This window comes from Rossellomorea sp. ABR4_004, assembly GCF_056159585.1.
The window spans coordinates 402,281-459,324 of the sequence record NZ_JBSWVM010000002.1 but is presented as its reverse complement, the minus strand read 5'-3'; the positions used below and the strand labels follow the sequence as shown (position 1 = coordinate 459,324).

At 44.2% G+C, this 57,044-nt stretch carries 65 protein-coding genes, 1 pseudogene and 1 riboswitch (2 of these 67 running past the window's edge); of the genes and pseudogenes, 56 read left to right on the top strand and 10 right to left on the bottom strand.

The annotated features are described in order from the left end of the window. The 16 genes from ACXAF2_RS15165 to ACXAF2_RS15090 all read left to right on the top strand — a co-directional run. Positions 1-24, top strand: the 3' portion of a protein-coding gene (locus ACXAF2_RS15165) for an MFS transporter (protein ID WP_475139857.1). It extends 1,167 nt beyond the left edge of the window; the window shows 24 of its 1,191 coding nt (coding positions 1,168-1,191); its start codon lies beyond the left edge, outside the window; the stop codon is at positions 22-24. Between the two features lie 97 nt (positions 25-121). Beyond that, complete coding sequence (locus ACXAF2_RS15160) at positions 122-469, top strand: hypothetical protein (protein WP_475139856.1); 348 nt, start codon at positions 122-124, stop codon at positions 467-469. An 18-nt stretch (positions 470-487) separates the two neighbouring features. After that, positions 488-934, top strand: a complete 447-nt coding sequence (locus ACXAF2_RS15155; RefSeq protein ID WP_475139854.1) for a GyrI-like domain-containing protein — start codon at positions 488-490, stop codon at positions 932-934. A 298-nt stretch (positions 935-1,232) separates the two neighbouring features. Further along, entirely contained in the window at positions 1,233-1,562 is a 330-nt protein-coding gene (locus ACXAF2_RS15150; RefSeq protein ID WP_475139853.1) for an HMA2 domain-containing protein, read from the top strand. Then, positions 1,559-2,089, top strand: a complete 531-nt coding sequence (locus ACXAF2_RS15145; RefSeq protein ID WP_475139852.1) for an HMA2 domain-containing protein — start codon at positions 1,559-1,561, stop codon at positions 2,087-2,089. The genes ACXAF2_RS15150 and ACXAF2_RS15145 overlap by 4 nt, the downstream gene beginning before the upstream one ends. After that, a complete protein-coding gene (locus tag ACXAF2_RS15140) occupies positions 2,089-4,218 on the top strand; it encodes a heavy metal translocating P-type ATPase (RefSeq protein WP_475139850.1) in 2,130 nt (709 codons plus the stop codon). The genes ACXAF2_RS15145 and ACXAF2_RS15140 overlap by 1 nt, the downstream gene beginning before the upstream one ends. Beyond that, complete coding sequence (locus tag ACXAF2_RS15135; protein ID WP_475139849.1) at positions 4,167-4,742, top strand: HMA2 domain-containing protein; 576 nt, start codon at positions 4,167-4,169, stop codon at positions 4,740-4,742. The genes ACXAF2_RS15140 and ACXAF2_RS15135 overlap by 52 nt, the downstream gene beginning before the upstream one ends. Positions 4,743-4,762: 20 nt before the next feature. Then, entirely contained in the window at positions 4,763-5,005 is a 243-nt protein-coding gene (locus tag ACXAF2_RS15130) for a hypothetical protein (protein ID WP_475139847.1), read from the top strand. A gap of 13 nt (positions 5,006-5,018) precedes the next feature. Further along, positions 5,019-5,231 (top strand): hypothetical protein, encoded by a 213-nt coding sequence (locus ACXAF2_RS15125; protein WP_475139845.1) that lies wholly within the window; start codon positions 5,019-5,021, stop codon positions 5,229-5,231. A gap of 221 nt (positions 5,232-5,452) precedes the next feature. Then, positions 5,453-5,677, top strand: coding sequence for a hypothetical protein (locus tag ACXAF2_RS15120; protein ID WP_475139844.1), 225 nt, complete (start codon positions 5,453-5,455; stop codon positions 5,675-5,677). A gap of 118 nt (positions 5,678-5,795) precedes the next feature. Continuing rightward, a complete protein-coding gene (locus ACXAF2_RS15115) occupies positions 5,796-6,593 on the top strand; it encodes an AAC(3) family N-acetyltransferase (protein WP_475139843.1) in 798 nt (265 codons plus the stop codon). A gap of 1 nt (position 6,594) precedes the next feature. Beyond that, the gene (locus ACXAF2_RS15110; protein ID WP_475139841.1) at positions 6,595-7,251 is read left to right on the top strand and encodes a hypothetical protein; all 657 of its coding nucleotides are present in this window, start codon (positions 6,595-6,597) and stop codon (positions 7,249-7,251) included. 15 nt (positions 7,252-7,266) lie between these two features. Next, complete coding sequence (locus ACXAF2_RS15105) at positions 7,267-7,578, top strand: hypothetical protein (protein WP_475139840.1); 312 nt, start codon at positions 7,267-7,269, stop codon at positions 7,576-7,578. Between the two features lie 71 nt (positions 7,579-7,649). Beyond that, on the top strand, positions 7,650-8,153 hold the full coding sequence (locus ACXAF2_RS15100; RefSeq protein WP_475139839.1) for a DNA topology modulation protein: 504 nt from the start codon (positions 7,650-7,652) through the stop codon (positions 8,151-8,153). A gap of 390 nt (positions 8,154-8,543) precedes the next feature. Further along, positions 8,544-9,365 (top strand): alpha/beta fold hydrolase, encoded by an 822-nt coding sequence (locus tag ACXAF2_RS15095; protein ID WP_475139837.1) that lies wholly within the window; start codon positions 8,544-8,546, stop codon positions 9,363-9,365. 117 nt (positions 9,366-9,482) lie between these two features. Continuing rightward, the gene (locus ACXAF2_RS15090; RefSeq protein WP_475139836.1) at positions 9,483-10,502 is read left to right on the top strand and encodes a C45 family autoproteolytic acyltransferase/hydolase; all 1,020 of its coding nucleotides are present in this window, start codon (positions 9,483-9,485) and stop codon (positions 10,500-10,502) included. Positions 10,503-10,589: 87 nt separating this feature from the next. Here ACXAF2_RS15090 and ACXAF2_RS15085 read toward each other — a convergent pair whose 3' ends face one another. Both ACXAF2_RS15085 and ACXAF2_RS15080 read right to left on the bottom strand, forming a co-directional pair. Further along, on the bottom strand, positions 10,590-10,763 hold the full coding sequence (locus tag ACXAF2_RS15085; RefSeq protein WP_475139835.1) for a hypothetical protein: 174 nt from the start codon (positions 10,761-10,763) through the stop codon (positions 10,590-10,592). Positions 10,764-10,928: 165 nt separating this feature from the next. Continuing rightward, complete coding sequence (locus ACXAF2_RS15080) at positions 10,929-11,153, bottom strand: IDEAL domain-containing protein (protein WP_282137216.1); 225 nt, start codon at positions 11,151-11,153, stop codon at positions 10,929-10,931. 190 nt (positions 11,154-11,343) lie between these two features. Continuing rightward, a riboswitch (cobalamin riboswitch) is annotated at positions 11,344-11,541 on the top strand. Positions 11,542-11,717: 176 nt separating this feature from the next. On the opposite strand from ACXAF2_RS15080, the gene ACXAF2_RS15075 reads away from it, so the two are divergent. From ACXAF2_RS15075 to cntE, 18 genes are all read left to right on the top strand, one after another. Further along, positions 11,718-11,942, top strand: a complete 225-nt coding sequence (locus tag ACXAF2_RS15075) for a hypothetical protein (RefSeq protein ID WP_475139833.1) — start codon at positions 11,718-11,720, stop codon at positions 11,940-11,942. Then, on the top strand, positions 11,943-13,058 hold the full coding sequence (gene mmgD / locus ACXAF2_RS15070) for a citrate synthase (RefSeq protein WP_475139832.1): 1,116 nt from the start codon (positions 11,943-11,945) through the stop codon (positions 13,056-13,058). Between the two features lie 103 nt (positions 13,059-13,161). Next, positions 13,162-14,595 (top strand): 2-methylcitrate dehydratase, encoded by a 1,434-nt coding sequence (prpD, locus tag ACXAF2_RS15065; protein WP_475139831.1) that lies wholly within the window; start codon positions 13,162-13,164, stop codon positions 14,593-14,595. Positions 14,596-14,613: 18 nt separating this feature from the next. Beyond that, positions 14,614-15,528 (top strand): methylisocitrate lyase, encoded by a 915-nt coding sequence (gene prpB / locus ACXAF2_RS15060; RefSeq protein WP_475139829.1) that lies wholly within the window; start codon positions 14,614-14,616, stop codon positions 15,526-15,528. A 93-nt stretch (positions 15,529-15,621) separates the two neighbouring features. Then, positions 15,622-17,337, top strand: coding sequence for an acyl-CoA dehydrogenase family protein (locus tag ACXAF2_RS15055; RefSeq protein ID WP_475139828.1), 1,716 nt, complete (start codon positions 15,622-15,624; stop codon positions 17,335-17,337). Between the two features lie 15 nt (positions 17,338-17,352). Continuing rightward, entirely contained in the window at positions 17,353-18,237 is an 885-nt protein-coding gene (locus tag ACXAF2_RS15050) for an NAD(P)-dependent oxidoreductase (protein ID WP_475139827.1), read from the top strand. Between the two features lie 21 nt (positions 18,238-18,258). Then, positions 18,259-19,713: a CoA-acylating methylmalonate-semialdehyde dehydrogenase gene (locus tag ACXAF2_RS15045; RefSeq protein WP_475139825.1), complete on the top strand. Its 1,455-nt coding sequence runs from the start codon at positions 18,259-18,261 to the stop codon at positions 19,711-19,713. A gap of 88 nt (positions 19,714-19,801) precedes the next feature. After that, positions 19,802-20,587, top strand: coding sequence for an enoyl-CoA hydratase-related protein (locus ACXAF2_RS15040; protein ID WP_475139824.1), 786 nt, complete (start codon positions 19,802-19,804; stop codon positions 20,585-20,587). A 15-nt stretch (positions 20,588-20,602) separates the two neighbouring features. After that, on the top strand, positions 20,603-21,673 hold the full coding sequence (locus tag ACXAF2_RS15035) for an enoyl-CoA hydratase/isomerase family protein (protein WP_475139823.1): 1,071 nt from the start codon (positions 20,603-20,605) through the stop codon (positions 21,671-21,673). A gap of 417 nt (positions 21,674-22,090) precedes the next feature. Then, positions 22,091-22,942: a histidine racemase CntK family protein gene (locus ACXAF2_RS15030; protein WP_475139821.1), complete on the top strand. Its 852-nt coding sequence runs from the start codon at positions 22,091-22,093 to the stop codon at positions 22,940-22,942. Next, the gene (locus tag ACXAF2_RS15025) at positions 22,939-23,745 is read left to right on the top strand and encodes an SAM-dependent methyltransferase (RefSeq protein ID WP_475139819.1); all 807 of its coding nucleotides are present in this window, start codon (positions 22,939-22,941) and stop codon (positions 23,743-23,745) included. Before ACXAF2_RS15030 ends, ACXAF2_RS15025 begins: the two co-directional genes overlap by 4 nt. After that, positions 23,742-25,058, top strand: a complete 1,317-nt coding sequence (locus ACXAF2_RS15020; RefSeq protein WP_475139818.1) for an opine metallophore biosynthesis dehydrogenase — start codon at positions 23,742-23,744, stop codon at positions 25,056-25,058. Before ACXAF2_RS15025 ends, ACXAF2_RS15020 begins: the two co-directional genes overlap by 4 nt. A gap of 44 nt (positions 25,059-25,102) precedes the next feature. Next, entirely contained in the window at positions 25,103-26,695 is a 1,593-nt protein-coding gene (cntA, locus tag ACXAF2_RS15015) for a staphylopine-dependent metal ABC transporter substrate-binding lipoprotein (RefSeq protein WP_475139816.1), read from the top strand. 45 nt (positions 26,696-26,740) lie between these two features. Further along, entirely contained in the window at positions 26,741-27,673 is a 933-nt protein-coding gene (gene opp1B, locus ACXAF2_RS15010) for a nickel/cobalt ABC transporter permease (RefSeq protein ID WP_475139814.1), read from the top strand. Further along, positions 27,674-28,573, top strand: coding sequence for a staphylopine uptake ABC transporter permease subunit CntC (gene cntC / locus ACXAF2_RS15005; RefSeq protein WP_475139812.1), 900 nt, complete (start codon positions 27,674-27,676; stop codon positions 28,571-28,573). Continuing rightward, positions 28,570-29,376, top strand: a complete 807-nt coding sequence (gene cntD, locus ACXAF2_RS15000; RefSeq protein WP_475139810.1) for a staphylopine uptake ABC transporter ATP-binding protein CntD — start codon at positions 28,570-28,572, stop codon at positions 29,374-29,376. Before cntC ends, cntD begins: the two co-directional genes overlap by 4 nt. 1 nt (position 29,377) lies before the next feature. Beyond that, entirely contained in the window at positions 29,378-30,124 is a 747-nt protein-coding gene (locus ACXAF2_RS14995; protein ID WP_475139808.1) for an ABC transporter ATP-binding protein, read from the top strand. A 37-nt stretch (positions 30,125-30,161) separates the two neighbouring features. Beyond that, positions 30,162-31,355: a staphylopine family metallophore export MFS transporter CntE gene (gene cntE, locus ACXAF2_RS14990; RefSeq protein WP_475139806.1), complete on the top strand. Its 1,194-nt coding sequence runs from the start codon at positions 30,162-30,164 to the stop codon at positions 31,353-31,355. 94 nt (positions 31,356-31,449) lie between these two features. Here the strand turns inward: cntE and ACXAF2_RS14985 are convergent, their stop codons facing one another. Then, complete coding sequence (locus tag ACXAF2_RS14985; RefSeq protein ID WP_475139805.1) at positions 31,450-32,244, bottom strand: sporulation protein; 795 nt, start codon at positions 32,242-32,244, stop codon at positions 31,450-31,452. A gap of 282 nt (positions 32,245-32,526) precedes the next feature. Between ACXAF2_RS14985 and ACXAF2_RS14980 the strand changes: the two genes are divergently transcribed. Then, positions 32,527-32,769, top strand: a complete 243-nt coding sequence (locus ACXAF2_RS14980; protein ID WP_475139803.1) for a hypothetical protein — start codon at positions 32,527-32,529, stop codon at positions 32,767-32,769. Between the two features lie 161 nt (positions 32,770-32,930). Here ACXAF2_RS14980 and ACXAF2_RS14975 read toward each other — a convergent pair whose 3' ends face one another. Next, complete coding sequence (locus ACXAF2_RS14975; protein ID WP_475139802.1) at positions 32,931-33,230, bottom strand: hypothetical protein; 300 nt, start codon at positions 33,228-33,230, stop codon at positions 32,931-32,933. A gap of 480 nt (positions 33,231-33,710) precedes the next feature. Here ACXAF2_RS14975 and ACXAF2_RS14970 point away from each other — a divergent pair, with 480 nt between their 5' ends. The 17 genes and pseudogenes from ACXAF2_RS14970 to ACXAF2_RS14890 all read left to right on the top strand — a co-directional run bounded on the left by ACXAF2_RS14970 (position 33,711) and on the right by ACXAF2_RS14890 (position 48,128). After that, entirely contained in the window at positions 33,711-35,060 is a 1,350-nt protein-coding gene (locus ACXAF2_RS14970) for an ATP-binding protein (protein WP_475139801.1), read from the top strand. 173 nt (positions 35,061-35,233) lie between these two features. After that, positions 35,234-35,776 carry a ribonuclease FAU-1 family protein gene (locus tag ACXAF2_RS14965; RefSeq protein WP_475139799.1) on the top strand — a complete coding sequence of 181 codons (543 nt, stop codon included), beginning with the start codon at positions 35,234-35,236 and terminating at the stop codon, positions 35,774-35,776. A 149-nt stretch (positions 35,777-35,925) separates the two neighbouring features. Next, on the top strand, positions 35,926-36,399 hold the full coding sequence (locus tag ACXAF2_RS14960) for a DUF2975 domain-containing protein (protein WP_475139798.1): 474 nt from the start codon (positions 35,926-35,928) through the stop codon (positions 36,397-36,399). A 9-nt stretch (positions 36,400-36,408) separates the two neighbouring features. Further along, positions 36,409-36,627 (top strand): helix-turn-helix domain-containing protein, encoded by a 219-nt coding sequence (locus tag ACXAF2_RS14955; RefSeq protein WP_148967859.1) that lies wholly within the window; start codon positions 36,409-36,411, stop codon positions 36,625-36,627. Between the two features lie 21 nt (positions 36,628-36,648). Further along, positions 36,649-37,449 (top strand): DUF817 domain-containing protein, encoded by an 801-nt coding sequence (locus ACXAF2_RS14950; RefSeq protein WP_475139797.1) that lies wholly within the window; start codon positions 36,649-36,651, stop codon positions 37,447-37,449. Between the two features lie 22 nt (positions 37,450-37,471). After that, positions 37,472-37,726, top strand: a complete 255-nt coding sequence (locus ACXAF2_RS14945) for a hypothetical protein (protein ID WP_475139795.1) — start codon at positions 37,472-37,474, stop codon at positions 37,724-37,726. 887 nt (positions 37,727-38,613) lie between these two features. Next, complete coding sequence (gene spxA / locus ACXAF2_RS14940; protein ID WP_475139793.1) at positions 38,614-39,009, top strand: transcriptional regulator SpxA; 396 nt, start codon at positions 38,614-38,616, stop codon at positions 39,007-39,009. 75 nt (positions 39,010-39,084) lie between these two features. After that, positions 39,085-39,501 carry an RrF2 family transcriptional regulator gene (locus ACXAF2_RS14935; protein WP_475139792.1) on the top strand — a complete coding sequence of 139 codons (417 nt, stop codon included), beginning with the start codon at positions 39,085-39,087 and terminating at the stop codon, positions 39,499-39,501. Between the two features lie 58 nt (positions 39,502-39,559). Then, positions 39,560-39,892 carry an IDEAL domain-containing protein gene (locus ACXAF2_RS14930; protein WP_475139790.1) on the top strand — a complete coding sequence of 111 codons (333 nt, stop codon included), beginning with the start codon at positions 39,560-39,562 and terminating at the stop codon, positions 39,890-39,892. Between the two features lie 182 nt (positions 39,893-40,074). Further along, positions 40,075-40,890, top strand: a complete 816-nt coding sequence (locus ACXAF2_RS14925; protein ID WP_475139789.1) for an MBL fold metallo-hydrolase — start codon at positions 40,075-40,077, stop codon at positions 40,888-40,890. 83 nt (positions 40,891-40,973) lie between these two features. Further along, positions 40,974-42,713, top strand: coding sequence for an ABC transporter ATP-binding protein (locus ACXAF2_RS14920; protein WP_475139788.1), 1,740 nt, complete (start codon positions 40,974-40,976; stop codon positions 42,711-42,713). After that, a complete protein-coding gene (locus tag ACXAF2_RS14915) occupies positions 42,710-44,488 on the top strand; it encodes an ABC transporter ATP-binding protein (RefSeq protein ID WP_475139786.1) in 1,779 nt (592 codons plus the stop codon). Before ACXAF2_RS14920 ends, ACXAF2_RS14915 begins: the two co-directional genes overlap by 4 nt. Before the next feature lie 274 nt (positions 44,489-44,762). Then, positions 44,763-45,320 carry a GNAT family N-acetyltransferase gene (locus tag ACXAF2_RS14910; protein ID WP_475139784.1) on the top strand — a complete coding sequence of 186 codons (558 nt, stop codon included), beginning with the start codon at positions 44,763-44,765 and terminating at the stop codon, positions 45,318-45,320. Between the two features lie 162 nt (positions 45,321-45,482). Continuing rightward, a complete protein-coding gene (locus tag ACXAF2_RS14905; protein ID WP_475139782.1) occupies positions 45,483-46,193 on the top strand; it encodes an SDR family NAD(P)-dependent oxidoreductase in 711 nt (236 codons plus the stop codon). Positions 46,194-46,209: 16 nt separating this feature from the next. Next, positions 46,210-46,566, top strand: a complete 357-nt coding sequence (locus tag ACXAF2_RS14900; protein WP_475139780.1) for a MerR family transcriptional regulator — start codon at positions 46,210-46,212, stop codon at positions 46,564-46,566. A gap of 171 nt (positions 46,567-46,737) precedes the next feature. After that, positions 46,738-47,153, top strand: a pseudogene (locus tag ACXAF2_RS14895) (GNAT family N-acetyltransferase). 57 nt (positions 47,154-47,210) lie between these two features. Then, positions 47,211-48,128, top strand: coding sequence for an ATP-binding protein (locus tag ACXAF2_RS14890; protein WP_475139778.1), 918 nt, complete (start codon positions 47,211-47,213; stop codon positions 48,126-48,128). A 27-nt stretch (positions 48,129-48,155) separates the two neighbouring features. Here the strand turns inward: ACXAF2_RS14890 and ACXAF2_RS14885 are convergent, their stop codons facing one another. Beyond that, a complete protein-coding gene (locus ACXAF2_RS14885; protein ID WP_475139777.1) occupies positions 48,156-48,932 on the bottom strand; it encodes a putative hydro-lyase in 777 nt (258 codons plus the stop codon). Between the two features lie 412 nt (positions 48,933-49,344). Here ACXAF2_RS14885 and ACXAF2_RS14880 point away from each other — a divergent pair, with 412 nt between their 5' ends. Continuing rightward, complete coding sequence (locus tag ACXAF2_RS14880) at positions 49,345-50,265, top strand: cupin domain-containing protein (protein ID WP_475139774.1); 921 nt, start codon at positions 49,345-49,347, stop codon at positions 50,263-50,265. Positions 50,266-50,406: 141 nt separating this feature from the next. On the opposite strand, the gene mce is transcribed toward ACXAF2_RS14880, so the two are convergent. The 3 genes from mce to ACXAF2_RS14865 form a co-directional block, all read right to left on the bottom strand. Continuing rightward, positions 50,407-50,832 (bottom strand): methylmalonyl-CoA epimerase, encoded by a 426-nt coding sequence (gene mce, locus ACXAF2_RS14875; RefSeq protein ID WP_475139773.1) that lies wholly within the window; start codon positions 50,830-50,832, stop codon positions 50,407-50,409. A 115-nt stretch (positions 50,833-50,947) separates the two neighbouring features. Further along, positions 50,948-51,730, bottom strand: coding sequence for a YibE/F family protein (locus ACXAF2_RS14870; protein ID WP_475139771.1), 783 nt, complete (start codon positions 51,728-51,730; stop codon positions 50,948-50,950). Next, positions 51,727-52,851: a YibE/F family protein gene (locus ACXAF2_RS14865; RefSeq protein ID WP_475140414.1), complete on the bottom strand. Its 1,125-nt coding sequence runs from the start codon at positions 52,849-52,851 to the stop codon at positions 51,727-51,729. The genes ACXAF2_RS14870 and ACXAF2_RS14865 overlap by 4 nt, the downstream gene beginning before the upstream one ends. A 370-nt stretch (positions 52,852-53,221) precedes the next feature. Here ACXAF2_RS14865 and ACXAF2_RS14860 point away from each other — a divergent pair, with 370 nt between their 5' ends. Then, on the top strand, positions 53,222-53,497 hold the full coding sequence (locus ACXAF2_RS14860; protein WP_475139770.1) for a hypothetical protein: 276 nt from the start codon (positions 53,222-53,224) through the stop codon (positions 53,495-53,497). A gap of 141 nt (positions 53,498-53,638) precedes the next feature. Here ACXAF2_RS14860 and ACXAF2_RS14855 read toward each other — a convergent pair whose 3' ends face one another. After that, positions 53,639-54,661 carry a serine hydrolase domain-containing protein gene (locus tag ACXAF2_RS14855; protein WP_475139768.1) on the bottom strand — a complete coding sequence of 341 codons (1,023 nt, stop codon included), beginning with the start codon at positions 54,659-54,661 and terminating at the stop codon, positions 53,639-53,641. Between the two features lie 190 nt (positions 54,662-54,851). On the opposite strand from ACXAF2_RS14855, the gene ACXAF2_RS14850 reads away from it, so the two are divergent. Both ACXAF2_RS14850 and ACXAF2_RS14845 read left to right on the top strand, forming a co-directional pair. Beyond that, on the top strand, positions 54,852-55,469 hold the full coding sequence (locus ACXAF2_RS14850) for an HAD family hydrolase (protein WP_475139767.1): 618 nt from the start codon (positions 54,852-54,854) through the stop codon (positions 55,467-55,469). Positions 55,470-55,617: 148 nt separating this feature from the next. Then, the gene (locus ACXAF2_RS14845) at positions 55,618-56,847 is read left to right on the top strand and encodes an ATP-binding protein (RefSeq protein WP_475139765.1); all 1,230 of its coding nucleotides are present in this window, start codon (positions 55,618-55,620) and stop codon (positions 56,845-56,847) included. 77 nt (positions 56,848-56,924) lie between these two features. Here ACXAF2_RS14845 and ACXAF2_RS14840 read toward each other — a convergent pair whose 3' ends face one another. Next, positions 56,925-57,044, bottom strand: partial view of a YueH family protein gene (locus ACXAF2_RS14840; protein WP_475139763.1) — the 3' portion only. 129 nt of this gene lie beyond the right edge of the window; 120 of the gene's 249 nt are visible here — the last part of the coding sequence; its start codon lies beyond the right edge, outside the window; it ends in the stop codon at positions 56,925-56,927.

Below are 57,044 nucleotides of genomic sequence, written 5' to 3'. Positions count from 1 at the left end.
AGATTTATTCAACGGATCAGGTAAAGAAGGAGCTTCTCACTTTTAGGTGGGGGGCTTTTTTTACATCGCATCAGGAAAATTATGTTAAAATTGAGAGGTAAAACTATAATAGGGGGTCAAAATGAAATATCTTTTTGATTTTTTTCTTGCAGTATTTTTAAATGGTTTTTCTTATTACATCGCAAGCTTCGTTCTTAGCACTGGATTGCCTATTTGGCAGGCATTGATCATCGGTTTTTCTGTCGTTTCACTCGGGGCTTTGACTGAAGCTTTGGGAAGCCCGATGTGGTTGATTGTATTGGTTCCATTTCCAGTGGGGATGTTCTTGCTTTACTCTTTCCTTCAAGTATCGGTTTCTCAATGGTTTTTGACGTATTTGCTCACTCTTGCCATATACACCGTCATCCATATACCGATGAGTTATTTCTTTACGTTCCATTCGTTAATTCCGGCATGGAAACTATCTTAATCAAAAGGAGAGATTGTTGTGTATGCTGAAAAAATGAAAAAAACGTTCCGAGTAATAGGGCTAAAAGGGGAAGGATCTTTTACTGATTTTAGCACGGAGGTACCGAAACTGGCCCGGCAATTTCTAGAGAGGTTACATGAAATCGAAGCCGTGCCTGGTCCTGAAATCGCCTTTTATGAACCGAAGAGGGATACGGACCATTTGGAAGGGATCTATTATGTAGGGATCATGGTGGACGAATCCCTCACAAACGTTCCTGTCGGGATGGAGTATATCGAATTGGACGAAGTGTATGTTACGACGAAAGGGAACGTTCGACATATTGGCAAGCTTCATAACGATCTTTTAAATTGGATGGATGACCAGGGATATAAAAGGAAACCGAAATCCTATATTGTTGAAACCTATCATCCATTGGAAGATGGCGAAGAAGAAGCAGAGATTTACATACCCACTCAAATGTAATGTAGGATCTTCCCGAAGGTATTTTTTGACGATAGGAGACATTACGATCCATATGGAAAAAGGCAACCTATCATGGCTGCCTTTTTTCTTTTCCCGGAAAATATCAGTCTTTCAACATTCGAAAAAATGAGTAGATAGTTAGGGTAGGAAAACGATTATATAAGTCAATAACTGAAGTATTCATTCCAACAGAACACTCCCAGATCACTCTCTAAAATAGGAAAAAATATACTTGTAATAATATCCCATAACACGGTATATTATTAGATAATGTAAATTTTCTGTAAAGGAGATTGTTATGCTGACAAAAGTAAAACAAGCATTTTTCCTTAGACGAATCGAAAAAATGCTTTCCCGTTATCAAATAAAGGTCATGCATTTCATTCCCGGCCGTGTAAGATTGTCCTCTCCTTACTGGGAAGGGAATTCGAAGATTGTGGCGTCACTGCTTCCGATTTTACAATTGGAAGAGCATATTCAATCTGTCCGTCACACATCTGAAACAGGTACTATTTTAGTAGAATACAAGACGGATGCCAATGTGAATGAGGACCAGATCGAGGAGTGGATCCACACCGTTCAAAGGGTACATAATGACGTCATTGCGAGAGAAGTGGCGCAGGTATGATCCAGACGCTGGTCGGCTTAGGTGCGTCCATTCTGGCACCAAGCATCATGAAGAGATTAAAGGATCAGAAGGTCCAAGTTGTCCACGCCATGCCGGGGCGTGTTCGACTGCAGAGTGATCATTGGAAGGTAGAGAAGATAGCTCTTGCCCTGGAAGAACATTTCAGACAGCTTTCCCTTGTTAAATCGGTGAAAGCTTCTGGTATTACGGGGAGTTTGTTGTTGGAGTTTCAAACCCCTCACTTAACACCGAAGCAATTTGATGAGCTTGTTCAAATGGCTGTTCACATCTCTACTCAAGCGTATGGTGATATCGATTCCAAGATGAAGAAATCGATGAGAAAAGGGGTTCATACAGTGGACCATATGATCAAAAAGCAGACGGGGGGGAAGGCAGACTTCGAATCGTTGATGGCTGCCTGGTTACTTTTTAAAGGGGCAACGGGGTTTGCCGCCAACCCGGCTTTTGCGAGCAGCCTGCTTTACTGGGCGTATACCCTTATGACCAAAGAAGGTGGTGACAGGTAGTGAATAAGATTCGAATTCTACATGCCATTCCTGGTAGAACTCGACTTTTCTTTCAAACAGACAGCCATCCGAGGATCATTGAAGCCAATTTTCGTTCAATGCCCGGTGTGTACTCAGCCGTTTATACTTCTGAAACCCACTCGATCCTCATCCATCATGATGCTTCGGTTACGGCACGCGATATCCTCATCACCGCTAAACCCAGACTTTCTGAGCCTGTCGATCAAGAGATAAATTATAAGAAGGAACTCGCGATCAGTGGCCTTGCCTTTTTAGTGGATGTGCTGTTTCCGGCCAAGAGTCTTGTCGGGTTCAGACAATTGTTTCGGCCTGGTGCCCTGATGAGCATGTATGCTTCCCGAAACATCATTGCACACGGCACGAAAGGAATCATGGAATCCAAAAAGCCGAATGCCGACACGTTGAGTACAGCAGCTATTTTTGCCTCTTTATTAAAAGGGAATCCCCGTTCCGCTTTGGTCATCCTCTTTATGTCTACCTTGAGTGAGATCATCACCGAGATGACGGCTAAACGAACAAGTAATTATGTCAGGGACATGATGAACTTAGACGTTTCGTACGTATGGAAGATTGACTCTAAAGGGAATGAAAAGAAAGTGGCCATTCAGGATATCTCTGTGGGAGACGACATCATGGTGTTTGAAGGGGAAAAGGTTTGTGCCGATGGATTGGTCCTGAGTGGGGCGGCAAGTATCGATGAATCCTCTATCACAGGTGAATATTTTCCGAAAGAGATTACTCACAACCAGAAAGTGTATGCGGGAACCATTGTCAAATCCGGGAACATCAGGGTGAAGGTGGAGCAGATAGGGGATCAAACTGCCGTTTCAAAGATTGTTCAATTGATTGAAGATGCCCAGCAGAAGAAAGCCCCCATACAATCGTATGCCGATGAGCTATCCGAACGGCTCGTACCTGTCTCCTTCTTATTGGCGGGACTCATCTTTGTCACCACACGGAGTTGGGATCGGGTATTGAATATGCTGGTGATCGACTTTGTTTGTGGAATCAAACTGTCCACGGCTGCAGCCATTTCTGCTTCTATCGGAAGAGCGGCTCGAAAAGGGGCACTCATAAAAGGCGGAGAGTATGTTCAAAGCCTCTCGAAAATTGATACGGTCATCTTTGATAAGACGGGAACCCTTACACAAGGAAAGCCCGTCATCAAACAAATCATCCCCTATAACGGTTACACCGAAAGGGAGATTCTCACGTATGTGGCTTCTGCCGAAGAGCATTCCTCTCACCCCATTGCAGAGGCGATGATGACTCTTGCCAGGGAATGGGGTCTTGAACTCCCAGAACATGATCATGAAAGCATGGAACAGATTGTTGGTCATGGAGTCAAAGCACGGGTAGGGGAGGTAAACGTATTAGTCGGGAATAAAAAGCTTCTGTTAAAAGAAAAAGTGGATACAAGAGGCCTCAAATTCATCCAAAAGCTCGCTCAGAAACGTAATGCCGTCATGGTTGCTTTAAATGGTCAGGTGGCGGGAGTCATTGTGATTGAGGATGAGATCCGGCATGGAATGAAGCGTACGATCAATCAATTAAGACGATCAGGCATTGATGAAGTGGTCATGATCACAGGAGATCATCGACAGGTTGCCCATGAAGTGCATCAAGAGCTTCAATTAGATGCTTATTATTCAGAGGTCCTCCCACATGAAAAGGCCAAGTATGTGAAAGATTTCAAGCATGCCGGCGGGAAGGTGATGATGGTCGGGGACGGGATCAATGACGCCCCTGCCTTAGCATATGCAGATGTAGGAGTGACGATGGGTGGGAAGCGGACTGACATTGCCGTAGAAGCTAGTGACGTGGTCATTACCTCTGATAATCCGATCATTATTTCAGATGTGGTTCAATTATCGAAGGATACGATGAAGAAGATTCATCAGAACTTCACGATGACGATTGCCGTCAACAGTGTCGCCATCCTGCTCGGTGCTTTTGGTATGACTGCACCGATCGTTGGTGCTGCCATTCATAATGCGGCCACTATCGGCGTATTACTGAATAGTACGACATTACTCTTGAAGGAGGAGCGAGTTCAATGGAAGGAACCTTTACCATCATCCACGACATACCTGGTCGACTCCGCCTGATCATCCCGGCCCTTCATGATAAAAAGGACTATGAACAAATCAAGGATATGTTTTCCTCTATTAAAGGAATTCAGAATGTGAGGATCGAGCCGATCATCCAGTCAATGGTCATATTCTATGATAAAACCAAAATCAACAAAAATGTGATTCTGCGTTTTATCAGTCTGTTTTTCAAGCAAACGAGATTCGATCCTCTCGATCATATTATGGTCAATATGACACCTGCCCTCAGGAAAGATCTGTTAAGGTCCTTAGTGACAGGATTTCTCATTCTGCTGGCGTATATAAGGAAATCTTCCGGGAAAATACCGGGCGTTTTGGATTATGCGGTGATCATTTCAACAGCCTATACCGTCCTGTCTCATGGACAGAACAAACTAAGGCATCCTGATGTCATAACGGGCATTGTAAGCATGCTGTCATTAGGTGCCGGTAATATTCTTCATGTAGCCACCTTGACGTGGGCAGTCAACATCGTCGAATTATTTAATGATGCAAATAAGAGCAAAGCGCTTTTATTATAAAAAATTTAGGGGGACTTATCATGGTAATGAACAAAGATTTTCTAATGGGATTCGTATCTGGGACTGTCGTTGGAGCAGTGGGGTACCGACTGTATGAACAAAACCAAGGGCAACTATCCCAGTTAATCCAACACAATCCGATTTCCAACAGTCTGCCATCCATGCAACCTTCACTGAGGCAGGACTTATCCATTGAGGATTTGATTTCCCAGAAAGAACGCCTCGAGGATCTGATTGCGGAAAAAAAAGTAACAAGCAACTAAGAGTGAATCTATCATGGGGGAAAACACGATATATTTAGGATACTATAAAGGATCAACGGACCTTGAAGCCATAGGTCTATGGGAAAATGGATGCTGGGATGTGTTCCTCGCTGAAAACGAACATCCCAATCTACAACACTACCTCTTTCGTGCCGCTTCCATCGACGAAGCCTACGACCACTTCTACCAATGGATAGAACAACACTTAGGAATGACCCCGGCATAAGACCGGGGTCATTCTTTTTTAGTGGGACTTTTCAGAGGGACGGACCTTTGAAAAATGTGAGACAGGAGGGCTTGTCCACAACAGGGTAAGCTGCATTTTATTATGGAAAATATTTCTTGAGTAAGAGGTATATATTTGAAATAATTGGTATTAGGGGAATGGGTATATAAGTGAAACTAGTAGGGAGCAGGTAGGAATAAATATGAAAGGGGTTGTACCACATGAAATATCTCTGGGTGGGTGCAAACATTTTTATGCCAGTTTTGGTGTTATTATTGGCTTTTGCTACCTGGATCGGGTACATTGCTGAAGATATTCGGGAGTATTATGACTATAAATGGGCAGCCCTTCTTCTTTTATTAGTGGGATACAGTGTGCAGTTTTATAAAAAAACAATCGGTCTGATCATCGTGTTGATAAGCGTTGCTATTTGGTTTTTACTATAGCTGACTCTCCCTCCTTGAAAAGGAAGGTTAATAGAATAATAGGTTTTGGTGAGCTTGATACTTTCTTTATCCCCAAAATATTTAAGGCAATAAATAAGTATGGAAAGGCTGAGCATTCATGGGACAAGGAAAACTCGTAACGAAAAATCAGATGATCCATGACTTAGGGGAATTAGGTGTACGCCAAGGCATGACCATCATCGTCCACTCTTCCTTAAACTCGCTTGGAAGAGTCATTGGTGGCCCGGTTTCTGTTATCCTGGCACTGGAAGAAACGGTCGGGGAAGAAGGAAACATTGTAATGCCGACACAGACCGAGCAGCTTTGTGACCCGGCGGAATATGGAAGCGGCTATACAGATGAAGAGATGAAGATCATCAGAGAGAACATTCCGACGTATCACCCCGATTTAACCCCTACATGCTATATGGGCTTCATTCCTGAGACGTTCAGGAAGCAAAAGGGAGTGATTCGAAGTGCCCATCCCCACACATCCTTTGCCGCCTGGGGTAAGCATGTTAAATACATAACAGAAGATCATGGCCTTCACTTTTCTTTAAATGAAAACTCTCCTTTAGGAAAAATCTACGAATTAAATGGCTATATTTTATTTCTTGGAGCACCGTCAGATTCGAATACCTCTTTGCATCTGGCTGAATACAGACAAGAAAACACGTTTGTTAAAGAAAAAATCTGGGATGTGAAGGTTGAAGAGAATCATAAAGAAGTATGGACGACGTATCAGGATATTAATAATGAGTCGGATGATTTTGATAAGATATTTGATGATTTTCGTAAAGAAACAGACTATGTAAAAGAAGGCACGGTCGGTGAAGCAAGGAGTTATTTAATCCCCATGAGAGAGATGGTAGAGTATGCTGTTGGGTGGATGAATGAAAACAGGGAGGGGACATAGGATGCAATTATTTCATTATCACTGGTGGACGGATAAAGTGGAGGAAATGGAAAGATTTTATCATCAGTCAGGATTTGAAACCAAGTTAAGAGTCGGTCGCCACAATGGGGAAATGCACACATTCAATCCTCCTTTGAATTGGGAGGATTTTAGAGAGAAAGACATTCGATTTAGAATCATCGAGATGGTCAAAGGTCAAACCAATATTACATTTGGACACGGAAAAAAGGATATGTTCGACCATATTGGCTTCTTGGTCACGGATACTGAGTATTCAGAGGTGCTAGAGAGGGCGGGAGAACTTCAGTGGAAGGTGAATGAAGGAGAGAGAAGAACGTTCATATCCACTCCCTGGAAGTTTCGGATCGAACTTCAAAGGAGGCGGGAAGTGGTCAGTGAAGAAAAATACCCATCTATCCAAGCGATGGAGATTCACATGCCCTTCTGTGAAGACCCTTCCTTAGTAAGCAGTCTATTAGACTTTGAACTGACCGAACAAACTAGTGGGAAAGTGACAATAGAGAACAAGGGGTGCACCCTTACTTTTTGCAACAGTATGGAAAAGGAAGCGAGTCTGCATTCCGTTGTATACCTTGCTGATCATGATTTCAGCAATATCGACCCTGTTCAAACGAATTTAATTTGCAGAACAAAATAGTGGGAGTGGGAATTAGTGAAACGAAACCTTTTCATTATCGGGGTTTTAACGATGCTCCTTGCAGCTTGCAGCAACCAAGAGGAAATAACCGACCCTCACTTTATGTGGAACGGTAACAAGTATATCACTACCTATGAACCAATAGAGGAAGAGCGATTAGCAGAACGGGTGGGTGTGATAAAAGTTGATGTGGAAGCCATGGGTCTTCCCGAAGACACGCCACTTTATAAAATTGACAATCAAAATGAAAGTCCTGCAGACATGCTGGCTTATCAAATCGAGAAAAATCGATTCTATATAGCAAGGAAACTGGTAGTCCATCATTAAGTAGTATACGGGGCACACCTATTTTGTTTTCAACTATATATTTAATCCTTTCTAAGTTAAAGGAGGCCATCATGAAAAAAGTTGTACTTATTGGATCAGGTGGATCGGGGAAATCTACACTGGCCCGGCAACTAGGTGAAAAACTAAAGATAGATGTTTATCATCTTGATGCGATGTTTTGGAAGCCAAATTGGGTAGGTGTTCCAAGGGATGAGCAGGAAAAAGTTCAAAATGATTTAGTTAGAAAAGAAGAATGGATCATTGATGGGAACTATGGCGGGACAATGGAGATTAGACTGAATGCAGCAGATACCATCATCTTTCTCGATATTTCCAGAACAATCTGTGTCTACCGTGCTTCCAAAAGATTGTTGAAGTACAGAAATAAAACAAGACCGGATATGGGGGAAGGTTGCGAAGAAAGATTTGACTTGAAATTTTTTAAATGGATATGGAATTATCCGAAAACCAGGAGACCGGAAATTTTAAATAGACTTAAACAATTGCCTATAGATAAACAAGTCATCATGTTGAAGTCACCAAGAGAAGTTCAACGGTTTTTGGAAAAAGTATAATGTTAAATGAATAGAAAGGAATATTCTGGAACCTATTTTGCATGAATCCGTATATGTAGGAAAGGCTTTTTTATTCGAATGAAGGGGGCGTCATGATGGATTACGGATTACTTGCCATTGGAGTCGCTCTATTACTGATTTCGTACCTCGTCGGTGTGAAAAAACAAACATGGCTACTGGCGGGTTTCAATGAGTAAATGATTGAAGATAAGTCGAAGTTAGGTACAATAACAGGCTTTCTATACTTTCTTCAATTAGGGTTGCTTGGGATCGTTAATAGTCTATTCGATTATGCCCATGAAAGGCCCATTTTTGTGGCAGTCATGTTGGTTTTACTTACCATTGTGTTATTTATTAATAGAAAGCTCCGGAAATGAGGGGTGTGTATGGATGGAAGGAAAATATATCACGATCAATGGGAAATCGATCTATGTTTGTGTCAAAGGGAAAGGGGAGCCAATTATCTTTCTCCACGGCGGTCCAGGCGGGAGTCATGAGTATTTCCTGCCCCAAATGAAGCCTCTGGCTGAAGACTTTCAGATCATTCTCTATGATCAATCGGGGTGCGGAAAATCGGGAGGTGATACCTATTCCATAGAAGAGGAAATCAACACTCTTGAAGGCATAAGAAAGTCGCTGAAGCTGGAGAAAGTGACCCTGTTCGGCGAATCATGGGGGAGTATCCTGGCTTTGTCTTATGCAGCAAGATATCCATCCCATATCCATAAAATCATACTAACAGCCGCCATCGGTTTATCCTCCAAAGACTATGTAACGTTCAAGAAATGTTTCCTCCAAAAGTTGGGTCCCTATAAAAAAATGCTGCTCGGTTATTACTGGCTATCTTCCGTTTTCGGAATGGATGCATCCCGCAAACTTAATAACCTGATCGACCCTTATTATGTATATTCAGTCGATACATTGAAAAAGAAAAAGGAGATACTCTACAACAAGAAGGCCCTTGAGGACATAGGCAGAGATATTGAACAGAACTACAACCTATTCCCGTCCCTGCCTCAAATCGATTCATTACCTATTTTGATTGCCCAGGGGTCACATGACATTCTAGCCCCCGCCTATATTAGGGAAAATGTAACCCAATCCTTAAGAAGCGCAGAGCTCGTGGAAGTAAAAGAGAGCGGGCATTGGACCATCTTGGAACAACCTGGCCAGATTCTGGCATTGGCCCGATCTTTTATGAGCGGCGGATAACCTATACCTTAAGGGGGCAGCTCTACTTATTGGATTCAGTGATCAGTCCAAACCAAGCACAGAATGACAGGTGCAATATGATCAGAAAGTGTATGATGTCATCAAGGGGGAATGGATGTGTCTAACTTCAATGTACGTATCTTTCAAATCAGAGGCAGCTCTTTTCAGATTGGCTTGAAAACCGGTGAAAAGCTCCGGAATACTTCCATTCTAAAAATCTTTGAATCCATCACTAAGCAGGAGATTGATCTTCACAACATGAAGTCGATCTATTCTGCGTATGCTCCACATTTGCTGGAAGAGTTAGAGGGTCTGGCGCAGGGATTGGAAATTCCGCCGAACAGAGCAGCTGCTTTATTTAGTGGGTATGATGTTCCGAAGACAGAGGCGATGGGCTGCTCGGCCCTTCTGACAAACGAATACTACGTGAGGAATTACGATTTTTCCCCAGCTCTATATGATGGGATCTTCAGTTTGGTTCAAGCGGATCAAGCTTTTGCTACAGCGGGGTACAATCTTCAAATTTTGGGGAGGCACGATGGTGTGAACGAGAATGGGCTTGTTGCAGGATTGCACTTCGTCAGCCATGATGGCTATGCAAAAGGAGTGTCTCCCTGGGCTTCCATCAGGATGGTTTTGGATGGTTGCTCCTCTATTGACGACGCAGTTGCACTGCTGAAGGAAATCCCTCACTCCGCCTGTTATAATTTTTCCCTTGGAGATGGAAAAGGAAATATGGCAGAAGTCGAAGCAAGCTCAGAGAAAGTGACTATCAGGTATGGAGACTCCACCTTATCATGCGTGAACCATTTTCAGGATGAACAGCTTACTAGTAAAAATCGGGACTCTATAGAAGGATCGATCCAACGGAATAACCATCTGCTAGGGTTAATGGATATGAGACTTTCCCATCATGACATGTTCCACCATTTTAAAAGCGTAGAGTCACCTATTTTTTTCACAGATTACGAGAATTTATTCGGAACCCTTCATACCTTTTCATATTCCTATCAACATTCAAGGATCCTCACAACCATTGCCAGGAGCAGTCAGGTCCTGGACATAAACTTCCGGGATTGGGTGAATGGAGAAGGCATTCTTGAGGGGAGTTTAAATGGTTTTATTCAGGAGGGTTAGGAATCGGGAATTGTAATTTATAGGGGGCAATTAGAACATAAGTAATGGCCCCTTTTTTACTTAGGGGGCCATCATTGGTTGAACCAGCTATTCATTGATTTGTTGTTGCACCTGTTGGATTTTTTGTTGTGCTTTTTCAAGTTCCCTTTGAGCAAAGTGACACGCTTCTGATTCCATGCTATTTGAATTTACTTGTTTTAAATGAAGATGTGCTTTATGGATAATATCTTGTGCTTCTTGTAATTCGCTTTTAACGTTCATAGCCGTTCATCTCCTCACTAAATGATTCACCATTATCATGTGCAAGTCTTCAATGAATTACTCACCGAAATAAAAAAGAGAGAATGCCGCTGCCAAAGTCAGCAAGAACATTCTCCCCTTTTCATTATCTAGAAACCAATGGCTTATTTATATCCAATCAATTTTTTATACTGTTACATCCTTTTCCTCGTGATCTTTACGGATCTGATTTAACTCCTCCGTCAACCGCAGGAATTCCTCTTTGTTTCGATCACGTAATGATTGGTCGATTTTCTGTTCGAGTTGCTCTTTCCGGAATGTTAGCAGGGCCTTGTCCAAAATCATTTCTGCAAAAAGAGAGTCTATGCCGGGTACCTCGGACTGTGGTGAATTTAGCAAGTACTTCTTCATGAAAAATCAACTCCTTGACCTTTTTTCTATTATACTAACCATTATCTCAATATTCAAACATTTTAATTAAAAAAATTAAATTTAATTGAAGGGAAGGTAGTTGGAATCCAGTTTCATTGGATGGATAATAATACAAATAATAAAATAGTTTGTAATTTTTAGAAATATTTGATATGTTTGATTGGAAAACTGAATACGTGTAGAAGCAGGTGTAGAGGGATATGACGATCCTCTACTTAATAGGGAAGTTCGGTTAGAGTCCGACGCTGTCCCGCAACTGTAATTGGGAGCGATTCGAAAAAGCCACTGTCTTTAGAAATGTGAAGATGGGAAGGTTCGGAGAGTGATGATCATAAGTCAGGAGACCTGCCTGTTTCAGCACACATCAATACCTACGAGGATAGGGGGTGTTAAGTGCGAACGAGTGATCAACATTTTTTGTTTTGGCTTTTTGGGGGAGCAGAAAATGTTTATTTAAGCATCAGTTCGATCTTAACAACTTCTTTTTAGAAGTTGTTTTTTTATTGTCCATGAATAAACAAGACGGATTCGAGGTGAACTTCTTTGTATGGAACAGTTGAGTATTTTACCGATTACTTCAAAACGTGCATTATGAACAACTTCAGTGGAGAAAAGTCACTTATGCTTCCTTCGAATTATCAGCGATTGACAGAAGAAATCATGATGCGGATAGAAAAAAGTGAAGAAAAAGAAGTTTGTCTGAGTAATCTTGAAAGGGCTTACAACAAAATAAATGATGAGTTATTTGGAGATAGGAGGATGAGATGATTGGAAGCTAAAGAAAAATTTTTCCCGGGACTTGATGGTGTTGTTGCGGCAGAAACAAAGATCTCGTTTTTAGATACGGTACAAAGTGAAATTGTCATCCAGGGTTATGACCTTATTAAACTATCACAATCTAAAGAGTATATGGATATTGTCCATTTACTTCTGGAAGAGAGATTGCCGGATTCTGCAGAGAAAGAAGCGGTGGAAAAGGTGTTGAAAGGTGAATATGAAATACCTGGGGAACTGCTTGAAATATTCAAACAGCTTCCGGGAAATACACATCCCATGGATGGTCTTAGAACAGGAATTTCAGCACTTGCAGGACATGACAACAAACTCGATGATCGTTCATTACCCGTGAATAAAGAGAGGGCTTATCAACTTCTTGGAATGGTGCCCAACGTTGTAGCGAATAGCTATCGGATCATTCAGCAAATGGAGCCGATCCGTCCAAACGAAAATCTATCATACAGTGCAAATTTCTTTTACATGATCACTGGGCGAGTCCCTTCTCACCTGGAAGAAAAGATATTTGACCGTTCTTTAGTCCTTTATAGTGAGCATGAAATGCCGAATTCCACTTTCACGGCGAGGGTGATCGCGTCTACTCATTCTGATTTATACGGTGCTTTAACTGGTGCGGTGGCTTCCTTGAAAGGGAATCTTCACGGAGGGGCGAATGAAGCGGTTATGTACATGCTAAATGAAGCAGGCAGTGTGGCAGCATTTGAGGAGTTGCTCGAAATGAAAATGATGAAAAAAGAAAAGATCATGGGATTTGGGCATCGCGTGTATATGAAGAAGATGGACCCGCGGGCATTAATGATGAAGGAAGCGTTAAAAGAACTATGTGATGTAAAAGGCGACCACCTTTTATATGAAATGTGTGAAGCTGGTGAGAGAGTAATGGAGAGAGAGAAAGGGATCTATCCGAATCTTGATTATTATGCAGCTCCGGTCTATTGGATGTTGGGGATACCTATTCCACTATATACTCCAATCTTCTTTAGTGCCAGAACAGTCGGACTTTGTGCGCATGTGATTGAGCAGCACGGCAATAATCGACTCTTCCGTCCGCGAGTACATTATACAGGCGAGCGACGTGTATTTAATTAAACAACTGGGGAGTTGTAACGTCGCTCGCCTAATAGCAAATGGATATTTTGGCGAATACCCATTTATATCATAAATAACTTTTAACAGAAAAGGAAGGTATCTCATGCTGAAAACGAACGAAACGACGAAAACCGATGTGTTATTGGAAGAAATAGCTGATTATGTATTAGATAAAGATATCACAAGTACGGAAGCATATGAAACGGCACGCTATGTATTGTTTGATACGATTGGATGCGGAATTCTCGCTCTGAAATATCCGGAATGCACGAAGCTTCTGGGACCTGTCGTACCCGGGACAATTGTACCGAATGGGACTCGAGTGCCAGGTACATCGTTCGTCCTTGATCCTGTGAAAGGGGCATTCAACATTGGGTGCATGATCCGCTGGCTGGATTACAACGATACGTGGCTCGCTGCTGAGTGGGGACATCCATCTGACAACCTTGGAGGCATTCTGGCTGTAGCGGATTATGTAAGCCGGGTAAGGATTTCGGAAGGGAAAGAACCCTTACAAGTTCGGGATGTGCTAGAAATGATGATCAAGGCCCACGAGATTCAGGGAGTACTGGCCTTGGAAAATAGCTTGAATCGTGTAGGGCTCGACCATGTTCTATTTGTGAAAATTGCAACGACAGCTGTTGTAACGAAGATGTTGGGTGGATCTCGTCAGGAAATCATAAATGCGTTATCGAATGCATGGATTGACAATTCAAGCTTGCGAACATACCGACATGCTCCAAATACAGGCTCGCGTAAATCCTGGGCTGCAGGAGACGCAACAAGCAGGGGCGTTCACTTGGCAATGATGGCTGTAAAAGGTGAGATGGGCTATCCAACCGGACTTTCAGCGCCTGGATGGGGATTCCAGGATATACTCTTCAATAAAAAAGAATTGGTACTGGGCCGTCCGCTTGAATCGTATGTTATGGAAAACATACTGTTCAAAGTATCTTATCCGGCAGAATTCCATGCACAGACAGCAGCTGAGTGTGCGGTAAAGCTCCACCCAACAGTGATTAACCGACTTGATGAAATCGATGAAATCAGGATCATGACCCATGAATCAGCTATACGCATCATTGATAAAACAGGTCCTCTTCATAATCCGGCGGATCGCGATCATTGTTTGCAGTACATCACAGCCATCGGATTGCTCAAAGGCGATATCAGAGCGGAAGATTATGAAAATGAAACAGCCCTGGATCCAAGAATCGATTCCTTGCGTGAAAAGATGACCGTGGTAGAAAACAAACAATACAGTGAAGACTACCTTGATCCGAGCAAGCGCTCAATCGCAAACAGTGTACAAATTCATTTCACAGATGGATCCGTTACCGAAAATGTAGAATTAGAGTTTCCATTAGGGCACCGGTTCAGAAGAGATGAAGCGATTCCAAAGATTAAGGAAAAATTCATGAACAATATTAAAACCCACTATTCTAGCAAACAACAGAGATTGATTGAAGAAGCCTGCTATGATAGGGACACATTAGAAAACATGAAAGTGAATGAATTTGTAGATTTATTCATCTAGAAAAGGAGGATGGCCAAGATGGCATGGATTGTAGACCAACCGCTAGCACAAACAGAACTTGCCGACCAATTTCAAAAAAGTATGTCCAGTGAAACCATTTTGCAAATACCTGGCGCTCATGATGCGATGGCTGCCCTCATTGCAAAGGAGGCGGGTTTCTCAGCTCTTTATTTATCGGGAGCCGCTTATACAGCAAGCAGGGGACTTCCGGATCTTGGGATGCTGACGTCAACTGAAGTGGCAGAACGCGCCAAAGACCTAGTTCGTGCTACTAATCTACCGGTATTAGTCGATATCGATACGGGATTCGGAGGATATCTGAACGTAGCCCGTACGGCTAGAGAAATGGTGGAGGCCCATGTAGCTGCGGTTCAATTGGAAGATCAGCAATTGCCTAAAAAGTGCGGGCATCTAAATGGGAAACAACTCGTATCCCCGGAAGAGATGGTTCAGAAGATCAGGGTGATCAAAGAGGTGGCTCCTACATTGATTGTCGTAGCCCGTACGGATGCCCGCAGCAGTGAAGGACTGGAAGGTGCGATAGAGAGAGCGGCTATGTATGTAGAAGCAGGTGCAGACGCGATCTTCCCGGAAGCGCTTGAATCTGAATCCGAGTTTCGACTGTTCCGGAACCGTATCCGAGTTCCACTTCTCGCTAACATGACCGAATTCGGGAAAACCCCTTACCATACTGCCGAAGAATTTCAGGACATGGGTTTTCAGATGGTCATTTATCCTGTGACTTCATTGCGGGTGGCGGCGAAGGCATATGAACGGATGTTCCAGCTGATCAAAACGGAAGGCACTCAAAGAAAAGGAATCCAGGACATGCAGACAAGAAGCGAGTTATATGACACCATTTCCTATTATGACTTTGAAAATCTGGATAAAGAAATTGCAAAAACTCTCCTAACCGATGAACATAAATCGTAAAGCACAAATGGTAAAGGGAATCGTGATTCGCATCAATTGTAGGATGTAATCGATTCAACGCTTTCATAACAAGTCAAAGCGAGGAGGAAAGGGATGGGCGAAGCAGAGCTTCAAGCTAGTGAACGTTTATTTACTCATCATGGGGAGGAATATGAAGTATTTACTCCAGAAGATTTTAATGAGGAAGGTCATCTCATATCGAAAACAACAGAACGATTTGTTAAAAACGATGTCATTCCCCTGCTTGATTCGATTGATCAGCATGATTATGCCAACGTTAAAAAATTGTTTAAAGAAGCAGGGGGCCTGGGCTTGCTCAGTATTGAGGTTCCAGAAGCTTATGGCGGATTGTCACTGAACAAAAAACTTTCAGGACTAGTAGCAGAGAAGATGGGATTTGGCGGTTCGTTCAGCGTATCCTTTAATATTCATGCAGGCGTAGGTACACTTCCATACGTATATTATGGAACAGAGAAGCAAAAACATAAGTACCTGCCAAAGCTCATATCGGGAGAATGGATTGGAGCCTATGCCTTAACGGAACCTGACGCAGGATCGGATGCACTGAATGCTAAAACGACTGCAGTACTGAACGAAGAAGGGACAGCCTGGCTGTTAAATGGTGAAAAACAGTGGATAACCAACGCACAAGTGGCAGATGTCTTTGTCGTCTTTGCCAAAACCGGTGAAGGCATGACTGCCTTTATTGTAGAGAGGTCGTTCAATGGGGTTTCAATTGGTCCTGAAGAGAAGAAAATGGGGATAAAAGGATCTTCGACCGCCACTTTGATCTTGGAAGATGTCCATGTACCGTCACAGAATGTCCTGGGAAAAGTCGGACAGGGACATCATGTAGCGTTAAATATTTTAAACATGGCGCGGTTGAAGCTCGCCTTCTCGAACATCGGTACAGCGAAGCAGGCACTGAAGCTTGCAGTGGGTTACGGGAAACAGCGTAAGCAATTTGGTAGACCAATCATTCGTTTTTCCATGATACAAGAAAAGCTTGCGGACATGGCGATTTCGATTTATGGGGCGGAGAGTGCCGCATACAGGACGGCTGACAGCTTAGACCATGTGTTGGACGCCGCCGCCCCCTTAGATGATCGAATGAGAGAACTCGCACACTACGCAACTGAATGTGCAATCAATAAAGTAAACTGCTCCGAAGTCCTTGATGGGATTGTAGATGAGGCCGTACAGATTCATGGTGGGTATGGATACATGCAGGAATATGAGGTGGAAAGACTTTATCGGGACGCACGGATAAGCCGGATTTTCGAAGGAACCAATGAAATAAACCGACTGACGATTGCTAAGATTTTGATCAAAAAAGCATACCAATCAGCCGACTCAAGGAAGGAACACCTAATCCATAAGCATATAAGCCGAAATCAGGAATACATCCAGTTGTCTAAAATGCTTCTCGACAAATCTTTGAGAGCACTGACACATTTCAACATTAACATCCAGCAGGAACAAGAATATTCCCGCTTGCTCGCCAACATGATGAAAGAAATCTATGTGATGGAATCTGCGTTCATTCGTACAGAAAAAGCCGTACAAAAGAACGGGATAGAAAAAGAGCTATTGAAAACGAGCATGACAAACATCATCTGTGAAGAAGGTTACCGAAGAATGGAAGAGATGACAGTCTTGATCTTATCGGGATCAGAAGCAGATGAAGCCCACAGAAAAGAGATATTGGATGAAATCAAAAGTCTTCCTGTTCCCCTCTACAGGAATCTGTTTATTCAAAAGCGGGAAATCGCAGAACGCTTGTCTGAACATGAAAAATATATCGTGTGAACGGAGTGAAGTCTTGTGAAAAAGATCGGATTTATCGGTTTGGGCAACATGGGTTTACCTATGTCGCAAAATTTGCTTCTGTCAAACTTTACAGTGTATGGAATGGATCTCAATAAAGAAGCTGAGTTGTCCTTTCTTAAATCGGGAGGTACGGTCGGCGTATCGCTTGATGAGATGGTTGAACGATGTGATGTCATCCTGACTAGCCTTCCGTCCACTAACGCGGTAGAGGAGGTATTCCTTGGGGAAAATGGACTCGTTAATATCTCTGGTCCTCATGTAATGCTCGTCGATACGAGTACGGTAGCTCCAGAACTGAATAGCCGGATAGAAGAGGCGGCTAAGAAAAAGGGTGTGGAATTTCTGGCTGCACCAGTCAGCGGGGGCGTAGTAGGGGCAGTAAATCGAACGCTCACTTTCATGGTCGGCGGTGTAAGGTCTGCCTTCGATAAGGCACTGCCTGTATTTAATGCGATGGGTGAGAATATATTTCATGTGAATGAAAAGATCGACAGCGGTACAAATACGAAGCTCATCAATAATCTACTGATCGGATTTTACACAGCGGGAGTAAGTGAAGCCCTTCATCTTGCTAAGAATAGTGATCTTGATCTTGAAAAATTGTTTGAAATGCTCAACGTCAGTTATGGACAGAGCAGAATTTACGAGCGCAATTATAAAAGCTTCATAGCTGATGATACGTATGATCCCGGTTTTTCTTTAAAGCTGCTGAGGAAGGATCTCGGGTTTGCTCTTGGGCTTGCTGAAAAAAACAACGTGGAACTGCCGGTTAGCAAAATCCTCTTCGACCTATATGAAGAAGCAGAAAAGAACGGCTACGGTGAAAAAGACATGTCCGTCCTATACAAGAAAATTAGTGAAAAGACGACAACCATTTAATAAATAGGGGTGAGAGAATAGATGATTACAACAAATATTAAAAAAATGCAGAACAACATCAACGGAGAATGGGTAGATTCTACCGGAACGGATGTTGATGAAGTAATCAATCCTGCGAATGGAAAAATTATTGCCTATGTACCTCTATCGACGAGAGCGGATGTCGATCAAGCCGTACTGGCCGCTGAAAAGACGTTTGAGACTTGGTCATTGGTCCCTGTGCCGAATCGGACAAGACTTTTATACAATTACTTAAGGCTTCTTCAAGAGCAGAAAGAACAATTGGCTGAAATCATCACGATGGAAAACGGGAAAACGCTAAAGGATGCTCGAGGAGAGGTTCAGCGGGGAATAGAAGTCGTTGAGCTTGCGACTGCGACACCAACTCTAATGATGGGAGAGTCCCTACCTGGAATTGCGGACGGAATTGATGGTTCGATTTGGCGTTATCCATTAGGAGTCGTTGCAGGAATTACACCGTTTAACTTTCCGATGATGGTACCACTTTGGATGTTCCCACTTGCGATTGCTTGTGGAAATACGTTTGTTCTGAAGGCATCAGAAAAAACTCCGATCTTAGCCGGTAAGCTTGTGGAGCTATTCTATGAATCAGGCTTCCCTAAAGGTGTCCTTAACCTCGTACATGGAGCAAAAGCCGTGGTGAACGGATTACTGGAGAATGAAGACATCAAAGCCATTTCTTTCGTTGGATCCGAACCAGTAGCAAAGCATGTATACCAAACGGGTACAGCTAACGGAAAGCGTGTCCAGGCACTTGCCGGTGCCAAAAATCATGCTGTAGTCCTATCGGATTGCGAGCTTGAGAAGTCGGTTCAAGGCATTATTGGTGCCGCGTTCGGCAGCAGTGGTGAACGCTGTATGGCGTGCTCAGTCGTTGCAGTCGTAGATGAGATCGCGGATGAGTTTATGGAAATGCTCGTTTCTGAAACACGCAAGCTGAAAACAGGGGACGGCAGGTCAGAAGATAACTTTGTAGGTCCCTTGATCAGGGAAGTCCACAAAAACCGTGTGCTCCATTATATCGACACAGGGGTAAGAGAAGGGGCTTCGTTACGAGTGGACGGACGGGATCCTGAAGTAGGGGAAGGATACTATGTCGGAGCGACCATTTTCGACCATGTGAAGCCGGATATGAAAATATGGCAGGAGGAACTCTTCGCGCCAGTATTGAGTGTCGTACGAGTAAAAGACCTTGATGAGGGAATCAAACTCACCAATCAATCCAAATTTGCCAATGGAGCTGTTATCTATACGTCGAGCGGCAAAAGTGTCCAGAAGTTTCGCGATAAAATTGATGCCGGCATGATCGGCGTGAATGTCAATGTACCAGCTCCGATGGCATTCTTCTCATTCGCAGGAAACAAAGCATCATTTTATGGAGACCTTGGAACAAATGGAAAAGACGGTGTCCAATTTTACACACGCAAGAAAGTAGTAACAGAACGCTGGTTCTAAACCTGACCGTAGGATCCCTCTATTTGTAGGATATAAGCATTTAGAGGGATCTATTTATCTTGAAATCTTTCAACCGGAGGGGAAAATCTTGAGTTACACATACGCAACGATTCAAAAAGAAAATGATATCACAATGGTCACAGTGAACAATCCACCGGCGAATACATTATCTTCTTCCTGTATCACCGAATTGCGTTCCCTTTTTCAGGAACTGGTCAAGGATGATGAAACAAAAGCCATCATCGTAACAGGAGAGGGCCGTTTCTTCGTGGCGGGAGCAGACATAAAAGAATTCGTATCTAAATTAGGGAATCTAGAAGAGGGGTTGGAACTGGCGAAGAATGGTCAGGCTCTTTGTGATGAAATCGAAGCTCTGAAGAAACCTGTCATTGCCGCGATAAATGGACCATCTCTCGGGGGAGGTCTGGAGTTGGCGATGAGCTGTCATTTCAGAATCATGTCAGATCATGCTACGGTTGGTCTTCCTGAATTAAAGCTTGGGCTGATTCCGACTTTCGGCGGGACACAGCGGCTTCGTAAGATAACAGATACAGCAACCGCATTGGATATCATCCTTACAGGGAGGACCCTCTCTGCAAGAGAAGCAGTAGATCTTGGGATAGCTCAGTTAGCTGTAAAGGAAAGTGAATTGTTACAGACGGCAAGAGCAATTGCAACTTCGTTTGTGGAAGGGAAAAGCATGACCAGTGTGATGCGGGCAGTGGAGTGTATTGTACAGGGCAGTAACGTAAGTATGGAACAGGGCTTAGAAAAGGAACGTAGAAGATTTGCTGAGTTGTTCCTGACTGAGGATGCGAAAGAAGGGATTCACGCATTCATCGAAAAACGCAATCCAGACTTCACACATTCATAAAAGGGAGGAGATAGAATGACCGATGAAGTATTGTTTTCCGTTAACCCAAATGGTGTTGCTACGATTTTACTAAATCGCCCGAAAGCTCTCAATTCTCTAACTCATGAGATGGTCATCGCTATAGGTGGAAAATTAAGAGAATGGAAGACAGACAATCGTGTATCGATCGTCGTCATGAAAGGTGCAGGTTCAAAAGCGCTATGTGCAGGAGGTGATATTAAATCACTCTATGAAGCGCGTTTGTCTGAATCCGCTCGGCGAAAAGCAGAGAATTTTTTTACTGATGAATATGAGGTCGATATGGCCGTCCATCAATATCCGAAGCCGATCATTGCCTGTTTAGACGGAATCGTAATGGGCGGGGGCGTTGGTTTAACATATGGGGCTAGTCATCGCATCGTAACGGAGCGGACAAAATGGTCGATGCCCGAGATGAATATCGGTTTCTTTCCGGATGTTGGCGCAGCTTACTTCTTAAATAAAGCTCCCGGGCACGCAGGTCGTTATCTCGCTTTAACGGCCTCAGTCATACAGGCTCAGGATGTTCTTTATGTAAACGGGGCAGACATCTATATGGAAAGTGTGGCATTAGAACGTTATATAGAAAAAGTGGAAAATACGGATTGGCGTCATGAGAAGATGGAGGAAATCCTTGATCAACTGATTGATGAATACAAAACACATTCTTCTAATGAAAGCCATATTTCCTCTATTCAACATGAAATCGATCGGCATTTCGCGTTTGAGACGGTTGAAGAAATCCTTCAGTCCCTCGACAGTCAGACAAGCGATTTTAACTTGAATGCGAAGGGATTGCTGCTTTCAAAGTCCCCTTTTTCATTGAAAATCACGTTAAAACAAATGATTGACGGCAAACAAAAGACAATGAAAGAATGCTTTGCAACCGACCTTTTACTAGCCAAGAACTTCTTAAAACACGATGACTTTTATGAAGGTGTTCGGTCTGTCCTCATTGATCGGGACCAGTCACCGAACTATGAGTACAAACATGTTTCAGACGTTACGAACGATATGGTAGATCAATTTTTCAAGCCGATTTCCCCAGTTTCAAAAGTTGATCATTGATTTAATTCTAGTCATTGAGCAATTAAAAGTGATGCATATTCACTGAGGCGCCACCCTCTTGGAATTGAAGACGACAAATCTGTCGGTTAGGGTTCTGTGTGGCTGCAATTAAAAGTGAAAATGCAGACGGAATTTGCCTTCCCTCACTATGTAGAGAGGAAGGTTTCTTTTTGATACTGGCTAGAAGTCCTCCTGACGGAAAACAATAAATGAGGGTAGCCCCTTTTTCCTAATTATACTTATTGGAAAAAATCCGATTGACAGAAGTGAAAAAAAGTCATAGCATAATAAAGGTAAATCGTAACTATTACGCTTTGACGACACTCCATATATTTTTTACATAGTAAATCGTAATGGTTACGAATTAATAGTTAATCCTTTCAATATCTCATTACCAAAAGAAGCAGAGGGATCGAAATGATGCAGGAGATCGAGTTTATCAAATTCAACCCGACGGAGAATATGACGGTACTTGTAAAGACCAAACACCTCAAGGAAGAATATCATCAGATTGCGTCAAAGCTTATGGCATATGACAGTTTATATGCTGAACAGGTGGGCTTTATTGAAGAGCCGAAGAATACGGGTGCAGATTCCAGCCTGCAGATGGCCGGGGGAGAATTCTGTGGGAATGCCTGCATGTCATTGGCTGCCTTCATTGCTTCCGAGAAGGGGCTGCCTCTCGGTTGTTCGACAACCATCCTGATGGAAGCCTCGGGAACCGACGAGCTGGTCCGGTGTGAAGTGAAGAGTGAGATGGGCTTGTACCGTTGCAGCATGACGATGCCTATTCCCGCTAAAATCAGGAAGCAAATATGGGTGGTGGATGGAGAAGAACTTCCTGTCACGATGATCTATTATCAGGAGGCGGTTCACGCTGTATTGGAAGCGGGACAGTTGAACTCTTCATTACGCCAGTCGGCAGAAACTCTGGCACGATTGATCAACTCCTCCTATGAGGCGAATCTGGTTGGTGTTTTGCTCTATGATCCTGAAACCCACGAACTTGCCCCCCTCATCCATGTACCGGATGTGAACAGCATGATGTGGGAACGGGGGTGCGGATCAGGGACCGGATCATTGGGTGCTTATCTTGCTTGGAAGCAAAAGCGCTTCATCTCGTTGCAGGTTAAACAGCCTGGAGGGGATATGAATGTAACAGCAGATTGGGAATCACGGTCCATCACCTCAGTAAGGATTGAAGGCACTGTCGGTATTGTGGCAGAAGGGAAAGCATTTATTCACATGGTAGAGGAGGTTATAGGATGAAGGCGAGTAAGACCCTTGAGGAGGATCTGCGTATCTATTTGGATCGATTTAGTGAAGCCATTCAAGGAAATAGCCTTATGGAAGAAGAGGCTGTGGCGTTAGAAAAGGTAATCAACGAGTATTCACGATTCATTCTTAATGAAGAGTACATAAAGAGGTGGGATCAGGTAGCGGATCCACAACTGGTAAATCAGTTAAGAAATCTATCATCCCTATCCGTGGCCAAGATGGAGAAGCACCGGGCCCGGAAGCTACTGAGGGGGGAAGAAGAGATAGCAGACTACTTTCAAAACATTGAGTCCAGCATTGAAGAGGAGTTCGGGCAGTTTCAGGTGACACGGGAATCGACTGTACTCCTTGTCGGCTCCGGTTCTTTTCCGATGACACCGCTCCTTATTGCGGGGCGCACTGGGGCAAAGGTGATCGGGATCGACATTGACGAAGAAGCGATCACCCTGGGACGGCAGGTTGTGGATCGGTTAGGCAGGGATTTAAATATTGCACTGGAACGTTCGTTTGTGGAACAGCTCAGAGATCTCAAAGAAGTGACCCATATCATCTTCAGTTCGACGGTTGAAGCGAAGTATGACATCATGGATCAGTTATATGAGTTGACCAATGAGGAGGTCGTTGTGTCGATGAGGTACGGGGATGGACTGAAATCCCTCTTCAACTTCCCTTCCCGTGAAGTAGATAAGGAGAAGTGGAGAATAGCAGAAAATAGTCTGCGTCCCCAGCAAATATTTGATATCTTACTCTATGAAAAAATTCGTCCCGCTACATGTCAGGAGGATAATCGATGAAAATGGATAAACGGGTGCTGGTCATTGGTACGGGACCCGCTTCGGTGCAGCTTTGTATGATCGTAAAGAACCACCTGGGCTGCGAGGTGGGACTGGCAGGGAGGAAGTCCGTCCGGTCGGAATCATTTTTTCAATCGTTAAGGATGAATGGAAATCACATTCGGGTGTCCGTTCAAAATCACCAGAATGAGAGATTACAAGGTGAATGCTTGGTCGATCATGTGTACCCCGGTCTCGACACGATTAGGGGAGAGTGGGATCACGTCGTATTGGCCGTCACCACAGACGCATATCTGGACGTGCTCCACACCATTCCGGGGGAAGTATTCAAAGGAGTCCGGTCAATCGTATTGGTTTCTCCTACTCTCGGATCCAATAGCCTTGTGAAGCATGATCTGGCACAGGTTCAACCAGAGGCGGAAATCATCAGCTTCTCTACTTATCTAGGGGATACAAGGTGGAGGGAGCGTGATCCTTCTCACCATGTCATCACGACGGCGGTGAAGAAGAAGCTTTATATCGGATCGACCCATCGACAATCGAAGACGGTTCAAAGTCTGATTGCGTTAGGGCAGGAGCTCGGCGTAGAGTTAGTCCAGACCGAATCCCCATTGGAATCAGAAACCCGCAATATTTCCCTCTACGTCCATCCACCGCTCTTTATGAATGATGTGACACTGCAGGAGATATTTGACGGGGGACCTTCCATGAAATATGTGTATAAGCTGTATCCCGAGGGACCGATCACCCAGCACCTGATCCGGGATATGCTCGCTCAATGGCAGGAAATGAAGGAAATCCTGGACAGAGTGAACATCAAGCCGCTCAACCTCCTGCAATTTATGACAGACGATAACTATCCCGTACGTTTGGAAAGCTTATCAAGGAGTGACATCGAAGGGTTTGAACAGCTGGATAGAATCCACCAGGAGTATTTACTTTACATACGCTATACCTCACTGTTGATCGATCCATTTTCCACTCCTGACGAGGCAGGAAGGTATTTCGATTTCTCGGCCGTTCCGATCAGGAAGATGTACAGGAACGCAGAGGGCGAGCTGGATATCCCGAGAATGCCTAAGGAAGATTATTACCGGATCAAGATCATCCAGGGAATTGCACGATTCCTGGAAGTACCGAGCCCTACCATTGACAAGCTGATCAGGATCTATGAGGACAAGCTGACAGAAGTCGCGGAAGTCCATCATGATCAAAAGCTTTCCAAAGCCTTTTCCATTCGAAGCTTCGAAGAGGATCTAGCGAGGATTACTAGTGAGATGGGAAAAGAGTTGGTTACAAAATTTAAATCGTAATGATTTTGTTTTATAAACAGAGTATAAAAGGAGAGAAAAATAAGATGAAGAAGAGATGGACATTAAGCGTAATGATTCTTTTGATGATGATCCTCACTGCCTGCGGAGCGAAAACAGAAGGTGGACAGGACGCAGATAAGAATGAACTGGTTTATGCGACGGCCAAGGATATCAATGATATGAACCCACATTTATACACAGGGTCTATGGCTGCCCAGGGAAAAGTGTATGAATCATTGGTTGAAAATACAGAGGATGGCATCAAGCCGCTCCTTGCTGAATCCTGGGAGATTTCAGATGACGGCAAGGTGTATACCTTCCACCTCAAACAAGGTGTCACCTTTCATGATGGGGAGCCGTTCAATGCCGAGGCCGTAAAGAAGAACATTGAAGCGGTACAAGGGAACGCGGAGAAGCACGCGTGGATCAAGCTTTCCACTAAAATCGAGGAGGTTCGGGTCGTTGACGAGCATACGGTGGAACTGGCTCTGTCTGAGCCCTATTATCCTACCTTGACAGAACTTTCGATGACAAGGCCTTATGTGTTCCTGTCACCCAATGACTTCAAGGATGGGGAAACGAAGGATGGTGTGAATGGTTATCACGGCACCGGACCCTATATCCTTGGGGAACATAAGGTGGACGAGTTCGCCCGGTTCGAAGCCAACGAAGACTATTGGGGAGGCGTGCCTTCTATAAAGGAAATTACAGCAAAGGTGCTTCCTGCAGGGGAGACGACATTCCTGGCTTTACAAAAGGGGGAGGTCAACTTTGCCTTCACAGATGATCGCGGTGCTGACAGCCTGAATGTGGAAGCGATGAACCAGCTGGTCGAAACAGGAGATCACCAAGTGAAAAGAAGTGAGGCGATGAACACGAAGATGATCGTCGCCAATAGCAGCAAAACGGATAGTCCCGTTACGGAGACGGCGGTTCGGGAAGCGATCTGGTACGCCATTGACAGGAAAACGATCTCTGAAGATATTTTGGACGGGACGGAAACAGAAGCCCATACCTTATTTTCATCCAATGTCCTTTATGCAGATATAGATTTGCAGAAGAGGGGCTTTGATGTCAATAAAGCTAAAAAGTTGTTAGAAGAAAATGGCTGGAGGTCCGGTGATGATGGGGTCCGTGAAAAGGATGGCCGTCCTTTGACCATGAAGCTCTATTATGACGTCAATTCACCTTCTCAAAAAACAGAGGCCGAATTCATCCAAAGCTCATTGAAAAAAATTGGCGCAATTCTTGAAATCGTCGGGGAGGAATCCACATCCATCGCCAATAGACGATCAACCGGTGAATATGAATTATTATTTAATCAAACATGGGGCCTCGCGTATGATCCTGTCAGTACGATCGCGGCGTTCACTTCCGATGCTTCTTACCTTCATACAACCAAAGGCATCAAGCAGGCGGATGAACTTTATAGAAAAATCGAAGAAGTGATGGTGACGACGGACGAAGGGAAGAGGAAATCCCTCTATAAGGATATTTTGACGATCGTTCATGACGAAGCTGTATTTATTCCGATATCGAATGGCCGAATGACGGTTGTGGCTCCTAAAGGTTTAAAGGGGCTGACATTCAAACAAACACAGTTTGAGCTGCCTTTCGACCAGATGAGACTCCAATAATGAAAAGGGAAGTCGTTACCTTGGATTCCCGAGAGGAGGATTGTCTTGATACGGTACATCATTAGAAGACTATTGGTATCGATTCCGGTTCTATTGATGATTTCATTTATAACGTTCGTATTGATGAGCCTGTCCCCCATGGATCCGGCTGAGGTCGTCCTCAAGTCCCAGGGGGTACCTGTCATTACGGATGAACTGATGGAAGAGACAAGGAAGGAGCTCGGATTTGACCGGCCCTTCCTCCTTCAGTACGGGGATTGGCTGATGGACTGTCTCCGGTTGGACTTTGGAACATCCTTTGTGACGGGACAGCCTGTATGGTCGCTCCTTGGACCAGCTTTGATCAACACAGTGAAGTTGACCCTCATTTCCTCGGTCGCGGTCATGATTCTGTCGGTTCTCCTTGGAGTGATTTGTGCCTTACAGCAGGACAAAGCGGTGGATCAGTTTGTCAGGGGTATCTCGTTCTTCTTGACGGCCATGCCTTCCTATTTACTGGCATCTTTATTGATCTGGTATTTTTCCGTGAAGCTCGATCTATTCCCAACGAATGGAATGGATTCCTATACAAGTTACATCCTGCCCGTCCTTGTCATTACCATTAGTTATGCGGGGATATACTTCCGGGTCGTAAGAAGCTCGATGCTCCGTCAATTGAATGAGGATTATGTACTCTATGCCAGGGCATGCGGATTGAAGGAATGGCACGTCACCGTCTCTATCATACGCAACTCCCTGCAGGTCGCCATTTCTGTCTTCTGTATGGCGATACCAATCATATTAGGGAGTACAGTCGTCGTGGAGAGTGTTTTTGCCTGGCCGGGAGTAGGAAGTTTGAGTATCAGATCCATTGTCAGCAGGGACTTTCCAGTCGTTCAGGCGTATGTACTGATCGTGGCGGTGGCATTCGTGATGTTCAATGCCATTTCTGACATCTTGAATGCCGCCCTGAATCCTAAAGTAAGGACTGATCATTAAATGAGACAATTAACGAATTTACGTCATGATAAGCTGGCGATGGGATCGTTGATCGTCATTCTCTTGACCCTCCTTGGCGGTCTGGTTGCACCATTCATAGCTCCCCATGATCCGGCGGAAGTCGATATGGGCTTACGTTATGCACCCCCTTCATGGGATTATCTGTTAGGGAATGATCATTTGGGACGCTGCATATTGTCGAGGATCCTTTTCGGCATTCGGCCGAGTGTCTTGTGGGTCTTGCTCGCACTGGCCATTTCGGTGGTGCTCGGGGCGATCGTCGGTTTCCTGTCGGGATATTTCGGGGGAAGAGTGGATGCGTTTCTGATGAGAGTCTGTGATATCATGCTGTCGTTTCCCGGATATGTCATGGCCCTTGCCATTATCGGTGTACTTGGGGTCGGGCTTGAAAATATACTGATTGCATTTATCGTCACTAAGTGGGCATGGTTTGCCCGTGTCATCCGTACTTCGGTCAGACAATTTGCCGAATCTGATTATGTGAGGTATGCAAGGGTCATCGGGGTGGGGCACGGCAGAATCATGCTCAAGCATATCCTGCCCGTGACGTTTGCCGATATCGCGGTCATTTCCAGCAGTTCGATTTCCTCGATGATTCTGCAGATTTCAGGCTTCTCCTTTCTTGGATTGGGGGTCCAGGCCCCTACTGCGGAGTGGGGGATGATGCTGAGCGAAGCCCGCTCGGTGATGTTTACCCGGCCGGAGCTACTACTGGCACCCGGATCAGCTATCATCATTACTGTAATGGCTTTCAATTTTCTTTCAGATTCCCTGCAGGTTGCACTTGATCCAAGGAGCCGTGGCGCGAAGATTCACAAGAGGAACAGCCTGTTATTGATCAAACCGGAATCAAGAAAAGAGGTGGCTGAAACAAAATGAATATACTTGAGGTAAACGGTCTGTCCATCATCGATGAAAAAACGGACCAATGGCTTGTGAAGGATAGTTCCTTCCACGTGAAGAAGGGAAGGACACTTGCCATCGTCGGGGAAAGTGGTAGTGGCAAATCCCTGACATGCAGGTCGTTGATGAGGTTGAACCAACCATGGTTGAAAGAAACCGGGTCCGTTCTTTTTAAAGGGGAAAATCTCCTTACCCTTTCGAAAAAAGGGATGAGGAAGAAACGGGGCAAACAGATGTACATGATCATGCAGAATGGGATGACCGCATTTGATCCATCACGTCTCATAGGCGTTCATCTACGTCAGGCGACAGCGGAACATTTCAACTGGTCTAAAACTGAGATGGAACGAAAGCTGACACTCGCCATTGAAAGCGTCATGATCAAGAATCCTGTCGAAGTGCTGAACAAATATCCCCATCAATTATCGGGAGGAATGCTCCAGAGGATCATGATTGCCCTGGCCCTTATCCTGGAACCGGATCTCATCATCGCCGATGAGCCGACGACAGCACTTGATACCATCACCCAGTATGAAGTGGTGAATCAGCTGATCGGGTTACGGGAAAGAATGGGATGCTCCATGATCTTCGTATCCCATGATCTGGGAGTGGTCCGTCACATAGCCGATGATCTATTGGTCATGAAGGACGGCAGGATCATTGAACGGGGGAAGGCTCAATCGGTTTTCAGAGAGCCGGAGAAGGAATATACGAAATACCTGGTATCCACCCGGCAATCGTTGAGCCATCAATTTAACAGCCTGATGGGGAGTCCTTAATATGCTGAAAGCTAATCATGTAAACAAATCATATCAACATGGAGGCCTTTTTTCGAAAGAGAGGAAGCAAGTGCTGACCGATGTCAGCTTTGAAGTGAAGCGGGGAGAATGCCTGGGCATCATCGGGGAAAGCGGAAGCGGCAAATCGACACTGGGGCGGCTCATGACCGGGATAGAAAAACCGGACCGGGGAGCCGTTACCGTTGATGGTGTGGATGTAGCAGACACGAACCGACGAATCGGGAAGATCAGCGCGGTGTTCCAGGATTACAAATCGTCCATCAATCCATTTTTCACGGTAGAGCAGGCCATCCTTGAGCCACTCGAGCTGCAGAAGATACCAGCGGATCAGAAGGCCTATAAGGTAGACGGACTGCTGAGTGAAGTAGGATTGCCACATACATACAAGCATAAATATCCCCATGAATTGTCCGGTGGAGAGATTCAAAGGGTGTGCATCGCAAGAGCGATCTCCACTGAGCCCGGCTGGATCCTCTTTGATGAAGCCATCAGTTCCCTGGATGTGTCGGTTCAATTACAGATTTTGAATCTTCTCCGGAAACTGAAGGAAACACACCGTATGACCTATGTGTTCATCACCCATGATATTGAGGCAGCCGCCTATATCTGCGACCGCATCCTCATCTTTCGTCAAGGACAGGTGGAAGAAATGGTTGAAACGGAACGCTTAAAGGACGTTCAATCCGATTATGCGAAACAGCTGTTGCGGTCACTGGTCACGTTTTAGACCCGGAAATCATCAAGAAGAGAGGAGGCGATAGACAGTGTATGGAGCATTATCGTGGCCATTCTTACGATTATATTTGGTAGTCCTTTGTTATTTCAGTGCCAACGCCATCCTGAATGTGCTCATCCCCCTGCAAGGAAAAGAGTGGGGAGCAAGCAACACGACGATCGGCCTGGTGATGGGGGCGTATCTATTTACGACGATGTTCTTCCGGCCCTGGGCTGGTCAGATCATTCAAAAGCACGGACCGACCCGGATCCTGCGTATCATCCTGATCCTGAACGGGCTTGCCCTTGCTCTATATGCCATTTCAGGCCTTGGAGGCTATTTAGTGGCCAGGATGCTGCAGGGGGTGGCGACGGCCTTCTTTTCCATGGCCATGCAAATAGGGATCATCGATGCACTGCCTGAGAAGGACCGGTCGCAAGGTATCTCGCTTTATTCTTTATTTTCCTATATCCCAGGCATCCTTGGTCCGCTACTAGCCATCGGAATCTGGCAGGGAGGAATGGATTCATTCGGCTACGTGATGATTGGGCTTGCCATTATGACGGGCATATTTGGGTACAGCGCCAAGTTGGAAACGAAAGAAAATGAACCGGTACCAGTAATAGATGGAAAAGGGGGAAAGATGCTTGCCTCCTTCACCCAACTGGTGAAAAATCCTCACCTGTTCCGGTGCAGCGTGCTGATGCTAGGTTCATCCATCATATTCGGAGCCATCACTACCTTCATCCCTCTATACGCATTTCAGATGAAGAGTGGAAGCGCCGGAATATTCCTCATGCTGCAGGCTGCAACCGTTGTGTTTGCACGTTTCACCTTGAGAAAACATATTCCATCTGACGGCAAATGGCATGCCCCCTTTGTCATGGGGACCATGCTTCTTCTCGCCCTGGCAGCCCTATGCATCAGCTTCTCCCAGACGTTGGGGAGTGTTCCTTTCTATGTGGGGGCTGTCGGGATCGGAATGGCACAGGCGTTGATTTATCCAACGCTCACCACGTATCTATCTTTTGTTCTTCCGAAAGTGGAACGGAATGTCCTACTGGGGCTCTTCATTGCTACGGCCGACTTAGGAGTCTCCCTAGGTGGAGTGCTGATGGGACCGCTCGCCGATCTCTCGTCTTATTCGTTCATGTATGGGATGTGTGCCATATTGGGAGTCATGATGATCGTCTTTTCATTCAATAGAGGCAAAAGGGTATCGGTAAGGGAGGAACCCTTTTAATATGTTCAAGAGGTGGAAGTTCAAGTCAATAAAAAGAAACGATCAGGGGTTTATTGCCCGTGATCGTTTTTTAGTGGTATGTTAATGTTCTAGATTAAAGTACCTCATCAATAATCTCTTCAAACACATCACTCACACGGCTTCTCTTAAGCAGGATCTCCTGGTTATCAAGTGTCACGCTTCCTCTGTGTTCATCCAGGTTGAACTTTTCTTTCAACACAGCCATCGATCCTTTGCTCCGTTTGTCGATTTCAAAGTAGATGGTGGTCTCATGGTCCCCTTGAAGGATATAGACTTCGAGTTCGTCGAGCTTCCGGCTGTATTTGCCGAAGGATGGAGTGAATTCATATTGCTGCACGAAAGGACGATTTGTTTTCACCCATGCAGGGGTGTTCTGACTTTCCATCTGCTTGAATTTAAACCCGATGACCTTGATGGCGTCTACAATATTTTCATGAACGGTTGTCGGGTCTACGGATACATAATCCCTGTCCTTGGGGTCAATGGCATTCTTGATATCGATACCCGTATCAATCCAGACCGGCGGAACATTCTTCTGCGTTTCAGGGTGTACCATCGTGATCGGCGTATCCAGAGGAACCTTGAATGAGAATGGAATGTGCCTTTTTTCTCCCTTAGAAATAGTGAAAGGCTCATTGAGCTGGTGGACTTCCACGACGACAGGTGACAGTCGATCTCCTCCTTCATGACCGAACATCGTCATCAGCTTCAGGTCGATCGATTCGATTCGCTGATCCGTATTACCGCCTTTCACTTCCACGACTCCCTCAAGCATCTCACCCTGCTGAATATAAGCCCGCTTCACCTTCGTATCAACGGTCGCGGAACCAATCCCAATACTCGCAATCACTTTATTGAACATGGACATGTGCATTCATCCCCCTTCTTATTATCCCTATCGTAGCATAGATTGTCAGATTGAGAGGAAGGGGAAGTGTTCAAAATCTATGAACACTTCGGATAAGAATCAATGATTGTCACGCCGCCAGAATCGCGTTACGCCAATCAAATCCTCCTTTTTAGCCTAATGTATGAAACGCGTTTCATAGCAAGGGGAAAATAAAATAATGAGTCAACCAGCTGGGCCTGTCATGTAAACCCCGTTCCTCTCATATTCATAAGAAAGGCAGCATAAGGGGGTGTGACCATTTTGAATCATGTAATGATACCTGCTTTCATCTTGCTTATTATCCTTATTTTTATTATCTGTTTCTACTTTATGAACAGGTACAAGCAACAGGCTGTTCAAGTCTTTACATTAGAGAGTTTCTTTCATTCGTCTAAACTGGGTGAAGACGAGGGGAAGGATAATAGCTTAATAGAAAAGGTGAATGATTATTTTGATGATGGAGATAGCGATGGGGATGGAGATGGTGGGGATGACGGGGAGTGAACATCCCCGTCTTCTTTTTATTCACGTCCAGCGAGACAGGCTCTTGCATGGGTCCCGGGATGATTAAAGCAGGTAAAGATTTAAAGGAAATTCGACACGGATGCTCAATTATTGGAAAAGCAGCACAATAAAACATCGAACGCTGGATACGTTTTCTCTACCTAACCAGGCTCATTATCTGCATCTTCTATTGTATTCTCTCCGCCATCTCTAACAACTTGTCCAAACTGGTTGGCGTTTTGCCCACCTTTATCTGCGATTTGTCCGCCTTGGCTTGCATTCTCCCCATCTTTTCCGGTCAGGTTCTGTGATCCTTCCGATGCGGTTTGTTCCACACCGGCATTGCCGCCTTCATTTGCTAGGTTGTTCGTATTATAAATATTAATATAAATTTTAATTCCGTCTTTATCGTGCTTGAAGGAAACTTCTGAATTTTTATCATCATCTTTCTGTTTACCCAAGTTACATTCACCTCCAGTCTGGTATGTTACTACTAAAATATTCATTGCATACGAAAGTGTGTGTGAACTTGTCCCACTATTTATAAACATAGATACTCATTATCCCTTGCACGCTTTTGTGCTTCTCTATTGAGTTATATGAATGGATAGAGTAACTTTTGATTAATAATAGGGGATTATTTTCCCAAGTCGTAGGAAGTGACAAAGAGTGAAGAGATTGGTATAGATAGCCTGTGTCTGATTCCTTGTCCATTTTTGTATGATGTTCCGACCTTTCTATGAAAGTTATGTAAATAGTGGAAAATGAAAAGGCGATTCAGCTGTTTCAAAACAACTGAATCGCCTATCAACGTTTATTTTTGGGAGGGCGAGGTTCCCAGGTTGGGAAATTTTCTAATCGAAACAATTTGAAAGGATATTCGTTATAATAAGGAATAATACATAGTTGTCAAAATTTTTAAAAGAATGGAGGCTACACCGATGAATCATTCAGCGTTACTTACCGGTCTACTTATTAACCTCCTTGTCATTTTGATTATTATTTTAATCATAAACTTTTATTACTTATCCAAGAAACGAATGTACAACCTTCAGATTAAGCCCTTTCCTATTTATATGGCTAGTTCTATTCTGATTTTTCTTAGTCTGGCTTTATCCGTTCGATTGGAAAATGGCTTTGTCTATGATTTGCGATTCATTCCTTTTCTATTAGGGGGGATATATGGTGGGAATCGGGTCCTGCCCTGGCTTGCTGTTACGATGATTGCAATTCGTGTGCCAATGTTAGGGCCTGGATTAATCATTACGGTGGTCTTGGCCATTCTCTCCACTATCGTGATTTTATATATGCGTCCGATCATGGCGAAGAAAGCATGGAAGACTAGAGTTTACTTGTTTACGTTTTTTTCGTTTTGCTACTCGGTTCTTTCCTTATTGATCCCATCCTTGATCTTTGATTTCGGACATTTTTCTTCGTTCTTCATTTATTCAGCTGTTCTGACAGGGGCGACTTTCTTTGTTTTTTACCTATGTGAAATCATCAGAACCAGCTATATACTCCAAGTGGAGTCGATTAAATATGAGAAAATGCAGGTGGTCAGCCACTTGGCTGCCAGCATGAGTCATGAAGTGAGAAACCCCTTGACGACCGTAAAGGGCTTTCTTCAACTGATCAACGAAGATCCATCGAATGCTTCTGCGAATAACGAACTTTCGAAGATTGCAGTCAGTGAGATTGACCGTGCCACAGAGGTCATCAACCAATATCTGAACTTTGCCAAGCCGCACCCGGAGCTTGAAATGGTCGTGGATATCCGGAAAGAAATCCATAGAAGTAAGGAAATCATCATGCCCCTTGCAATCAAAAAAGGAATTGTCCTGAAGGTGAGCGTATTACATAACTATTCGATTAAAGGTGACCCCAATAAGCTGCAGCAGGTCCTTGTCAATGTAATGAAAAACGGAATAGAAGCAATGGATTCTGGCGGGACTTTAAGAATCTTCAGCTATCAAGAAGAAGGTAAAGTATTCATCGTCATGAACGATACGGGAATCGGGATGACAAAGGAACAAATCATGCGACTCGGTGAACCTTACTTTTCCATGAAAGGGAAGAATGGAACCGGTCTAGGGATGATGACTGTCTTTCACTTGGTAAAAGGAATGAAAGGAACGATAAAAGTCTTAAGCAAGATCAATCAAGGCACCTCGGTCATCCTCTCGTTTCCGGTTTGTGTGGGGAAGGGGAAGATGGGGAAAAAGATCGATAACCTTAGCCATAAGGGACACGATTCGCCACAAGTTCAAGATCAAGAGCCCTTACGGAAATAAGGACGTTTTTCATGAGCTTCTATCGAAATTCATTGAGCCGAACCAGCTTTATTCCTGGAAGCAACGTGTAGAAGCACTGTGCGGGGAACCTCATTCCTTTGCTTATATGGCGGAAAGGTTATCGGAAGAATAACTCATGGGGACATAAATAGAAAATGGCTTGAGGGATCATGATGCTAAAAAGAAAATATGGAGACCGCCCCGATTGGGAACGAGTGATCAAGCGTAAATATTCACAGGCGTATCTCGATACCGGGGGATTCAAGGGATTTATCACTTTATTGAATACAATAAAAGTAACGGAGCCGTTATCGGTGCGGTATGGGGAAAAAAGTGTATGTATAGTGGATAATGGCTATATGTGGCTGCAGCAATTTCCAATCGGTAAGAATCATTCAGTCACGACGATGTTTGATGCAGGTGGTGAGATCGTTCAATGGTATATCGATATTTGCCTCCGCAATGGAATAGAAAATGATATTCCCTGGATGGACGATTTATTCTTGGATATTGTCCTATTACCAACGGGAGAAATCATTGAAAAAGATGCGGATGAGCTAGAAGATGCTTTATTGAAAGGAATCATTGATAAGCCTCTTTACGATCTGGTATGGAATGAAGTGAAAATTCTAAAAGGTCTCATAAGGAAGGGCAGCTTTGACTTGATAAATTGGTCACACAGCCATAAGGAAATCTTATCTAACTGTTTGAAGTAGCTGTATGAAAGCATTTCTTTCTCATAAGGAATGCTTTTTTATATTGGTTTAATACAATAATAATAAAATTGTTTTCGATAATTTTTTATTGTAAAACAATAAATTATGTATTAAGATAAAATGGAATTTAAATAAGCGAGGTGCTTTTGATGAAACGAGAAACACTCTTTTTGAAAATAGCTGTTTTTCTTATAGGAACCCCGGTTTTTGCCCTTTGCGTATTCGGGTTGCCCTGGTTAGCAAAGGATGTAGCAGGTTCAGGGCTTGAATATTTGGTATATGGTATTTTGATCGTGATGTATATTTCAGCGATCCCGTTTTTCGTTGCCTTGTATCAAGCGATCCGACTATTAAGCTATATTGACAAGAACGATGCGTTCTCGGAATTATCGGTCAAGGCTTTAAAGAATATTAAATATTGTGCCACCACCATCACAATCTTGTATGTGGCCGGGATGCCGCTCTTCTATCTCATGGGAGAGATCGACGACGCTCCCGGGGTCATCGTGATTGGTATGATGTTTATATTCGCTCCGCTTGTGATTGCGGTATTTGCGGCAGTTCTTCAAAAGCTATTAAAAAATGCCATCGATATAAAATCAGAAAATGACTTAACGGTCTGAGGTGAAAACATGGCGATTATAATCAATATTGATGTGATGTTGGCAAAAAGGAAAATGAGCGTAACAGAGCTGTCGGAGAGAGTTGGAATCACGATGGCGAACCTTTCTATATTGAAAAATGGAAAGGCAAAAGCGGTCCGATTATCCACTTTAGAAGCGATCTGTAAGGCATTGGAGTGTCAGCCTGGGGATCTTTTAGAATACAAAAGTGAGGAAGACATTCAATAAACAGGGTCTGGAGGCGAAATCATGAGAGCATTAAAACAACTCGTTCGTTTTGGTTGGGAGCAGGCCCTATCCTGTTTGTTCCCTGTCGTTATTTTTGCCTCTTTGGCTTTGACACAAATCATCCCGCTTCCACTACTACCGCGGTATGACTGGCTACTCATCATCTGCCTCCTGATGCAGTGGGGAATGCTGCGTTCCGGGCTTGAAACACGGGACGAACTCAAGGTGATCACCTTGTTTCACTTGATCGGCCTTGCCCTTGAACTTTTCAAAGTCCATATGGGCTCATGGTCTTATCCCGGGGAGGGGTATTCCAAAGTGTTTGGGGTGCCTTTGTACAGCGGGTTCATGTACGCAAGTGTGGCGAGTTATCTTTGTCAGGCGTGGAGGAGGCTTAATGTGGAACTGGTGAAGTGGCCACCTCTCATGGTCGTTTTCCCCCTGGCTGCTACCATTTATTTGAATTTTTTCACCCATCATTACTGGATCGACATTCGCTGGTGGTTATCGGGACTCGTTCTGTTCGTCTTTTGGCGAACATGGGTCCTGTACGAGGTGGGCGGAACCCGTTACCGCATGCCACTAGCCCTTTCATTTGTGCTCATCGGATTTTTCATATGGATAGCCGAAAATATCGCTACGTTCTTTGGTGCCTGGGAATATCCAAATCAAACCGATGCCTGGAGTCTCGTTCATCTGGGGAAGGTGAGTTCATGGCTCTTATTGGTGATTGTCAGCTTTCTGATCGTGGCAATGTTGAAGCGGGTGAAGGGAAAGGGTTCGGTTCAGATTGAGACGGTTCAACTTCCAACCGGACATTAACATGAGGTCAGAAGGGATCGGTTTGAAAAAACTGGCTATCGGTTTCACTTTGTTACATGTCATGATCTTTCTTTCCTGGATCATGAACACGGGGTATTTATTTTCCCCCCTGGGCATCTCCTGTTGGATGTTGGCGATTGCCTCGGGATTCATCGTTCAGATCAAGCTGGATGAAGTCTTGATGATCAGAAAGATAATGGCCATATCGAATGGTTGGATGGTATTACTGATCATTATGACTGTGGGGATCCATTTCACTGTGACCTCCATGTCTTGAACTTCATGGGGGCAAGTGCCCTGTTTCGCATTTATAAGTAGGGAACAGAGATTTGGCCCCTGTCCTTTCAAGATTAACCCGTTCGGTTGATAAGGAGAAGGATACCATTCACGACTTAAATAGAATGCTTATTAACACATCAACTAACACAAAAAATAGCCGTTCTATTAGCAGATACGAAAGATGGGAAGATGAAGAGTGAGTAATCAGGGAAAGAAAAATAAGCGGAGATTTTACTGTTATATGGAGATTAGAAGTAGTTTTTGGGGAAATAAACTGGAGTTTTTCCCTCTATGCAAAGCAAAGCTCTTATTTTCACGTTTTTCGAATCAAATAAGAGAATTTTCTCCCTCTATTTAAGCTGTTTACAGTACTATTTGATAATTAAGGGGAATTTTTTCCTCTATAAACCTCAATAAGCAGAGAACCTGGTTTCATTGTTTAAGAATGCAAAAGTTTAACGGGAAACCTGATGTTCATGGGCTTTCATGAAATACCAAAGGATCATCCAACTTGGATGGTCCTATTTTTATCTTCAGTATTATTTTCCGTGAATAAATTTATTCATTACTGCTAAAAGAGTTGTTAAAACGGATGTTAATTTGTATGCTAAAACACTCTTTAAAAGTTATAAACGTTGTCATATCAATAAAAAAAGGAGGAGCGAATGAACGTGCTAATTCCACCTCCAAAAGCAATGTTATTTTACGTTTTTCCCGCTCACCCAAACGGGTTATTTAAAGATGCGTGGTGTTCATTTTTTAAAAAAAGGGTTGACATATTTAACTGTAAATATTAATATTACAGTGTACCTGGAACCAACGGGTAATTCTTTTTATATAAACTGTTACTTTTTTTATTACATTTAAAAAGGAGTGTATAAACAAATGGTCAATCTATATCTGACATCAAGCTGCACATCCTGCCGTAAAGCAAGAGCATGGCTGGATGAGCATTCAATTGAGTATGTGGAACGCAATATGCTGCTTGAACCCTTGACACCTGATGAGATCAAATCGATTCTTCGTCTGACAGAAAACGGAACAGAAGACATTATTTCCACCCAGTCAAAAGCATACCAGGAATTAGACGTAGACATTGATTCTTTGCCGCTCCAGGATTTATATACATTAATCAGGGAGAACCCGCAAATGCTGAAGAGACCGATCATCATGGATGAAAAGAGATTGCAGGTCGGCTATAACGATGAAGAAATCCGCAGCTTCCTGCCGAGAAAAGTTCGTACCTTCTCATACAAAGAGCTGCAAAAACTGGCCAATTAACTGAGGGATCAGGATGGTTGACAGTATAAACTGTAAAAGATACCATTACAGTAACATCCGTAAAGGAGGCAGGCCATGAATAGTGACTTTACATTAGCCATTCACAGTTTAACGTATCTTGCTCTGAAGACCGATCGCATGTCCACGAGCGATGCAATCTCAGAAAGTGCCGGCGTTCATCCGGTACGCATCCGAAAAGTCCTGAGTTTGTTGAAAAAGCAAGGATTCATCGCCTCAAAAGAAGGTACGGGCGGCGGTTTCATTTTTGCAAGGGACTTGAGCGAGATCAACTTGTGGGACATCTATAAAATCACGTCAGAAGGCGCCCTGCAGCCCAAATGCACGGCCTCTAACGAACGGTGTGTCGTAGGGGCGAATATGAAAAAGGTTCTCTTTCACATTTTTCTGGGAGCAGAAGAACAGCTGGGGGATTACTTAAAAGACTACACCATTAGAGATATCGTCGACTTAATCAATAAAGAGGAAGCATAGAAGCTTTCTTTTCCTCTAAATGTAACAAATAATATTACAGTTAGGAAGGTGAAAAGGTATGTCAAACCAGCATTCCATTTTAAAAACCGGGGATTGGATCAAAGGGAAATTACTTTCTGGTGAATTGGTCATCGGTTATATTGAAACCCTTGATATCCAAAGTCAAACACTAAAAGCAAAAGTCGTGACAAGTGATAATAAAACCATTGAAGGCAAAAGCCTTCCCTTATTGAACAGACAGGTTACAAAAATACCGTCCACCCCTGTGAAAAACAAGGAACAAATCCAGTTCCTGATTGACCTGGCGCTTGCAACGGGTGACCAAGAATGGTTCTTGGAACTGACTGCGAAGTTGAATTCCATGCGGGAGCTTGCAGAAGGGATAAAGTGAGCCTCATGAAAGGAGCTGAAGAGCGTGATTCTTCAGCTTTTTTTAGTGTTGATTTACCATTCAGGCGATGAACCCTCTCCTCCTAAAGTCGTAGACTACATTTGACCATTTGGTGGAAGACGATTACTAGAAAATGGAATAAAATGAAATAAGATAAAGAGACGTTAAGAGGAGGAGTTTTTATGATGAACAAATATGTATGTACAACATGTGGAACCCAATACCCTAAGAGTCAGGAAGAACCTGAAAGATGCCCCATTTGTGAGGAGGAACGTCAGTATGTTAATCCGGATGGCCAAAGCTGGACGACACTGGATGAAATGATTAGGAGCAGTGTCTATCAAAATACCATTCTGCAAGAAGAACCGGGACTATATAGCATCACCACCACACCGAAGTTCGGCATCGGGCAGACGGCCTATTTGATTACAACTGGCGGCTATAATGTTTTATGGGACTGTGTCACGTATCTGGATGAGGAGACGATCCGGACCATTAAGGAGTTGGGCGGCATCGATGCGATTGCGGTTTCCCATCCGCATTATTACTCTGCCCAGCTGGAGTGGGCTGAACGGTTTGATGCGGACATTTATCTTCATGTGGATGACCAGGCCTGGGTCATGGAACCTGGGGAGCGGATCCGGTTCTGGGAAGGGGAAGAGTTGACCCTGAACGAAGGGATTTCGTTCCATCGCCTTGGTGGACATTTCAAAGGTGGAGCGGTCCTTCACTGGGAGCAGGGAGGGGTTCTGTTGACGGGAGATATCATTCAGGTCGTGGCGGATACTGATTGGGTCAGCTTCATGTATAGCTATCCGAATCTCATTCCCCTGCCGGCAGGTAAAGTAAAGGAAATGGCTGAGAAAGTAAAGCCTTTATCTTTCTATAAGCTGTATAATGCCTTTCATCGGGTGATAGAAAAAGATGCCGATCAAGCGGTCCAACGATCTGCAGAACGATATATTCATGCTTTGGAAGGGAAACTGTTCTCTACATAATATATGGGCCCCTTACTCTATTCGAATTATAGTGAATATTATAAAAAATTGGTATAAAATATAGTTTTGTGAGGGGGGCAGTCATGAACTTATTCAAAACAACTTTAAATCATTTTAAGCCTTATTGGCGGAAGTTATTAGTGGCTCTTGTGTTTGCCATCATCGGCGGTCTTTTCACGATCGTGCCATCGATTCTTGTGAAGCGGTTGGTGGATGATGTGATCGTGGGAGGGGACTTGGATTTCTTAGTCTGGGTCGTAGCAGGAATTCTCGGTGCTTACTTAGGTAAGGCCCTGTTTGAGACGATGCAGGAATATGTTCAGGTGAAAATCGGTCTCGATGTAATTACAGACATGCAGATCCGGGCCTTCAGAAAGCTGCACCGAACTCCGATGTCGTTCTTTTCAAAGACGCCGAGGGGAGATATGCTCTTCCGTCTGACTCATGATGTAGAGTCGATCCAGAATCTGAACAATACAGTTGTTCCACGTATCCTACAGCAGGTTGTAGGTGCAATTGCGGCCTTTTCCGCGGTGTTTGTTTTATTTTGGCCAGCTGCCATCGTGATGTTTGCCGTATTTGCGATATATATCGTTCCCTCTTTTACATTGGGGAAGAAAATGCGAAAGATGAGCGCGGTCCAGCGGGAGATGAGTGCGGATATGTATCAGCATCTGCAGGAAAGCATTGAGAGTGTGAGATTGGTGAGGACTTACCAGACGCAGGATGTAGAAGTCGGTACCCAGGAGAAGAAGCTCTCTGATTGGAAGCAGTACTCTATTCGGGCGGCCCTCATCGGGAAGGTGAATTGGCGGCTGGGGAACCTGTTCAATATCGCGGCTCCGGGTGTTGTGATGCTGATCGGCGGATGGGCGATTTGGGACGGTACGATCACAGTCGGAACCCTCATTGCGTGCCTGAGCTTCATCCCCATCATGTTCTTGCCCGTCAGGTCCATGGCGGAGCATGCCTTGACGATCCAGCAGGCGATTCCTGCCCTTCAACGGATCTATGAATATTTTGATTTACCAGAAGAACATGAGGAGAAGCTCCCTTCTTTTGGCCCGGTAAAAGGAAAGATTGACTTGGAGAATCTATGGTTCTCGTATCCTGGAAGTGATAAGCAGGTCTTGAAAGGAGTTACATTGTCTCTAAGTCAGGGGAACCACATTGGGATCGTCGGAACGAGTGGAGGAGGAAAAAGTACTCTGGTCCAACTTTTACTTGGAATGTATGAACCTCGGCAGGGTTCCGTGCTTATTGATGATAAGAACTTATTTGAATACAACCGGAACAGCTTTAGACAGCAGGTGGGGGTTGTGTCTCAAGAAACGTTTCTTCTAAATAGCACACTACGCCAGAATTTATTGTACGGAAAACCCGATGCAGCCATGGAGGAATTGGAACAGGCTGTGGAAGCGGCGGGATTGAAGGAAATGATTGATTCCCTTGAGGAGAGGTATGAAACGGTCGTCGGGGAGCGGGGCTTGAAGCTCTCAGGTGGTCAACGGCAGCGCGTTGCCCTTGCCCGGGCGATCTTGAGACAGCCTCCTGTGTTGATCTTTGATGAAGCGACCTCCTCCCTGGACGGGGAAACGGAAGAACGGGTGCAGGCATCCTTAGAGAAGCTGATCCCGGGACGGACGACGATTACGATCGCCCACCGACTCGTCACGGTAAGGAATGCCGATGTGATCATCCTTCTCGATCAGGGAGTGGTGGCGGAAAAAGGAACGCATGAAGAGCTGCTCCTCATGCGAGGAAAGTATTATGAATTATACAAAGCCCAATACAGCGAGCTGGAAAAGGAGATGATCGGATGACGGCCACCCAAGTGAAGAATCGTGACGGAAGAAGGGTGCTTAGCTTCCTTCGCCCCTATAAAAAGTGGGTCATCGCAGACTCCATCGTCATTGCGATCAGCCAGGTGTTTTCGGCCCTGATCCCGACCCTTGCCCTCAGCTGGCTGGTGGATACGATCATCCCGAATGAAAACTATAATTGGCTATGGGGTCTCATGTGGCTCTTGATTTTATCAGCCGTACTGGACCTGGTCATGATGGTAATCGACGAATATTTCTGTCATCAGACCGCTAAGACTGTGACGAATTGGCAGAAGCTGAGATTGTTCCGGCATCTGCAGATCGTCCCGTATTCATTTTATCATCATAATTCAACGGGGGAAATGCTTGCGAGGGTGTCGGATGATCCAGATACGCTCCATAATTTCCTGGCATGGGAAGGCTCGACGTTCATGGCAAGCGTGCAGGGGGTATTCATTTACAGCCTGGTGCTGTTATGGATTCATCCATACTTGATGATTACTAGTGTTGTCCTCGGCGTGATTTTCTATTGGACTTCTAATTATGTTGGAGCAAGGACCAGGACTGCTTCTGCTGATGCAAGAAAAGAAGCGTCGAGATATCTTGAGAGATTAAGAGAATCGGTGACGGGGATTCACCTGTCACGTGTGATGGGTGTCTCTGAAAGTGAAGTGGACAGTGTCATCTCCATTCGGGACACCTTCGTGCAACACTCGGTAAAGGAACTGAAAGCAAGAATGCAGTCGGTGGTGGTGATTGCGAGCTACAACGGATTTGCCCTTGGGCTTGTTTACTTAATCAGTACGCTATTGATATGGAATCAGGGGTTGACGAGTGGACAGATGCTGACCGCCGGGGGACTCGTGACCATTGCGGCGAATGAGATGCAGAAGCTGCTTCGGAACTGGCTATCTGTCAGACGGACGGGACCGGCACTGGACCGTTCTGACATCCTGCTTTCTGAGAAACCTTCTGAAGCTGAAGTGTCAGAAGGCTTTAGTGGTGAACGGGCAGGCGGGAACATCCGCCTCCAGGACGTGGCCTTTGCTTACCCGGGTAAAGAAGAAAATGTGTTAAAAGGTGTGTCATTTTCCATCGGTGCCGGAGAGAAATGGGCGTTGGTGGGTCCGAGTGGATCGGGGAAATCCACAATAGTCGATCTGCTATTTAAGCTTTACGATACGGGAGTCGGACGGATTGAATTCGACGGCCGGGATATCCGGGAATGGGATACAGCCTGGCTCCGTTCACAAATGGCCATCGTCACCCAGGATGTGATGCTAAGAAGCGGGACACTTGCAGAAAATCTGCGCATAGGAAAGCGGGACGCAACGGATGAAGAGCTCTTGAAAGCATTGGAGGATAGCGGCTTGAGCGAACTCATTGAAACCTTGCCGGAAGGACTCAATACCCTAGTCGGTGAGAGGGGAAGCCTGCTTTCAGGAGGGCAGAAACAACGGTTATCTCTGGCTAGGGCACTCTTAAAAGACGCCCCGATCCTGATTCTGGACGAAGCGAGTTCTGCACTGGATCCGATCACAGAAATCAAGATCAACGAAGCGGTGATGAGAGCCGGGAAGAATCAAACAATCATTATCGTTTCCCATCGATTATCAACAGTTTTATCTGCTGATCATATTGTGGTCCTGGAGGATGGAAGGATTGTAGAACAAGGAAAGCATGCGGATCTGCTTCTGAATCAAACGGGAGTGTATTCGAGACTGTTTGGCAGGGAAGCTGATATGGGCGGGAAGACGATCGATTATGTGTCGTGAGGAAGTGAAGGGGTGGTTCTATTGTTTGGAACCGTTCCTTCTTATTATAAAGCTATGTTAAAGGACTCTGTTGATTTGTATCTCAGGAACAGTTGTCTATACTGTGGAAAAAGATGATGATGATAAGCTTAGGTTATCATCTTTTTCCAAGTTGTGATGCTTGGTCTATTCAGCAATAGGGAGCGTTTCTGTAAGAAGGAGATTGCAGCTTTCTTGTTGTAGTATCGAGCAGTGGAAATAAGATTTTATGATATAACTGAAAGGACACTGTTATATGGAAACATTTACAATTTTAGAGACTGAAAGGTTGTTATTAAGAAGGCTACGAACAACTGATACATTGGATTTATTCCATTACTTCTCTAATGATAGGTATGCAGAGTTCAGTGGTTCGGAATGCTTCACGGAAGTAGAACAGGCTATAAATCTTATTCGATTACTAAATGAGAGAATTGATAATAACAAAGGGATGAAATGGGGAATTACAATTAAGGATGAAGATCGTATTATCGGAACTTGTGGCTTTGAAAATTGGCAAAAGAACGAGTTTAAAGCGGAGATTGGATTCGGTTTATCACCTGAATATTGGCAAAAAGGAATTATGAGAGAAGCACTAAGTGAAGTCATTAAATTCGGCTTTCATACACTTGGCTTTAATCGAATTGAAGCTCTTACCTTTCCAGCTAACATTCGTTCCAGAAAGGTATTAGAAAAGTGTGGATTTAAAGAAGAGGGATATTTAAGAGATTATTATTTCGAAAGAGATGTATTTTTAGATTTTGTTATTTATTCACTATTGAAGAAAGAATATTTGAATATGGAAAGTCCATAAAAAAGGGGAACACCACTTTGGGCGGTTCCCCTTTTTTATCTCTATTATCAGGAATAACTCTAACCTAGCTTATTATAAAAAAATTATCCTTGACCTAAACCAAGGTTTAGGATGTATCCTTCAAATGTACAACAATCAACTAATAAAATGGAGGAACAAATGATGACAAAATACGCATTTGTTACAGGTGCAAATAAAGGAATTGGTTATGAAATCGTCCGGCAGTTGGCTGAGAAAGGGTATGATGTTTTTTTAGGTGCCCGGAATGAGGAGCTTGGACAAAAAGCTGTAGAATCCCTGGGGTATGCAACTGTTCGGTTCATTCCTATTGACATTTCCGACACAGGTTCTATCCAAAACGCAGTCCATACCATTCAAGAGGTAACGGAACATCTTGATTTGCTCATCAATAACGCTGGAATTGCATTGGATTTTGGCATTCAACCAAGTGAATTAAAGGTAGATATGCTCCGTGAAGAATTTGACGTGAATTTCTTTGGCACTTTCCAGGTGATTCAAGCGTTCCTGCCACTCGTGAAAAAAGCAAGTGGAAGTAAGATTGTGAATGTCACGACCGATATGGCTTCCCAAACCATGTTTGATAGGGGGGAGACTCATCCCCTCAATGTATTAGGGTACAATTCATCCAAAACCGCCGTCAATGCTTTAACGTTATCGTTTGGTACAGAATTTGGTACCGGGGGCCCTGAAATCCTGGGTGTGACGCCGGGCTTTACCTCTACTGATCTGAATGGAAATGCTCCTGGTGGGAAGACGACTGCTGAAGGTGCAGAAATCATTGTTAAATATGCGTTAAGCGAGACAAACTATAACGGAAAAATTCTCAACCGGGACGGAATCATTCCTTGGTAAAAAAGGGTGGAAAACAATGGACTATTCTATCGGTCAAGTAGCCAAAATGAATCATATGACGATTTCCCAATTACATTACTACGATCGACAGGGGCTGTTGCCCTTTGTTAAGCGAACGGATAGTGGCGATCGGATCTTTGATGAGGGTTCACTGATGTTTTTAGAGATGATACTATGTTTGAAACATACAGGTATGCCCATTAAAGAAATCAAACAATTTGTACACTGGACGATGGAAGGGAACCACACGATCCCTCAACGGTTAGACATGATGCGGGATCAGGAAAAAAACGTACTCCGTCAAATGGAAGATATGAAAGAAAATCTAAAGAAAATACAGCGGAAAATCAAAAAATATGAAAGTGAAATCTAGCAGGTGAAAACCCGACTTCTGATTATAGCAGAAGTCGGGTTTTTACTTTGAAATCTCGAATGAAACGCATGAACTGTATCACTCCTTAGTCTCCAATAGGAGGATTTTGAGGCGTTTTGTCGAACTATTAAACATTGCATAGTAAGAAATATCTATTTTTGGAGGTTCCCCATGAAACAGTATGAACTCATGCCAATACAACCCCGACCCTGAATGAATACGTAACTTTATGTTCAAGTGTCGGATGGAAAGAATATATGAATTTTGACGTTGCCGAGACCTCGTTGGCTCATTCGGTTTACTCTGTCATGGTGAAGGACCGGAATGAAGTGATCGGGATGGGAAGGATCGTGGGGGATGGTGCAATTTACTTCTACATTCAGGACGTGGTAGTCCGTCCAGATTATCAAGGCATGGGAATCGGAAAGGAAATCATGGATGACTTGATGCGCTACATCAAAGAACACGCCCCCAGTAAGGCATTCGTGGGGTTGTTCGCTTCACAAGGAAAGGAAGCTTTTTATGAACAATACGATTTCAAGGATTACTCACCGAATATGACAGGGATGTTTAAGGTAAACCCATAAGAGGGACGGACCTCGTCTGCATTCGACCAAAGACCTGAAATTATGGAGGCATACATGATGAACCATTCAGCGTTATTTAACGGATTACTGATCAACCTCCTTGTTATTCTGATCATTGTCTTATTAGTGAATTTCTACCATTTATCGAAGCAAAGCATGAATAAAGCTCATATGGGGCCTTTTCAATCTTTTGTCACCAATATGGTGTTGATCATTCTGAGTGTGTTGCTTTCGCACCAATTACATAGCGGTTTCCTCTATGATTTGCGTTTCATTCCTTTTTTAATTGGAGGGATATACGGGGGAAGAAAGGTACTGATAGGACTGGCCATCACGATGATCGCCGTTCGGGTCCCGTTTATGGGGACTGGATTGATTGTCACAATCGTCCTCACGATTCTATCAAGTATTGCCATCTACTATCTGTCTCCGAAACTATCTGAGAAACCGTGGAGGATCAGAGTGTACTGGTTTACCCTCTTTTCCTTCTGTTACTCCATTTTGGGACTTCTGATTCCTTCGCTGTTCTTTGATTTTAAGGATTATCCGGCGTTTGTAATTTATTCAGGTGTCCTGACGGTATCCACTTTCCTTGTCTTGTACCTTTGTGAGATGATCAGGCTCACCGTGATTCTTCAAATGGAATCGATTAAATATGAGAAGATGCAAGTCTTCATCAATGTTCTGAAAAATGGGATCGAAGCCACGGAATCAGGCGGAGCACTGAATGTCTTCAGCCATGAAGAAAAGAATCGGTTGTTGATTGGCATCCATGATACGGGGATCGGAATGACCCAGGAACAAATCACCCGCCTTGGTGAGCCCTACTTTTCCCTGAAAGGAACCAAAGGGACAGGTCTCGGGATGATGACGGTCTTTCAATTGGTTGATGCGATGGGTGGTAAGGTAAACGTTCAAAGTAAGGTATATCAAGGCACGACGATCACTCTATCATTCCCCGTTGTAACGGGATGAGGGACGGACCTCTAAGAGGTCCGTCCCTCATTTTCCTTCCTTCAAGTACTCTTCATTGCTCCAGTCCGTGACGAACATATGACCAGGGGCATGGGTCATCATGAAGGGGATCTTTGCATGGATGGCCACTGCTTGAGGCGTCACCCCGCAAGCCCAGAACATCGGTGTTTCTCCCTCCTTGATGCCCACAAAATCGCCATAATCAGGGCGTGTGATGTCCCCGATGCCGATTTCAGTCGGGTCGCCGATATGGACAGGAGCCCCGTGCATTTTAGGGAATAGCGAGGTGATGTCGGCTGCTTTTTGTACCAGGTGATTCGGGACCGGTCTCATGGAGACGACCATTGGCCCTTGGAACACACCGGCTTTCTCCGTCTGGATATTCGTCTTATACATGGCAACATTCTTATTCTCCTCGATATGCCGCAAAGGGATCGCCCCCTTGATCAGCTGACTTTCAAATGTGAAGCTGCACCCGATGAGAAAGGTGACAAAGTCATCTTTCCAGACATCATCGATGAGCGTTTTCTTTTCCACCAATTGACCATGCTCATATACGTGATAGAGGGGGATATCCGTTCTGATGTCGGAACCTTTCCCGTATGTTGATTCGAATTCACCTGCTTCCAGCACTTCGACGATCGGGCAGGATTTGGGATTTCGTGTGGTAAATAATAAAAAGTCAAAGGCGTATTCCTTAGGCAGGACGACTAAATTGGTCTGTACATAATCCTGGCACACACCGGAAGTATGGGATCGGTGTTCTCCGTTTCGGATGCGGTTTCGTAATTCTGACGGTATCATGGGTTCAGCTTCCTTTCATTCGGTTGATTGAATTTTCTCTATTTTAACACAGGAAGTCCATCAATAATGAAGGCGTTTCCTGTAATGGGCTAGTTCTCCCGCTTTCTCCTAATCCAATAAATCACCACAAAGCCAAGCGATATCCCAACACTATAGGTAAGGATAAATGATAAATCCTGCTTTCCGATCAGAATCAGTCCGAGAAAGACGGAGATTCCGACCAGGAACGGAAAATACCAGCTTGCATGAAGATCACCTTGTTCACTCTTTTTCCAAATGCATCCATTTGTATGCTATACCCGAATGATAGAATGGTAATCTCTTGAACGTAAATCCGTTCGAATGGGTATAAGCACAATTTCCTGGCACTTACATAAGATATCTTGGTAAAAATCTGAAGGGAATGAGCAGCATGTACAATGTACCGATGACGTATCCGTATCAGCCTTATGCGAATCCAAACCCCATGGCAAGAACCGGGGAGGAAGCCAATCAGCCGATTGCTGAATTCCTTTTCGACGGCATCAGGAGAAAAGCGGCAACAGCCGATCTGTACAGCCGATTAGCCCATGCAGCCCCGAATCAATACCACCAGCATGAACTTCTTCAACTGATGGAAGACGAACAGCGTCACTGGTGGCAACTGACCAATCTATATACTTCGCTTACGGGAAGTCAGCCGGTTTATCAGGTAGAGAGTGTTCCATTCCATTCTTACCGGGATGGACTGCAAAGAGGATATGAAGCGGAAGTGGCGGATTACGAACAGTTTCGGATCGGATGCCTGAACTCGCAGCATCAGCCAGTATATGAGGTGTTCGCGAATGCGTGTAAGGATGAATGGGAGCATGCGAGGCGCCTAAGTGTGCTTGGAGGGGATGTGGACAGTCGGATGGCATCGATGGATTATGGTCCCGCACCGTTTGTCGTGAATATCGACGAGGCAACGGTTCAAAATGACACATTCCGCACCGCCATTTGGACGGGGGACCATCTTCAGGTGACCTTGATGAGCATTAATCCGGGAGAGGATATCGGGTTGGAAATCCACCCGAATCTTGATCAATTCCTTCGTCTTGAACAAGGGCAGGGAATCGTCCGGATGGGTGACCGGCAGGATAACGTAACCTTTGAGAGAGAAGTGAAGGAAGACTTTGCGATCGTGATACCGGCCGGGACGTGGCATAATTTGATTAATACAGGTGATACGCCGATTAAGCTCTATTCCATTTATGCTCCACCTCAGCATCCTCGGGGGACGGTTCATGTGACGAAGGCGGATGCAGAAGCTGCGGAGACTGCAGAAGCAGGTGGTGGGTATTATTTTAGGTAATAGGGATTCATGTTGAGAAAAAATGACCGTGTATTATTTGCCAATCAAAAACTCGAAGACGGGGAAATTTACGGAAGAGTGGTCTTTGAGGGCACAAAAAACGCATTGTACTCAAGTTGAGTCCAATGCGTTTTTGTTTGGCTACATTTTTTCCCCATCTGGATAATCACAGTACTCAATGATCGTGCCTTCCGTATCAGCGGGGTTCAAATAAATCAATCTTCTACCATGCTTGTTGATGCGAAGGCTATCCTCCAATGTGCGGATCCCCTGTTGCTTCAGTTCCTCGAGAGCGGCATCGAGGTCATCCACACGATAGGCGATATGGTGGACTCCCTTTCCTTTTTGCTTGATGAACCGTGCGATGGGTGATGTATCATTATTCGTCGGTGCAAGTAATTCTGTTCTGGCACCGTCCACCTCCATGATCGCAATTTCGCTTTCGACACCCTTGGCATCACTTCGATAGCGGTCGATCAGCTTCGCCCCAAGAACATTCTCGTAAAAGCCGATGGTTTCTTCTATGTTTCTGACAGCTACTCCAATATGGTCGATTGTCTTTTTCATAGTCATTCTCCTAAAGTCTTATCAGTGTAGGTGCTATCTTACCATATCTTTTGGATGACGTGAAAGAATCGGTTCGTCTCTGGTGTTTTTTAGAAGTATCGAACCTGAAAAATTTTCAACGTTCAATCCTGTCACTCGACTCGCTTCTCCGCTTCACCAAAAAGTAAGCCGTGATCCAGGAAGTGACAGGGATCGCGAGGGCGACACCGATCCCCGCTGATCCGATGAAGATCATTTCAGAACTGAATACTTTGGAATTCACGATTTCTCCGATCGAGTAGGATAGGTCCTTGAACCAGATCAGCAGTCCCATATAACCTCCGAAGAAAGCAAAGAACAGCGTATTCGTGCTGGTTCCAAGGATATCCCTGCCAATGCTCAACCCCGAGGAGAATAAATCTTTTCTGCTGATAGCAGGATTGTGAAAGGCGATTTCACGCATGGGCGAGGAAATCGAGATGGATAGATCAATGATGGCACCGATCGTACTCATGATGATCATGGAAGCCCCGATTTTCACAAAGTCCACTCCGACAAATAAGGAAAACGCCCCGATTTCCTCAGTTTCCTCTTCACTGAATCCTTGGATCATCGCCTGATCGGTCAACATCAGGATAAAGAAGAGCAGGAAGGCGGTGGTGATGATCGTCGAAAGAAAGGCTGTCACCGTCTTGATGTTGATCTCACTGATGAAAAACAGGGATATGCAGCTGATGAGAGTGCATGCGATCAGCGTCAGGATAATCGGATTCAGATTCGGATCGTTCATCAAGATGATGGTGAAAAGGAGCACGCCGAAGTTCAGGAATAGAGCTACAAAGGAGCGGGCACCTTTTTTCCCACCTATCGTGATCATTAAGATGAACAGGATGGCTGCGAGATACAGTTGTACAGTCATGCTCTAACCTTCTTTCTGTTGACAAAAAAGATGGATGTATAGATGGCGATCGGGATTGCCAGTACAATGCCGATTCCCCCGGTCAGTGCCCTCGCCATTTCCAGTGAAAGATTCATGGAAAGGGTGAATCCGAGTGGGGAAGCATTCTTGAAAAACAGAATGAGCATGGGAATCGCCCCGCTGATATAGACAAAGAACAAAATATTCGTCATCGTACCCATGATGTCCTGACCGATCTCGAATCCCGACTTTCTCAACGCTTTGATGGAGATGTCGGGATTCTTCTCGTACAGTCCGAAGATGGACGACGATAGGGTGATCGCGACATCCATCACCGCTCCCAAGCACCCTACGAGTATCCCTGCCATGAACACCATTTCATATGGGCGGGTCAGGAATTGCATTTCCTCGTAACGAAGCCCGTTTCCAGCGGTGAATCTGACCACACCATAGGCGATCAGGAGTGTCATGAACGTTCCGATCAAGGTTGCAACAACCGCTGCGTACGTTTTTTCATTAAAGCCATTGACGAATAAAAGGGATATGCCGGTAAACAATATCACCCCGATGCTGCATACCACCAACAGGCTAATATCCTCTGAATTCAGGTAAATATCCAAGGCGTAGGACAGGATGGCGGCATTGACTCCAAGGGTGAGCAGGGAGAACAGACCCTGCTTCTTCCCGACCACCAATAAGAGAAGGATAAAAACCCAGCCGATGATCATCATGTATGTATCCCGTTTGACGTCTTCTATGTTCCCTGTCAGCTCTGTTTTTCCTGATGAAGATGAATCGATACTGACGAATAATTCGTTCCCGGGGTGATATTCCTGATCAGTGGCCCCTGAAGATGAGTACTCATTCTTTAAGAGGATCGTGTCCCCCTTTTGATCTCCGTTCTTCAGCTCAGCTACGATCTGCTGGGAGTAGAGTTTGTCCTTATTCCCGTTCATATCCTCCATCTCCGTCGTTTCCACAACCTTCGTACTGATCACTTCGGCAATCGGCCGATCATACCATTCATGATTGTGGTAGACGAAATAGAGGGAAGCGGAAACGCATAGTGCGAGGATGATGTATAAAAAAAGCTGCTTGTAGCTCATAGCTGTTCGTTTCATTAATTGTGCTAACAAAGAAAAACCTCCAACATTCGGTATTGAAATCAGTGTATGTATGGAATGGGCTCTCATCTATTGGTTTATGAAAAGAGCATTTTTTTATTATGCCATAAAAGGGGGGAATAAACGAGGGGGAGGGACGGACCTAGGTCCGTCCCTCGTCCTTTAATAAGATAAGGTTTATTTTGGAAATAAAGAATTGAAGGAATCCTGTAAATTTGAAATAATTAGGAGGGAAGGGGCAGAAAGAATTACTCGTAAACGAATCTATAACGGTTTCCCCTATTAAACTTTTTTGTGTAAAAGCTTTTTAAAAGCGGTAAGAAAGATGGGAATGTAACGCCGGTATGGTGAAAAGGAGGGTGGAAAAGTGGAGCCTTATGAGTTGAATAAACCTATAAAGATTGCCATCAATGTATTCCTGCTTTCCTTTATTATAGTGGCATGGATCATGATGTTTGATGACCAGCCTCAAAATGACTCCATTGGTTGGATGTCTCTAATGGCTTTTTGGGTGTTTAAGAGCTTATATGACGCAGGGATAAGTCTGAAGAATGGAAAGAAGAAGACGGCAATACTAGATTTGCTTTTAACCATCGTTGCGCTGGTTGTTTTAATATGGGGAAGTATGAGATATTTCAATTGAAGCTGTTGGAAAAAGGATGAATATTTTAACTTGAATTTTTCGGAAAGTGACATTGATACTATTATGAGCTTCCTTAAAGAATAGGGTTCCATCGCTCTTCGATGACTGAATGTCCAGACGATGGAACCCTTCTTAATATGCTCAGATTCCGAAATACCCTTCAATCACTTTCGTCACTTCAAACGGCCCTGATTCTCTATTGGACGGAATCGCCAGTTTCAAGTCAAGTTTAGGATAATAAGAGGCACGAAAGCTGACTCCGGGATCATATCCCATCACATGAAATTTGTAGATTTCATCATTCCTTTGGTTCATCCAGATTCCATAACCGTAGTGCACTTCTCCATTCATATGGACATGAGGGGTCAGCAGTTTCCCGGTTGTTTCTTCATTTAGTAGTTTATAAGAAAATAAAGCTTCCCAAAGGCTCATCATATCTGATGCTGTAATAAACGCTCCGCCGTCAGCCCCGCCTTTTACAGGAATTGAATAGAGGTTGGTTCTCCATGTATTCTCTTCCTCTATATATCCCACTGCCGTATTGGGGGGAAGGCAGTCCAATGAAAAATAGCCTGAATGGTCCATGCCTGCTTTATGGAAAATCTCAGATTCTATATATTCTGTAAAAGACTGCCCTGTTTGCTGTTCAATGATCAATCCCAATAGGATGAACCCTGCATTATTGTAATGAAATCGATCGCCGGGTGTGAATTTCATCTGCCTGGATTGAAAGAATGGCAAAAAATCCTTTAGCGATCTCATATGATAAACCGGTGTTTCTTTCCATAGCTCTTCAAAATCGGACATTACTTCCTCATCAAAATAATCCGGAATGCCTGATGTATGTGTCAAAAGATGATGGATGCTCACACGTTCATCATAATGAGGAAAGTCGATATCCAAACAATCCTTCAGACGAGTGTCAAAAGAGAGTAACCCTTTTTCAACCAATTGACCTATCCCTATGCTCGTAAATAACTTACTTCCAGAGGCAATCCCGAACCGTGTACCCGGGGTGTTAGGAATCTGGTCCGATCGATTTGCAAAGTCATGTGCGCTTTCTGATAATGCTTCTGTCCCTTGTTTGACGAGAGCGACACCTGAGAAGTCGAGTTCTTTGCAGCTTTCATGTATTAGGTTATGCAGCTTGGTATGTTTGTTCATTGAATTTTCCTCCGTTATAGTCTTTGACTCTACTCATTATTTTAACATAAATTTCCTGTTTGGTGTGTGATCTATGGGAGCAGCAGAGATCACTTAGGAAATACCCTTCCCCCTGAAATTTTCTGCTATACTACATATAATGACATTTTTTACCTATCAGAAAAATACCTACTAAATGGAGGAATTAATCATGGACAGCATCATTTTCGACTTGGACGGCACACTTTGGGATCCCATTGAATCCGTTCTGGAAGCATGGAACAGCGTCATCAACGAGCATAACCAGTTAAAAGAAGGCATAACAAGGAAGCATCTTGAAGAAACCATGGGGCTTCAAATGAAGGAAATCGGGAAGAGATTGTTCCCTGAATTGAACGAAGAGGAGCGGGAACAGCTTCTGAAAAATCTGTCCCGCCACGAAATCCCGCACTTAAGTAAGCACGGAGGTAGTCTCTATCATCATGTGGAAGAGGTGATTGTAGAGCTGTCCAAGAAGTATAAGCTGTTTATCGTGAGCAACTGTCAGGACGGATACATTGAGGCTTTTTATGAATATCATGGACTGGATAAGCATTTCATCGATTACGAGAACCCTGGGAGGACAGGACTTTCAAAAGGCGAAAATATTAAACTCATCATCGAGCGGAACCATTTAAATGACCCTGTTTACGTTGGAGATACAGAAGGGGACCAAAAGGCCGCAAAGGAAGCGGGGATTCCATTTATCTATGCCCGCTATGGTTTTGGTGAAGCGGAAGAATATACGCAAGCCGTTGATTCTTTTGATGAGTTGTTGAATATTTTCTAATCATATGGAGGAGGGACGGACCTTGTGAAGGTCCGTCCCTCCCATTTTAATTGATTTCCATTATTGACTATTCCCGGTTTTTGTAAGATAGTTACTATGTCCTGTCATAGAATGACAGAAATAGAGTTTTCTAGTGGGAGCATTTTTAATGAAGGAATTTCATGGTCGATTACATAAAAAATACTATTATATGATTGTTTCATTCATCATTGTCCTGATGATAGCGGGTCTACTGGTGGATAATCCGGTGAATTCACGATTCGCGGTGCATGGGGTGATGATTGTGATCATCTCTGGCTGTCTATTGATTTATCCTTGGTATGAGAATGCGTGGATGAGATATATGACGGTCATCTCGTCTACCGGTTATTTTTACGCTTTGTTTTACTTGTATCCTGAAACCTGGTCGGGGTTTGTTTTACTTAGTTTTATTCCTGCTTTTTCGATTCTCTTTTTTGACAAGAGGCTTTTTTATTTTTCGCTTGTAATCAATTCTGCGTTCATTGCGTTTACATTCGGTTATATCGGATTCGTTGATAAGGGGCAGGACTATCCTAACATCTACATAGATTTAGTAGGGAATGTTGTGAACTTCTTGGCCAGTCAAATCCTCCTGTATTTTATCTTCCATTTAACGAATCTGCGGATTCAGAAGCAGCGGCTTTACTATGAACAGGTGCAGCAGGCGGAGCGGATGAGGACGACGGGTCAGCTGGCAGCGGCTGTTGCCCATGAAATCCGGAATCCTCTGACCGTCGTGAATGGATTTCTTCAATATTATGTGGAGGACCCGGCATTCAGCTCAAGCCAGAAGCAGAATTTTACCTTGATGATGAATGAACTCGATACGGCTGAGCATGTCATTTCCCAGTTTCTGTCCGTTTCAAAGCCGGACAATGTGGAGAAGGTAGATAACGTCGATGTTGAGATGGTTCTCAAAGATTGCACAGAACTACTCAACATGTACGGTCTGTTGAACGATAATGGCATTGATCTCAACGTAGAAATGGATTGTCATGTGGCGGCCAATTCCATTGAACTAAAGCAACTTTTCATCAATCTCATTAAAAATGCCATCGAAGCCTCTCCGCATAGCGGTTCTGTTAAGGTAAAGACTGTCAAAGTAAAAGGCCAAGTCTGCATTCAAATTATCGACTACGGACGTGGAATGAGTCAGGAGGAAGTGAAGAACCTAGGGACTCCGTTCTACTCCTTAAAGAGTAAAGGAACCGGCCTTGGCCTCATGATTTGCTTTAACATTGTGGAGAAATACAACGGGAACATACAGTTTGACAGCAATCCAGGAGACGGAACAACAGTCACACTGAAATTTCCCCTTGTTCCTAATGAAAAGAAGGTCCGTCCCTCAACGCATTAAAGCATTGAGGGACGGACCTTTCTTGATAAGCATGGAGAAACAGCAAATATACATATTTGCTGTTTTGTGCCTTGTATTTAAGAATGGCTTTGAACTAAATTTTCGATGGCTGTGACCAATTCGTCTGTATTCCCTTGGAACATATGAAAATTAAGTGAGGATTGAAGTTTTGTACTTTGAATGCTAATGTCATCCTT

What these genes read in the sequence shown, in the direction of transcription:
- ACXAF2_RS14890 (WP_475139778.1), top strand. Translation starts at nt 47,211, where the DNA reads ATGAACCATTCAGCGTTATTTAACGGATTACTGATCAACCTCCTTGTT.
- ACXAF2_RS14880 (WP_475139774.1), top strand. Translation starts at nt 49,345, where the DNA reads ATGTACAATGTACCGATGACGTATCCGTATCAGCCTTATGCGAATCCA.
- ACXAF2_RS14935 (WP_475139792.1), top strand. Translation starts at nt 39,085, where the DNA reads ATGAATAGTGACTTTACATTAGCCATTCACAGTTTAACGTATCTTGCT.
- ACXAF2_RS14905 (WP_475139782.1), top strand. Translation starts at nt 45,483, where the DNA reads ATGACAAAATACGCATTTGTTACAGGTGCAAATAAAGGAATTGGTTAT.
- ACXAF2_RS15150 (WP_475139853.1), top strand. Translation starts at nt 1,233, where the DNA reads ATGCTGACAAAAGTAAAACAAGCATTTTTCCTTAGACGAATCGAAAAA.
- ACXAF2_RS14995 (WP_475139808.1), top strand. Translation starts at nt 29,378, where the DNA reads ATGCTGAAAGCTAATCATGTAAACAAATCATATCAACATGGAGGCCTT.
- ACXAF2_RS15080 (WP_282137216.1), bottom strand. Translation starts at nt 11,153, where the DNA reads ATGAAGAAGTACTTGCTAAATTCACCACAGTCCGAGGTACCCGGCATA.
- ACXAF2_RS15135 (WP_475139849.1), top strand. Translation starts at nt 4,167, where the DNA reads ATGGAAGGAACCTTTACCATCATCCACGACATACCTGGTCGACTCCGC.
- ACXAF2_RS15095 (WP_475139837.1), top strand. Translation starts at nt 8,544, where the DNA reads ATGGAAGGAAAATATATCACGATCAATGGGAAATCGATCTATGTTTGT.
- ACXAF2_RS14985 (WP_475139805.1), bottom strand. Translation starts at nt 32,244, where the DNA reads ATGTCCATGTTCAATAAAGTGATTGCGAGTATTGGGATTGGTTCCGCG.
- ACXAF2_RS14970 (WP_475139801.1), top strand. Translation starts at nt 33,711, where the DNA reads ATGAATCATTCAGCGTTACTTACCGGTCTACTTATTAACCTCCTTGTC.
- ACXAF2_RS14900 (WP_475139780.1), top strand. Translation starts at nt 46,210, where the DNA reads ATGGACTATTCTATCGGTCAAGTAGCCAAAATGAATCATATGACGATT.
- ACXAF2_RS15115 (WP_475139843.1), top strand. Translation starts at nt 5,796, where the DNA reads ATGGGACAAGGAAAACTCGTAACGAAAAATCAGATGATCCATGACTTA.
- ACXAF2_RS14915 (WP_475139786.1), top strand. Translation starts at nt 42,710, where the DNA reads ATGACGGCCACCCAAGTGAAGAATCGTGACGGAAGAAGGGTGCTTAGC.
- prpD (WP_475139831.1), top strand. Translation starts at nt 13,162, where the DNA reads ATGCTGAAAACGAACGAAACGACGAAAACCGATGTGTTATTGGAAGAA.
- ACXAF2_RS15160 (WP_475139856.1), top strand. Translation starts at nt 122, where the DNA reads ATGAAATATCTTTTTGATTTTTTTCTTGCAGTATTTTTAAATGGTTTT.
- mce (WP_475139773.1), bottom strand. Translation starts at nt 50,832, where the DNA reads ATGAAAAAGACAATCGACCATATTGGAGTAGCTGTCAGAAACATAGAA.
- ACXAF2_RS14845 (WP_475139765.1), top strand. Translation starts at nt 55,618, where the DNA reads ATGAAGGAATTTCATGGTCGATTACATAAAAAATACTATTATATGATT.
- ACXAF2_RS14920 (WP_475139788.1), top strand. Translation starts at nt 40,974, where the DNA reads ATGAACTTATTCAAAACAACTTTAAATCATTTTAAGCCTTATTGGCGG.
- ACXAF2_RS15125 (WP_475139845.1), top strand. Translation starts at nt 5,019, where the DNA reads ATGGGGGAAAACACGATATATTTAGGATACTATAAAGGATCAACGGAC.
- ACXAF2_RS15145 (WP_475139852.1), top strand. Translation starts at nt 1,559, where the DNA reads ATGATCCAGACGCTGGTCGGCTTAGGTGCGTCCATTCTGGCACCAAGC.
- cntA (WP_475139816.1), top strand. Translation starts at nt 25,103, where the DNA reads ATGAAGAAGAGATGGACATTAAGCGTAATGATTCTTTTGATGATGATC.
- ACXAF2_RS14910 (WP_475139784.1), top strand. Translation starts at nt 44,763, where the DNA reads ATGGAAACATTTACAATTTTAGAGACTGAAAGGTTGTTATTAAGAAGG.
- prpB (WP_475139829.1), top strand. Translation starts at nt 14,614, where the DNA reads ATGGCATGGATTGTAGACCAACCGCTAGCACAAACAGAACTTGCCGAC.
- ACXAF2_RS14870 (WP_475139771.1), bottom strand. Translation starts at nt 51,730, where the DNA reads ATGACTGTACAACTGTATCTCGCAGCCATCCTGTTCATCTTAATGATC.
- ACXAF2_RS14930 (WP_475139790.1), top strand. Translation starts at nt 39,560, where the DNA reads ATGTCAAACCAGCATTCCATTTTAAAAACCGGGGATTGGATCAAAGGG.
- cntC (WP_475139812.1), top strand. Translation starts at nt 27,674, where the DNA reads ATGAGACAATTAACGAATTTACGTCATGATAAGCTGGCGATGGGATCG.
- ACXAF2_RS14925 (WP_475139789.1), top strand. Translation starts at nt 40,075, where the DNA reads ATGATGAACAAATATGTATGTACAACATGTGGAACCCAATACCCTAAG.
- ACXAF2_RS14850 (WP_475139767.1), top strand. Translation starts at nt 54,852, where the DNA reads ATGGACAGCATCATTTTCGACTTGGACGGCACACTTTGGGATCCCATT.
- spxA (WP_475139793.1), top strand. Translation starts at nt 38,614, where the DNA reads ATGGTCAATCTATATCTGACATCAAGCTGCACATCCTGCCGTAAAGCA.
- ACXAF2_RS14955 (WP_148967859.1), top strand. Translation starts at nt 36,409, where the DNA reads ATGGCGATTATAATCAATATTGATGTGATGTTGGCAAAAAGGAAAATG.
- ACXAF2_RS14965 (WP_475139799.1), top strand. Translation starts at nt 35,234, where the DNA reads ATGCTAAAAAGAAAATATGGAGACCGCCCCGATTGGGAACGAGTGATC.
- ACXAF2_RS14885 (WP_475139777.1), bottom strand. Translation starts at nt 48,932, where the DNA reads ATGATACCGTCAGAATTACGAAACCGCATCCGAAACGGAGAACACCGA.
- ACXAF2_RS15100 (WP_475139839.1), top strand. Translation starts at nt 7,650, where the DNA reads ATGAAAAAAGTTGTACTTATTGGATCAGGTGGATCGGGGAAATCTACA.
- ACXAF2_RS15055 (WP_475139828.1), top strand. Translation starts at nt 15,622, where the DNA reads ATGGGCGAAGCAGAGCTTCAAGCTAGTGAACGTTTATTTACTCATCAT.
- ACXAF2_RS15035 (WP_475139823.1), top strand. Translation starts at nt 20,603, where the DNA reads ATGACCGATGAAGTATTGTTTTCCGTTAACCCAAATGGTGTTGCTACG.
- ACXAF2_RS15020 (WP_475139818.1), top strand. Translation starts at nt 23,742, where the DNA reads ATGAAAATGGATAAACGGGTGCTGGTCATTGGTACGGGACCCGCTTCG.
- ACXAF2_RS14865 (WP_475140414.1), bottom strand. Translation starts at nt 52,851, where the DNA reads ATGAAACGAACAGCTATGAGCTACAAGCAGCTTTTTTTATACATCATC.
- ACXAF2_RS14950 (WP_475139797.1), top strand. Translation starts at nt 36,649, where the DNA reads ATGAGAGCATTAAAACAACTCGTTCGTTTTGGTTGGGAGCAGGCCCTA.
- ACXAF2_RS15025 (WP_475139819.1), top strand. Translation starts at nt 22,939, where the DNA reads ATGAAGGCGAGTAAGACCCTTGAGGAGGATCTGCGTATCTATTTGGAT.
- ACXAF2_RS15120 (WP_475139844.1), top strand. Translation starts at nt 5,453, where the DNA reads ATGAAATATCTCTGGGTGGGTGCAAACATTTTTATGCCAGTTTTGGTG.
- ACXAF2_RS15110 (WP_475139841.1), top strand. Translation starts at nt 6,595, where the DNA reads ATGCAATTATTTCATTATCACTGGTGGACGGATAAAGTGGAGGAAATG.
- ACXAF2_RS15045 (WP_475139825.1), top strand. Translation starts at nt 18,259, where the DNA reads ATGATTACAACAAATATTAAAAAAATGCAGAACAACATCAACGGAGAA.
- ACXAF2_RS15030 (WP_475139821.1), top strand. Translation starts at nt 22,091, where the DNA reads ATGATGCAGGAGATCGAGTTTATCAAATTCAACCCGACGGAGAATATG.
- ACXAF2_RS14960 (WP_475139798.1), top strand. Translation starts at nt 35,926, where the DNA reads ATGAAACGAGAAACACTCTTTTTGAAAATAGCTGTTTTTCTTATAGGA.
- ACXAF2_RS15085 (WP_475139835.1), bottom strand. Translation starts at nt 10,763, where the DNA reads ATGAACGTTAAAAGCGAATTACAAGAAGCACAAGATATTATCCATAAA.
- ACXAF2_RS14855 (WP_475139768.1), bottom strand. Translation starts at nt 54,661, where the DNA reads ATGAACAAACATACCAAGCTGCATAACCTAATACATGAAAGCTGCAAA.
- cntD (WP_475139810.1), top strand. Translation starts at nt 28,570, where the DNA reads ATGAATATACTTGAGGTAAACGGTCTGTCCATCATCGATGAAAAAACG.
- ACXAF2_RS15130 (WP_475139847.1), top strand. Translation starts at nt 4,763, where the DNA reads ATGGTAATGAACAAAGATTTTCTAATGGGATTCGTATCTGGGACTGTC.